The organism is Pollutimonas nitritireducens (assembly GCF_002849615.1).
GTDB classification, from domain to species: Bacteria; Pseudomonadota; Gammaproteobacteria; order Burkholderiales; family Burkholderiaceae_B; genus Pollutimonas; species Pollutimonas nitritireducens.
In genome coordinates this window covers 57672-114523 of the sequence record NZ_PDNV01000004.1, presented here as the reverse complement: position 1 = coordinate 114523, position 56852 = coordinate 57672, and the positions used below count along the sequence as shown (strand labels likewise).

Sequence of the window (56852 nt, the reverse complement as noted above, 5' to 3'; positions counted from 1 at the left end):
CATGAGGTAGCGCGCAGCCACCTGAAACTGCGTGCTCATTCCAGGAAAATCACGCTGTATGCGCTCGATCAGGCTTTCCAGGTCGGGGGGCGCCGCGGGGTCGTGATGTTTGGCTGTCATTGGATGTGCGAAAAATGCAACGGTGGGGGATGCGAATTGCGGTCTCGCATGTTGATTTATTTGTTGCATGGTATATCATACAAGATCCATTTGTTGAATTCCAGCAAGGCCCTGACGCCATGTCCCATGTCTTTCATCGCAACCCCAGGCAGCAACTCGACTTCGCCGTACGCGGCCAGGGCATCGAACTATTCGACCAGAACAATAAGGCTTATATCGACGCTTCAGGCGGCGCGGCGGTTTCATGCCTGGGACATGGTCATCCTGTGGTTATCCAGTCCATCAAAGACCAGCTCGACCAGATCGCATACGCGCATTCCTCTTTTTTCACCACGCGGGCGGCAGAAGATCTTGCCGATTTCCTCGCACAGCGCTCGCCCGGGGACCTCAATCACGTCTACTTCCTGTCAGGTGGGTCGGAGGCCGTCGAAGCGGCCTTGAAGCTTGCGCGCCAGTATTTCGTGGAAGTCGGCCAGCCCACGCGCCGTCATTTCATTGCGCGTCGTCAAAGCTATCACGGCAACACGCTGGGTGCGCTGGCCATAGGCGGCAACGCCTGGCGCCGCGAGCCCTTTCTGCCTTTGCTGGTGCCGGCGTATCACGTATCGCCTTGTTATGCCTACCGCGATCAGCGGGAGGGTGAAAGCCAGGAGCACTATGCCGAGCGCCTGGCACAGGAGCTCGACCATAAAATACAAGAGCTGGGCGCGGAGAACGTGGCGGCCTTCGTCGCGGAAACCGTCGTGGGAGCCACGGCTGGCGCAGTGGCGCCTGTGAAGACCTATCTTAAACGGATCAGAGAGGTCTGCGACCGCCATGGCGTGCTGTTGATCCTGGATGAGGTCATGTCCGGAATGGGTCGCACAGGGCATTTGTTCGCCTGCGCCGAAGACCAGGTGGTTCCCGATATCATCACCATCGCCAAGGGGCTCGGAGCCGGCTACCAACCTATCGGGGCAATGCTGGCCAGCAGCAGAATCTATGACGCCATACTGGCAGGCAGCGGCTTTTTCCAGCATGGCCATACTTACATGGGCCACGCAACCGCATGTGCAGCGGCGCTGGCCGTGCAGCAGGTGATCGAACAAGAGCACTTGCTGGATAACGTTTTGGCGCGCGGCGAACAATTACGCGCCGAGTTGCGTTCTGCGCTGGCGGATCATCCGAATGTGGGCGACATTCGCGGCAGGGGCTTGTTCGTGGGCGTGGAGTTCGTCCAGAATAAAGACACGAAGGCGACGCTGGATCCGGTCCTGAAAACCCACGCCAGCTTGAAAAAGCAGGCAATGCAAAATGGCCTGCTGATGTACCCCATGGGCGGTACCATCGACGGCGTGCATGGTGATCACGTCTTGTTGGCTCCTCCGTTCATTTGCAGTGATTCCGATATCAGTGAAATCGTTACGCGCTTCACCCGCACCGTAGTCCAGGTTCTGCCTGCCTAATTCCAAGGAAATTCATCGATGGCCCGTCTACCTTATGCAGACCTGACTCACCCGGAGGTCAGCCCTCTTGTCAAGCAAATTGTCGCTGAGCGCGGCAGCGTGTTGCATCTGTACCAGATGTTGTTGCAAAGCCCGCCCGTCGCCCGCGGCTGGCTGAATCACCTGACCGGAATACGACAAAACAGTTCGCTGGCCGGCGATTTGCGCGAAATGGTCATCATGCGTGTCGCGATCATCAATGGCGCGCCGTACGAGGCCGAGCAGCATGCGCCTATTGCCTTGAAAGAAGGGATGACCCAGGCGCAGCTGGATGACTTGACGGCATGGGAATCTTCAAGTCTGTTCGATGACAAGGAAAGAGCCGTACTGGCTTACACCGACGCCATGACCCGCAATGTCCAGGTGTCCGACGAGGTTTTCGCCAATGTCAGGTCATACTTCGAGCCACGTCAGCTGGTTGAGCTTACCGCAACGGTTGCCACCTACAACATGGTCTCGCGTTTTCTGGAGGCGTTGCAAATCCATTCCGGCGACGCACGTAAAGCCTGAAGGCGTCGGCTAGCGTCCCCATAATACGTCACGCTTGTCGTCGGCGCGGTTCAGCACCCGGGCCAGCACGAAACACAGGTCCGATAAACGGTTCAAATATTGGATGACAGGCGCATTGACCGTCTCGCTACGATTCAGTCCGATGACGGTGCGTTCCGCCCGGCGGCAGATGGTGCGTGCGACATGGGCCAACGCCGCGGCCCGCGTACCGCCCGGCAAGATGAACTCTTCCAGCTTGCCCAGCGTGGCATTATGTTCTGCGAGGGCTTCTTCGAGGTACAGGACGTGGTCGGTGTTGACCGCCGCATGGCCCGGAATGCAAAGCTCCGCGCCCATGTCGAACAGGTCGTTCTGAATGCGGCCCAACAGCATATCGATGGCGTGAGGCAGCGGCTCGGCGCGCAAGACGCCGATGGTGCTGTTCAATTCATCGACATCGCCCATTGCGGTGATACGGGGGGCGTCTTTATCGATGCGGCTGCCGTCGCCCAGGCCGGTGGTGCCGGTATCGCCGGTGCGGGTGGTAATGACTGAAAGGCGTGTGGCCATGATGGTGTTCCCTGTTATTGAGCGAGTCGCTGCAAGGCGTCGCCGGTGACGCGTACGATACGCCATTCCGGCAGTATGTCGGCCCCGTGGTGTTTGTAGAAATCGATGGCGTTCTGGTTCCAGTCCAGCACGGTCCACTCGAAACGGCCGCAATCCAGGTCCAGTGCCAATTTGGCCAGGTGCTTGAGCACCATCTTTCCCACGCCTTTGCCGCGATGTGCGGGTTGGACGTAGACGTCTTCCAGGTACAGCCCCTGCTTGTCCAGAAAGCTGGAATAGTTGTGGAACCAAATGATGTAGGCCACAGGGGTGGCCTCATCTTCCACGGGGTGAGCCACCAGGCAGTTCGCGGCCGGGCGTTCGCCGAAGAAGCTGTCTTTCAGGCTGGCTTCGGTCGCCTTGAAGATATCGGTCAGCTTTTCGAACCTCGCCATCTCAAGCATCAGCCCATGTATGTGGGGGATGTCTTGCCGTGTTGCGGGCCGCAATTGGTAACGTATGCTGGGGTCAGTCACGTCCTATCTCTCGTTTGGCGTTATGCTGGGGAATCGGTGGATGTTCACGACCGGATTTGAATCCAGCAGGAGTGTAGCTTATGGCTTTGGCCAACTATCGTCTGCAGCAGGCCCTTGGGGGGCTGTTCGCCTTGACGTCATTTTATTCAGTCAGCGCTGTTGCCCAAGAGGCTAATGCGACTGGCGAGGTGCGCCGTATCGATGCGGCGTCCGGCAAGATTACCATCAAGCACGGCGAGATTTCCGAGCTTCAATTACCGGCCATGACCCTGGTGTACAGGATAGACCCTGCCTTGCTGAAAGGCATCGCGCCCGGCGATGAAGTTGCTTTCACCGCCAGGCGCGAGGATGGCCACTATGTCGTCACGCAAATATCAAAGTAGACGATGCGCCGTCGGAAGTCGCGGCATCAAAGCACGTAGCGTGAAAGATCCTGATTCCCGGCAGCTTCTTCCAGCTTGGCATTGACGTAGGCGGCGTCTATGACGACGGTTTGGCCGCTGCTGCCCGAGGCGTCGAACGACAAGTCTTCCAGCAGTTTTTCCATTACCGTGTAAAGGCGGCGCGCCCCGATGTTTTCGGTGCGCTCGTTGACCTCGAATGCCAACTGGGCCATGCGTTGTATGCCTTCGTCGGTGAAGTCCAGCGTCACATCCTCGGTCGAGAGCAGCGCGCGATATTGTTTGGTGAGGGATGAATCGGTGTCGCACAGAATGCGCACGAAATCTTCGGCCGTCAACGAATCAAGCTCGACACGTATCGGGAAGCGACCTTGCAATTCGGGAATGAGGTCTGAAGGCCGCGAAAGGTGGAACGCGCCCGAGGCAATGAACAAGATATGGTCGGTGCGTACGACACCATACTTGGTATTCACCGTGGTGCCTTCTACCAGGGGAAGCAAGTCGCGCTGCACGCCTTGGCGCGATACGTCACCACCCTGATGCTCCTGGCGCGTTGCTATCTTGTCGATTTCATCCAGGAAAACGATGCCGTTCTGTTCGGCATTGAACACGGCGGCCGTGCGCAGATCTTCTTCGTTGATGCGTCGACCCGCTTCCTCTTCAGTGACAAGCTTGAAGGCTTCTTTCACTGACATCTTGCGCCGCTTTTTCTTGTCCTGGCCGAGTCCGGCAAACATGCCCTTGAGTTGTTCGGTCATTTCCTCCATGCCTGGAGGTGCCATTATTTCCATCTGGGGCGCCGCCTGGGCGATCTCGATTTCGATTTGCAGGTCGTCGATGGTACCTTCGCGCAGGCGTTTGCGAAATGTCTGTCTGGCGTTGTTTTCTTCTCGCTGCGGCTCGCCTTGCGCATTTCGTGGCGGTGACACCAGGACGTCCAGGATGCGGTCTTCGGCGGCGTCTTCAGCCTGCGTGCGGACACGTCGCATTTCGACGTCGCGGGTCTGCTTGACGGAGATTTCCACGAGATCACGGACGATGGTGTCCACATCGCGGCCTACATAGCCGACCTCGGTGAACTTGGTCGCCTCGATCTTGATGAACGGGGCATTGGCCAGCTTGGCCAGGCGACGGGCGATTTCAGTCTTGCCCACTCCGGTGGGCCCTATCATCAGAATATTCTTGGGTACGATTTCGTTGCGCAAAGGCTCCGGCACTTGCTGGCGGCGCCAGCGATTACGCAGGGCCACGGCCACCGAACGCTTGGCGCGGTTCTGCCCAACAATGTTCTTGTCCAGTTCGGAGACAATTTCTCCAGGGGTCATATTGAGAGCTGACATATTGATCTATGAGTTATGCGGCAGGAGACGCGCATTCGGCGCGGGGCGCAGGCTAAAGCGTTTCGACGATGTGATTCTGGTTGGTGTAGATGCACAGATCGCCGGCGATTTCGAGCGACTTTTTGACGACTTCCGCAGGCGACAAGTCGGTATTCTGCAGCAGGGCCAAGGCGGCCGATTGAGCATACGCCCCGCCCGAGCCGATGGCGGCAAGGCCATTCTCGGGCTCAAGCACATCGCCGTTGCCGGTAAGGACCAGAGTATGTTCGCGGTCAGCCACGATAAGCATGGCCTCCAGGCGGCGCAATACGCGGTCGGTGCGCCAGTCTTTGGTGAGTTCCACTGCGGAACGCATGAGATTGCCTTGATACTTTTCCAGCTTTTCTTCAAAACGCTCTTGCAGCGTAAACGCATCTGCGGTTGCGCCGGCGAAGCCAGCAAGGATCTTGTCGTTGTACAGGCGCCGAATCTTGCGTGCCGTACCTTTGATGATGATATTGCCCAGGGTTACCTGGCCGTCCCCGCCCAGGGCGACCTGGTCGCCGCGACGAGCACAAATGATGGTGGTGGCGTGAAATTGTTCCATGGATTCTTCCTTTGAGGACATTAGCTGGGGGCAATGCCGGATAGTTCAAGGGGAATCACAGCGGGCCAGGTGTATCGTTCGGCGCGGTAGCTGGCGCAACGGCCACAGAGCTGGACGCGCATCATGCGGGTTCGCTGCGGGCGCGCGGCGCCGCGCCCGAGTAACGATAATGCCGTCTTCGGGGACGGTTTTGTCAATCGCCGTATAGCTTTTGGCGCATCTCGCGCCGCTCTTGCGCTTCAAGCGACAATGTTGCCGTTGGGCGTGCCAAAAGACGCGGAATGCCGATGGGCTCGCCTGTTTCTTCACACCAGCCATAGTCGCCTGCATCGATACGGGTGATCGACTGTTGCACTTTCTTCAACAGCTTGCGTTCGCGATCTCGTGTGCGCAGCTCAAGAGCGTGCTCTTCTTCGATCGTTGCACGGTCTGCGGGATCGGGCACGAACTGGGTTTCGCGCAAGTTCTCGGTGGTCGCGTCGGCATTGTTGAGGATTTCCTGTTCGAGATCTTTCAGGCGGTTTCTGAAGAACGCCAGCTGGATTTCGTTCATGTAGTCGGACTCAGGCATTGCTAACAGCTCTTTCTCTGTCGGCAAGTGCGTCTGACTCTTTGCGGCTGCTGATTTGCTTGCCATGATGGTATGTCCTTTTATTTTCGTACTGGTGACGAACCATGGCCGTATTGCTGGACGGCTGAGTTCGTTGTTAGACCAAGCATTGTTCCAGGCCCCGGGTAAAAATTTCCTGGGGTAGTTTACGTCCAATGAATACCATTTTGGTATTAGGCTTTTCGCCCGATAGCCAGGGTTTTCCCGGTTCAGCACCCATCATCATGTGCACGCCCTGAAAGAGCATGCGCCGGTTGATTCCTTTCAGGTACAAAATACCTTTATAGCGGAGCAGGTCGGGTCCGTATACCTGGACGATTCCTCCGAGGAATTCTTCGAGCCGTTCAGGATCGAAAGCTTTCTTGGAGCGGAATACGAAGGCCCCGATTTCATCGTCGTGGTGCGCATGATGATGATTTTGATGGCCGCAGTGGTCATTGCAATCGCCTTCGTGCTCATGCTCGTGCTCATGGTGTTCATGGCCGTGACTATGATCGTGGTCATGTGCGGCATCGGGATGTTCGTCCAACAGAAAATCCGGGTCGATGTCGAGTATGGTGTTCAGATTGAATCCGCTGATGTCCAGCAGCACCTTCAAGTCCGTGACGCCGAAATCGACTGGCGTGATGGATGCGCGCGGATTGATGCGAACAAGGCGCGCCCGCAAGGCCTGGTAATCGACGTCGTTGACCAGGTCTTTCTTGGAAATCAGTATGCGATCGGCAAAGCCGACTTGCTTCTGGGCTTCTTCCTGTTTGTCGAGCGTCTCCATTCCGTGCTTGGCATCGACAACGGTAATGACGGCATCCAGCCGATAGTATTCGGCAATTTCGTCATCCATGAAGAATGTCTGGCAGACCGGGCCAGGGTTGGCCATGCCCGTGGTCTCGATAATGACGCGTTCGAAGTTCAGTTCCCCGGCCTGGCGCTTTACGCGCAGCTCGTTCATGGTGCGCATGAGATCGCCCCGGACCGTGCAGCAGACGCAGCCATTGCTTAGCTCGATGATTTCTTCTTCGCTGTCCTGAACCAGCAACTCGTTATCGATGCTTTCGGGTCCGAATTCGTTTTCGATGACTGCAATTCGGCGCCCATGGTATTCGGACAGGATGCGTTTGAGCAGGGTGGTTTTACCAGCCCCCAGGAATCCGGTAAGAATGGTTACCGGTACCATTTTGTCAGGACTAACAGCGGGTTTCATTCTAGGCCTCGCGCCGCGCGGTCAAATACGTATTCCGCCAGGAAATTGGCGGCCATACAGGAACTTCTTACCGCGCAAAAAATACATAACGAGCGATTACATCACAGCATACGCTTTAGAGCAAACCTGGAATGAGAAACCTCCATTCATGCCCCATGTCCAAGGGCATGGGACGGCGCCAGACGCCGGCATTCCCGGCATAGCGCTCGCAGTTCGGTTTCGTGACCGGACAACATGAACCCGGATTCAGCCACCTTTCGGGCCAGCTGACGGCTTAGTTCGGGATCGCTCAATTCGGCGACGGATCCGCATTGCGTGCATACGACCAGCAGGTCGTGGGGCTCTCCCGCCGCATCAAGACACGCTGTCCAGGCATTGATCGCATCCAGTCGGTGCACAAGGCCTTCTTCGACCAGGAAATCCAGCGCACGATACACGGTCGGAGGTGCCGCACCCTGTTGGTCGCCGCGTATGAGTTCCAGCAACTCGTAGGCCTTGACGCTGCGTTGTTGCACCAGAAGGGTCTCGAGCACTTTGCGTCGTATGGGCGTAAGGCGTTTGCCACGCTGCATACACAGCGATTCGGCGGTGCTCAATGTCGCTGCAATGGCAGCGGCGGAAGATGGTTTTTTTACGGGCATGGCGCAAGACAATAACGGTCTGTGGATGCACGATTGCTTCCGGACTCGCAAGCTGGGCTGTGCAGAGAGCCCGGGTATGTTATAACATATCAGTCACTTTCCTTCCTGTGCGGTCCCGCCCCATGCATCGAAACCTTTCTGCCTCGTTAAGAAAGCCTGGCCACTATCGTGGTTCCGGACTGCTGGCGTCCGCTGTCCAGCGCCTGGCCCGCGTATCCCTGGCCGTGGCATTTCTATGGATGATGACTGCCTGGGCAATGGGGTGGTGGCCGTGATCACACAATGACAAGCGCTGTAATTGAATTGGATCAGGTCTCTCTGGGCTGGCGTGATCGCGTGGCAGTGCGCGATGTCACTGGTTCTTTTGCGCGCGGTTCGCTGACCGCCATCGTTGGTCCCAATGGGGCCGGCAAGTCTACCCTGATCAAGGGGATCATGGGATTGGTCAGTCCTTTGCGCGGACGAATACGACTGGCGGGCGACTCGCGCAACCAGATTGCCTGCCTGCCGCAATTGGGCGAGCTTGATCGTAGCTTCCCCATCAGCACTTATGACCTCGTTGCCATGGGCGCCTGGCGGCGCGTCGGTGCTTGGAAAAAGTTTGACTCATCCGAGCACGAAAGGGTAAAGGCCGCGCTCGACATGGTGGGACTGGCCGATTTCGGTCCGCGTATCATCGGCACGCTGTCCGGAGGACAATTGCAGCGCGCTTTGTTCGCACGCTTGTTGCTGCACGATGCCCATACGCTGTTGCTGGACGAACCATTTGCCGCGGTTGATCGCAATACGACCGAGGATCTCATGGTATTGCTGGAATCCTGGCATCGGGAAGGCCGTACTGTCATCGCCGTGTTGCACGATCTTGATATGGTGCGTAGTCATTTTCCGCAAGCCCTGCTTATGGCGGGACAAGCTGTCGCCTGGGGGCCGACCCAGGACGTACTGACGCCCGAAAATCTGCACTTGGCACGGCATTTATGTGCGGGAGACTATCTCTGATGTGGCTCTTCGATCTTATGTTCGGCCCGTTCATTGATTATGGTTTCATGCGCCGCGCTCTTGCGGGAGCGCTGGCCCTGGCTTTCGCTGCTGGACCTTTGGGCGTATTCCTCGTCCTGCGGCGCATGAGCCTGATGGGCGACGCCATGGCTCACGCCATTTTGCCGGGGGTTGCGGTGGGTTTCCTGACCGCGGGGCTGTCCTTGAGCGCCATGACGATAGGCGGCATGATTACTGGCCTGGTCGTGGCCTTGCTTGCTGGCGCTGTCGCCCGGCTGACACCACAACGTGAAGATGCCAGCTTTGCCGCGTTCTATCTTGTTTCACTCGGGCTCGGTGTGTTGCTGGTCTCTCTGCGAGGCTCCAACATGGACCTTATCCATGTGCTGTTTGGAACCGTGCTTGGCTTGGACGACGGGTCCTTGCTGCTCGTGAGCACGACATCGTCCATTACTCTGCTCATGTTGGCCCTGATCTTCAGGCCGCTGGTGGTGGAATGCCTGGATCCTTTATTCCTGCGCGGCGAGGGTAGGACGGGTTCCCTGATACACATGGTTTTCCTCGTGCTGTTGGTCATGACGCTGGTGGCGGGGTTCCAGGTACTGGGAACGCTGATGGTCGTGGGGATCATGATGCTGCCGGCCACCGCAGCCCGGTTCTGGGTGCGGTCAGTGGGACGCCAGATGGTATTGGCCGCAGTCATCGGCAGTGTCGCCTCATATACCGGGCTCTTGTTTTCCTATTACGCAAATGTGCCGGCGTCGCCGTCGATCATTCTCTCGGCGGGAGCGGTGTACTTTATTTCCGTGTTGTTTGGGCCGCTCGGGGGGCTGTTGCAGGCCGCGACGCAGGCCTATGCCAGGCATCATCGACTTTCTCAAATTTCGGAGCGACCTTAATGATGAAAACCCTTGACGGTCAACGATATCCATTACTCAGCCGGCGCAGGATCCTCGCCGCGCTTGCAGGCGGCGCCCTGGTCATTGCGACTCCCTTCGCCTGGGCGGCGAATAGTCCCCTGCGCGTGGTTGCCAGTTTTTCGATTATCGGCGACATGGTCAAGGAAATCGGCGGGGAACACGTCGCGTTGACCACCATCGTGGGTCCAAATGGCGATGCGCACTCGTTCGAACCGACGCCACGCGATGTCCAGGCCTTGTCGCAAGCACAGGTGCTGGTCATAAATGGCATGGATTTCGAAGGATGGCTGCCCCGCCTTATAAAGGCTGCGGGTTTCGAGGGTGCCCAGGTACTGGCTTCCAAGGGTGTCGCTCCCAGGCACTTAAACGATAACGAGCATGGTGAACCGCCGCACGAGGGGCTCGAACATGACAAAGATGGCGATGCCGGGGCTGGCCACGATCACGGCGACGTCGATCCTCACGCATGGCAAAGCCTGACCAATGGCATGATCTATGCCGAAAACATTGCAGAGGGCCTATCGCTGGCCGATCCGGAGCACCGGTCGAGTTACAGGAAACGCGCCGACGCGTACATAAAAAAAATGAAGGATCTTGATGCGGAAATCAGGCAAGCGCTCGATGCCATTCCCCCCGAAAGACGCAAGGTAATCACGTCGCATGATGCATTCGGGTATTTTGCGCAGGACTATGGCATACGGTTTTTGTCAGTGGCGGGCTTCTCGAGCCAGGCGGAGCCTTCCGCTCGCGATGTGGCTGTCATCGTTGACCTGGCCAAGAAGGAAGGCATTGCGGGCGTGTTCATCGAAAATACTACGAATGCCAAGTTGGTTGAGCAGGTCGCGCGTGAAACCAAGGCGAAAGTGGGCGGTACCTTATATTCCGATGCGCTTGCACCTGCCGATCAGCCTGCTTCAACATACCTGGGCATGTTTACCTGGAATGCGGGCCAGCTGCTCTACGCGCTGCAACCGGCGAAATAGCTGACAGAGCTCCAGGCAGTCAACGCTTGCGGTTTGCCCGGGGATGGGCCTTGTCATACACCTGGGCCAGGTGCTGGAAGTCGAGCCGCGTATAGATTTGCGTGGTGGAAATATTGGCGTGTCCCAGCAGCTCTTGCACCGCGCGAAGATCCTGCGCTGATTGGAGCATATGGCTGGCAAAGCTATGGCGCAGGCTATGTGGGTGCACATGGACGGGCAATCCGACAAGCGCGGCCAGCTTATTCAATTGCATTTGAACGACGCGGGGACTGATACGCTTGCCGCGAACGCCCAGGAAGAGTGCCGCCGCAGAATCGGCGTCTGTGGACGCGCCGGCGTGCAATTGATGTCGTAGTTCCAGCCAGCGCTCTATCGCATCGACGGCTTTGCGTCCCAGCGGAACGCTGCGCGTCTTGTTGCCTTTGCCTTTCACAATCGCTTCCTGCTCCGACAGCAGTATCCAGCTTTCCGATTCGTACCGGTCTTGGCGGCAGTAGCGCCAGTCCAGGCTCACCAGTTCGGCCAACCGCAAACCGCTGGCGTACAGGATCTCGAACATGGCCTGGTCGCGGCAATCGATCGCCGTGTGCGGGGCGGGCAGGCCGGGACGGTCGAGCAACACCTGCGCCTGCTCGACCGAGAGGGCCTTGGGCAGGCTGCGAGGAGCCTTCGGTGCACGCACACCGGCAACCGGATTGAACTCGAGCCCCGCAGCCGTGGCTTGCCACTGGAAAAAACCGCGCCAAGCGGCGAGTGCGCGCGCAAGACTTCTTGGCTTGAGCCCCCGGCTATGCAGGCGGGCGACCGCATGCCGGATGTGGCTCTCGGTCAGGCCATCCAGCGCGGTATCCGGGTGGCACTGTATCAAGTGCCAAAGATCTTGCCGGTACCCTGCCAGGGTGTGCATGGAGTACCGCCGGTTGGACTGCAAGTGCGCGAGCCATTGCTCCATGGGGGTAGGCAAGGCATGCATGCTGGATACCTACGCGTATTCCTGGTGATCGGGACCTTGCAGACGCAACAAGCTGGCGCTGGCCAATTCGTTGATGGTGTCAAGAAAGGCGGTGCCCATGTCCGGCGTGAAACGCTCTGGATCGTCAGAACCCAGCACCAGCAAGCCGATAGGTTCGACCCGGCCCGCCGGACGCAGAGCAATAATGGCCAGCGAAGCGGGTGGGGTACCCAACCAGCTGGCGGCCTCCTGGTCTGCGAGAGGACCGCAAAACGGCTTGGCGAGATCGCGCGCGTAGGTCCGGATCGTATCGGTGACATCTTGTGCAAACTCGCTGTCCTCGAGCCTGGTCAGATTCCAGACCCGCAAGGCAATGGTAGGAAGGTCGAACAAGTCACCAAGGCTGCGAACGATGTGTGCCGGAATCTGCAAGGCGTCGTCTTCGGCCAGCATGCGACAACACCACTGCATGAGCGTCTTGCTGATTCTCTCATTGCCACTGGCATTGCTGACCAGGCCGGAGAGTTTCCACTCCAGATCCTTGGTCCGGGCGCGCAGCGTCAGTATCTGCCGTTCGCCAAGCGAAATCGCCCGCGTTTCATTGGGGTGGGGTACCCGCAGACTGGAAAACAACTCGGCATGGTTCTGAAAAAATTCAGGGTGCTCTTTCAAGAAGTGCGCGATATTGTCGGCGGAGAAGCTGCTTGCGGTCATTTGAGGGTTGGATCCTTGGTGTTGAACTGATGGGTGAGCGCGTCGATGTCGACCTGGCCGGTAAATACTGTTACGGCGGGTCCGCTCATGCGCAGAATAGTGTTGTCCCAACCTACCGTAAGCTGGCCGCCGCGCGTGTTCACTATAACGGGGCTGTCGAGCAGTCCGCGCCGGATGCCCGCGACCACTGCCGCGCAGGCGCCAGTGCCGCATGCCAGGGTTTCGCCAGCGCCGCGCTCGTACACCCGCAGCTTAATGGTGTGGCGGTCGACGACCTGCATGAAGCCGGCATTGACGCGTTGCGTGAAGCGTGGATGTGACTCGATAAGAGGGCCTGTGTCCGCCACGGCCGCGGTGTCGATATTGTCGACCACCTGTACCGCATGCGGGTTGGAAATGGCGACCAGGGACAGTTCGACATCGTCGTGGCCGGCAAGCGGCAAAGTCCATAGCGTGTCTTCACCGCAAGGCCTGAACAGTAAGCCCTGGGCATCGAATCCGAGTGCTTCCGGTTCGAATCGGGTTTGTCCCATTTCGACAGAGACATCGCCAAATTCCGATTGGGTCAGGGTGATCAGCCCTGTGCAGATTTCGGCGCGCAGCGGGTTGCGCCCCGACAAGCCCTGCTCGTGTACGAATTGAACGAAACAGCGCGCGCCATTGCCGCAATGCTCGACCTCGGTGCCATCAGCATTGAAGATGCGGTAGCGGAAGTCGGCTTCGGGATGTGATGGCGTCTCGACCAGCAGGAGCTGGTCGGCGCCGATGCCGAAGTGCCGGTCCGCCAGCGCACGTGCGCGCTGCGGCGTCATTTGTATTGATTGCCGCACGCCATCGAGGACAACGAAGTCGTTGCCGGCGCCCTGCATTTTTGCGAAGTTCCAGATCATAGGTTGATTATCCCGGATTACAGGTGGTTTGTCCGTGCGATTTTCGAAACACGCGAACCCGTACGCCGCACTGGATGGGGCGGGCGGCCACGGACCCGGGGGCGGACACCGACGTGATGTCAGTAAATGCGGGCCTCGCCTTGCGGGCGTGTCTTGAAACGGCGGTGTACCCAATAGTACTGCGCCGGGTCGGTCCGGACCCAGTCTTCAATAAGGCGGTTCAACCGGGCAGTGGCTTCTTCCGGTGTTTGCGCACCCGGAAAATCCTGTAATGGCGGCAGGACGCTGATATGGTATTTCCCCGTAGCGATATCGAGCCGGCTTATGACAGGAACGACGGCGGCATTCCAGGCCTTTGCGATTTGCGCGGTGGCCAGCAGCGTGGCAGCCGGTACGCCGAAGAATGGTACGAACGCTGCACCGGCAATGCCGAAATCCATATCGGGCAAATAGTAGACGGGTATGCCATTGCGCAAGTGTCGTATCAGTCCGCGTATGCCATCGTGACGGCTGACCAGGTTCACGCGATTGAAGCGGCCGCGACCCTCGCGCACAATCTGGTCGACGTCCGGATCGCTTTGTCGGGTGTACATAGTGGCCGAATCCTGAAGGAACATCGTCAGGCGCGTGGCGGCCGCATCGAGCCCGATAAAGTGTGGTGCCAGCAGGATGATCTTGCGCTTGGCCTTGAGCAGTTCGTCCAGGTATTCGAGTCCGGTGATCGGTGTGGTTGCCAGGATGGTCGAAGGCTGGCCAAACCAGAACAGGCCGCGGTCCACGACGGAATGGGCCAACAGCCGGAAATGCTGGCGCAGCCATACTTCGCGATCCTGCGCCGACCGCTCTGGAAAGCACAACGCCAGATTGCTGCGCACGATATGCGCGCGCGATCGCATCAGCCTTGATGCCAGCCAGCCAAGGATTCCGGCCCAGCGTTTGCGGGTCCGGAGCGGACTGCGGCCGAGATAGGAGAAAAAGGAGCGAAGCAGAGGCAGTTTATTGAACTTCATTTATTCTGTATCCGATGGACGCAAGGGCGCTCCTTTGGGAACCTTATAACGGTTATAGCTCCACAAATATTGCTGGGGAAACCGCCTGATCAAGGTCTCCATGGCCCCGTTGATGGCGTTGGCCAAGGCGTGGGGCTCCGTCGGCAGGGGTTCTGGCAACCTTACGTAGTGAATGCGCCAACCCTGGCCGGCAGCCAGTCGTTCACCCGCGGTCAGGATGACAGCGACTCCGGTCTGCACGGCCAGTTTTCCGGCGAGAGTCATGGTGTAGGCGGGTTTTCCGAAGAATGGCGCCCACACTCCTTCGCCGCCGCCGGGAACCTGGTCCGGCAACATTCCCACCGCCTCTCCGCGCTTGAGGGCTCGCACGAATTCGCGCACACCCTGCATTGTCGCGGGCACGGCTCGCAATCCCGACGTGTTGCGCGCCTGTTCCATGATGGGTTCCAGAAAGGCCTGGCGAGGCGGGCGGTACATGACTGTGATAGGGCCGTGCTGGATGAGATATCTTGCCGTGATCTCGAAGCATCCCAGATGCGGTGTCAAGTAAAGTATGCCCCGGCCTTCCGCCAAGGCGTCCCGCACCACGTCATTGTCATCGCTGACGACTTTTTGCAGGCACTCTTCATTTCGCAGCCAAACCTTGGGAGTTTCAAAAATCATGGCGCCAGTCTGGCCTGCGGATTGGCGGGCAAAGGCGGGATCGGTATAGCCGGCTTGCCTGGCATTGGCCCGGAGACGATTGCGGTATCTGCCTGGCCAGGCATACAGGGCGCGCCCTGCGAACTTACCTATACCGTGCAGTATCGGCAGCGGTATCCACGCCAGAAATCGAAATAAAGCCAGGACCATGAGCGGGCAATAACCCTCGTGCAAGAAGTGTGAAGAGATGTGTTTGACTATTTTCGCTTAAAATAACCTTTATCGCTGAGTTAACCGACAACTTGCGGAGCGATCGCACCCTGTTATATCAAACAGAGTGCATAAAAAACCGCTAAAGCGTCGCGCCCTGAGAATTACTGCTATGCAGGCATCCGAGGTGCAACGCGTTTCGTTCCACCCCCATGCTGGCCTCAGCCAGTATATTTACAGGACGCATCGCCGTGGCAAATAACGATTTTCTATTCACATCCGAATCCGTATCCGAAGGTCATCCCGACAAGGTGGCCGACCAGATCTCCGATTCCATTCTCGACGCCATCCTCACCCAGGACCCGACCGCCCGCGTTGCCGCCGAAACGCTGTGCAATACCGGTCTGGTCGTACTGGCCGGCGAAATAACCACGACGGCCAATGTCGATTACATCCAGGTTGCGCGCGACACGATACAACGCATTGGCTACGACAACACCGAATACGGGATCGATTACAAAGGTTGCGCCGTATTGGTTGCCTACGACAAGCAGTCCCCCGATATTGCACAAGGTGTTGACCGCTCCGAGGAAGAAATCCTGAATCAGGGTGCCGGCGACCAGGGATTGATGTTTGGCTATGCCTGCGACGAAACCCCCGACCTCATGCCCGCTCCCATCTGGTACGCGCACCGCCTGGTGCAGCGCCAAAGCGAGCTGCGCAAAGACGGCCGCCTGCCGTGGTTGCGTCCCGATGCCAAGTCGCAGGTCACATTCCGTTATGTCAATGGCAAGCCGGTGGAAGTCGATACGGTGGTGCTCTCGACTCAGCACGCTCCCGAAATATCGCAGAGCGACATCCGGGACGCCGTCATCGAACACATCATCAAGCCCAGTTTTCCCGATGGCCTGCTTACTCCGCAAACCCGGTTCATGATCAACCCCACCGGTGTATTCATCATTGGAGGGCCGCAAGGCGATTGCGGCCTTACCGGGCGCAAGATCATCGTCGATACCTACGGTGGCGCATGCCCTCATGGCGGCGGCGCATTCTCGGGCAAGGACCCCTCAAAGGTCGACCGTTCCGCTGCCTATGCAGCGCGCTATGTGGCCAAGAATATCGTGGCGGCAGGGTTGGCACGCCAGTGCCAGGTACAGGTCAGCTATGCCATCGGTGTCGCCGAGCCCATCAATATCACGGTCTACACCGAGGGCACCGGCGTCATACCCGACGACCAGATCGCCCGGCTGGTGCGCGAAAACTTCGATTTGCGGCCCAAGGGCATCATCAACATGCTCGACCTGCTGCGTCCCATCTACGCGAAAACGGCTGCCTATGGTCACTTTGGCCGCAGCGAGCCGGAGTTCAGCTGGGAAGCGTCCGACAAGGTGCAAGTTCTTAAAAAGGCGGCCTGATCGCCTGATGTCCACAGCCCCAGGGGCCATGGCTGGCGCCCGGGGGGAGTCCAGACCATGCCTCATCGCAAAGAAAATACCGACTCGGAGTCTTCATTCGCAACGGCCAGGCGTCGCCTGGACGTTGCCGAAGTGCGCCGCGAAAGCGGCGTGGTCGCTCACGACGCCGGCGACGTCAACATGCGCAGTCTCGTTCCCTCCGACTCTCCATGTGTCGCCGTATGCTCCACCCTGTACGATGAGATATGCCGCGGTTGCGGTCGTACTGCCATGGAAGTCGCCAATTGGGTGTTCCTGGACGATGAGGAAAAACTGCAGGTGTGGCAACGTATCAAGGCCCAAGGATACCCGCGGCGCAAAGGCTGAAGCCCACCTCGGAGTTTTACGCTAAAATCTGGTCTTCCTGAGGAGCGCTGCGACGGAACGGACTGAAGCCTGTGGGCTTTTCAGTGCCATCCGCTAGGCTCAGGATCTTCTTTAGTCTCAACGGCGCTCATCATTCCCTGTACGGGCAACGATGAGCACTTGTTGCAGAATCTTTGCCAGTACAGTTTTATTGGGATACAACCATGAATACTGTTGCTGACGCCGCTTTCACTGATTACAAAATTGCCGATATTGCCCTCTCGGGCTGGGGCCGCCGCGAAATCGCGATCGCCGAGACCGAGATGCCGGGCCTGATGTCCACCCGTGAAGAATTTGCCGCCTCGCAGCCGCTCAAGGGCGCGCGCATCGCGGGCAGCCTGCACATGACCATACAAACGGCCGTGCTCATCGAAACGCTGAGAGCCCTGGGCGCCGAAGTTCGCTGGGCATCGTGCAATATATTTTCGACCCAGGACCATGCCGCCGCCGCGATTGCGGCCTCGGGCACACCGGTATTTGCCATCAAGGGTGAAACGCTTGAGGATTACTGGCAGTACACGCATCAGATATTCCAGTGGCTCAATGGCGAGCATGCCAACATGATCCTCGATGATGGCGGCGATGCCACCGTCTTGCTGCATCTGGGTGCCAAGGCCGAAAAAGACATCTCGGTACTGGACAAGCCCGCAAGCGAAGAAGAGCGTGTCCTGTTCGCTTCGATCAAGGCGCAATTGGCCCGTGATTCCAAGTGGTACTCGACCCGCTTGGCACAGATCAAGGGTGTGACCGAGGAAACCACAACGGGTGTGCACCGCCTGTATCAAATGGCCAGGAAAGGCGAGCTCGCCTTTCCCGCCATCAATGTCAACGATTCCGTCACGAAGTCCAAGTTCGACAACCTGTACGGCTGCCGCGAGTCGTTGGTGGACGGTATCAAGCGTGCGACCGATGTCATGGTCGCCGGCAAGATCGCCGTGGTTTGCGGTTTCGGTGATGTGGGCAAAGGATGCGCGCAAGCCTTGTCCGCCCTGCGCGCCCAAGTGTGGGTGACCGAAGTCGATCCGATCTGCGCCTTGCAGGCTTCCATGGAAGGATACCGGGTCGTTACCATCGAGGAAGCCGCCGACAAGGCCGACATCTTCGTTACCGCTACTGGCAACTACCATGTCATCACGCGCGACCACATGGACGCCATGAAGGACCAGGCCATCGTCTGCAACATCGGACACTTCGACAATGAAATCGACGTCGCATCCATCGAAGACCTGCAATGGGAAGAGGTCAAGCCCCAGGTCGACCACGTGATTTTCCCCGACGGCAAACGCATCATCCTGTTGGCCAAGGGCCGCCTGGTTAACCTGGGATGCGCCACGGGCCACCCTTCATTTGTGATGTCGGCATCGTTCACCAACCAGACCATCGCGCAGATCGAGCTATTCACGCGTGGCGACGCCTACAAGACCGGCCAGGTCTATGTCCTGCCCAAGCATCTCGATGAAAAAGTGGCGCGGCTACACCTGAAGAAGCTGGGAGTGCAGTTGACACAATTGCGTCCCGACCAGGCCGATTACATCAATGTGCCGGTCAGCGGGCCCTACAAGCCCGACCACTACCGCTACTGATACACATCCACGGGTCTAATTCACAAAGGAGCGCTACGCTATGGAACTAATTCTTGTCTGGATCTTAAACGCCGTCGCCCTGCTGGTGGTGGCCTATCTATTGCCGGGCATCACGGTGGCCTCGTTCGGGTCGGCGCTTATTGCGGCCCTGGTGCTGGGTTTGCTCAACACGCTGGTCAAGCCCCTGCTTATTCTATTGACCCTGCCCATCACGATCGTCACGCTGGGACTATTTTTGCTTGTGCTTAATGCGCTGGTGTTCTGGTTTGCCGGTTCGGTATTGAAAGGCTTTCAGGTCAGTGGTTTCTGGTGGGCATTGCTGGGCGCTTTGATCTATAGCGTGGTATCGGGACTGCTGTCGAGGTTGCTGGTCCAATGAATCCGAACAAGGCAATCAGTCTGGAGTTCTTTCCACCCCGTGATACCGCCGCCCAAGAAAAACTGGTGCGTTCAGCCAAGCAGCTGCTGGCTCTGGAACCGGCGTATGTCAGCGTCACTTTCGGGGCGGGCGGCTCGACGCGCACCGGTACCGCCGACACGGTTCGCCTGCTGCAGAACCTGGGGTGCGATGCCGCCCCTCATTTGTCCTGCATAGGGGCGACCCGGGCCGTTCTTGGCGATATCCTGGACTCGTATCGCGAACAGGGCATCAAGCGGATTGTGGCGTTGCGTGGCGACATGCCTTCGGGCATGGGCGGCGACCAGGGCGAATTGCACTACGCCAGCGAACTCGTTGCGTTCATTCGCCAGCACAGCGGCGATTGGTTTCATATCGAGGTGGCTGGCTACCCCGAAATGCATCCCCAGTCGACCAGCGCTGAGGCGGATCTGGCGCATTTCATCCATAAGGTTAAGGCGGGCGCCGACAGCGCAATCACACAGTATTTCTTCAATGCCGACGCATATTTCGATTTTGTGGATCGCATGAATGCCAAGGGTGTCGATATCCCGGTGGTGCCAGGCATCATGCCGATTACCAACTACACACAGTTGGCACGTTTCTCGACGATGTGCGGGGCTGAGATTCCACGGTGGATACGGTTGCGGCTTGCCGATTTTGGCGATGACAAGGCCTCGATCAAAGCGTTTGGCATCGATGTAATTACCCGTTTGTCTCAAGACCTGCTCGACAATGGAGCGCCTGGCCTGCATTTTTACACGCTCAATAACGCCGAGGTGACCATGGCGATCTGGCGGCAGTTGCGACTGGCTTAGCAATCCCGGAAGGGGCGCTTCACTACTATCACGCCAATTTAGGCGCCGGTACGGCCCATCCTTTGTCGGTCAGGATGGAGTCCAGTCGGATGTCGTGGGGTGCCGGAACATGCGCTTCGCTGGATAGATCGCCGGTAGCCCAGGCGATGCCAATACTGATATACGGGTGATTTTGCGCTTTCATGGCTGCCAGTGTCCGGTCGTAGTATCCTTTGCCATAGCCGATGCGGTCGCCTTGACGCGTGTACCCCAGGGTCGGGACCAATATGATATCGGGTAGTGGAGCGGGCTCGCCGACGGGTTCCTGTATTCCGTAGGCCCCTGGCTGCATTACGGTTTCGGGGTCCCATAGCCTGAATTCCAGGGGGCCATTGGGCGCTGCCACAACCGGCAGCGATACACGATATCCCTCTTCCTGCGCCCATTGCCGCAGCAACGGTTGCAATTGGGGCTCGTCCTCGGTCGACCAGAATGCGGCAATATTGCGGGGCAGCGGTTTGCCTGCTTCCAGCAGCTTGCTGCGATTGGTTGCCAGCCACGTAAACAGGCGCCCCCGTATCAGCAGGCCGCCGCGGCTCCGATCGACGGGATTCTGTGCGGCTCTCAGTTGTTTAAGTCGCACGCGAAGTGGGACTGCGTTATTCTCTGTGCTGTTATTCATGGCGGTGTTATGTGGGGTCAAGACAAGATGGTGTCCAATAGGCAACGGTATCAGAAAACCTGGAACTTTTCTGCATTGGTGCGAGCCAAGCATTCACGGGCCAGTATTTGGCTGACCCTGATGGTGGGTTTGACCGGATGTGCCGGCGCCGAGCGCCCGGTACATTCCGCCACGGCCACCGACGCTCAGGTCGACTTGGGACAGTCTCTCGTACCTGCGCCGCTAGGATCGAAAGTAGAAGCCTTGCTCGAGGAAATTAACGATTCCCGCTCAGGCACCGGTACTGTCACGCTGATTACACCGCCTGCCGCACGCCAAGCCGTGGTCGATGCGCGCGACGCCATGAAAAAAAGCCAATGGGCGCGGCTGCAGACGCTGGCGCCGCTGGCCAAGAGCGATCCAGTGCTCGGCAGCTACGCAGACTATTGGCTTTTACGCCAGCAATTGCAGGACAGTACGCGACCAGTGCCCGATGCGCTATTGCAGAAATTCATGCAGGAAAATCAGGATGCCTATCTGGCTGACCGCCTGAAAGCCGACTGGATCATTGCGGCGGCCCGGGCCGGCAACTATGCCTTGGTGAATCAGCTGGGTCCGGTCACCAACAGCAATACCCATGTAGAATGTTCGCGCCTTTTGGCGCAGCATATGACAGGACAGCGCGTCAAGCCGGCGCAGGTCGTGGCGGCATTCAGTCCCAACCGATCGTGCTGGAGCATGCTCGACCAGATGGCCGACAGCAAAGTGGTCGGTTGGAAAGAACTCCAGCCATTGCTTCGCGCGACTCTGGAAAGCAACAAGACGGGCAACGCACAGCGTATGGCCGCCGTGATGTTCGATGCCAGGCAGATGGTCGATTATGCCGCGCTCATGAACAATCCCAGGAAATGGCTCGCGGGGCGCACGCCGCCCAGGTCGCGCGCCGAAACCGAGCTAGTGGCCATCGCGCTATCTCGCCTGGCCTATGGGAAAGAGCGCGAAACCAATGCCGTCTACGTCGAGAGCGCCTGGTCCAAAGCCATTCCAAAATCCGATATTGAATGGGTATGGAGTCAGTTCGGTCTGGTTGCCGCGCTGAATGTGGCTCCCGATGCGGCGGGCTGGTACAGGCGTTCGGGCAATCAGCGGCTCACCGACTATAACCACGCCTGGCAGGTTCGCTCGGAACTCCGGCAGGCGCCCATAAACTGGGACCTGGTCGCCAACTCAATACGCAGAATGTCGGCTAGCCAGGCCGCCGAGCCTGTCTGGGTCTACTGGTACGCCAGAGCGTTGGCGGCTCAGGGCCAGAAAGCGGCAGCCACCAAGCATTACGAATCCATTGCGCACGAACTGAATTTTTATGGCCAATTGGCCAGTGAAGAGCTGGGCAAAACACCATCCTTGCCACCGGCACCCGCTCCGGTGACGGCTGCGGAACTGCAAGCTGCAAGATCCAATGCCGGATTGCAACGCGCTATCCAGTTGTTCGAACTCGGTTGGCGTCCCGAGGCTGTACCGGAATGGAACTTTGCGCTACGCGGCATGGATGACCGCCGATTATTGGCTGCCGCGGAGCTCGCGCGGCGGGAGCAGATATTCGATCGCGTGGTAAACACGTCATTGCTTACCGAGAGCGAAGTGGATTTCACTCAACGCTTTGTCGCCCCGTTCGAAGGCCGTGTCACCGAGAAGGCGCGCCTGATAAACCTGGATCCAGCTTGGGTTTACGGCCTGATCCGCCAGGAATCGCGTTTTATCACCGATGCCAGATCGCACGTCGGCGCCTCCGGTCTGATGCAGTTGATGCCTGCCACGGCCCGATGGGTGGCCAAGAAAATCGGCATGACGAACTTCACGCCTTCGTCCGTCAATGATTTCGACACCAATACAGTGCTGGGCACCAATTATCTCAGCATGGTCCTGAGCAAGCTCAATGGATCGCAAGTACTGGCCACGGCGGGCTACAACGCCGGTCCCGGGCGACCTGTGCAGTGGCGTGCAAAGCTGGCAGGGCCCGTAGAAGGCGCCATATTTGCTGAGACGATCCCGTTTACCGAGACGCGGATGTATGTGAAGAACGTCATGTCCAATGCCACGTATTACGCAATGATGTTCACGGGCAAGCCGCAATCGTTGAAAGAACGCCTGGGCACTGTATCGCCAGAGCCGGAAAAGCGCATTGCCCTGCCATGACCGATCCGGCCATAGAAGGACTTGACGTCTATATCGTTGGCGGCGCGGTCCGCGACGAGCTGCTTGGCTTGCCGGCTGGCGACCGCGACTGGGTTGTCGTAGGCACGACCCCTGAAGAAATGGCCAGGCGCGGTTTCATTCCCGTAGGTGGCGATTTCCCGGTGTTCCTGCATCCGAAAACAAAAGAGGAATACGCGCTGGCCCGCACCGAACGCAAATCCGGGCGTGGCTACAAAGGCTTCACCTTCTATACCGGCACAGACGTTACCCTGGAAGACGACCTGCAAAGACGCGACCTGACCGTGAACGCGATCGCCAAAAGGCCCGATGGGGGCCTGGTCGATCCGTTGGGCGGCCAAGATGACGTCAGAAACAAGATATTGAGACATGTCGGCCAGGCATTTGCGGAAGACCCCGTGCGGCTGCTGCGTCTCGCCCGATTCGCCGCCCGATTCCACGATTTCTCCATCGCACCTGAAACGTTGGACCTGGCGCGCAGGCTGGTCGACGACGGCGAGGTCGACCAACTGGTTCCCGAGCGTGTATGGCGTGAAATGGCCAAAGGACTGATGGCAGACAAGCCAGGCAGGATGTTCGATGTATTGGCCGACAGCGGAGCCTTGGGGCGCGTGTTGCCAGGCTTGCGGTTTGGCGCAACGACAGGTGATGAATTGGCCCGTGCCGCGCAGGCCGGCTTGGGCCTGCCAGCACGCTTGGCCATACTATGTCGGTTTTCCCAGGAACCTGAACGTGTTGTCCTGCATGTTCGCGCACCGCGCGATTGCCAGGACTACGCCAGACTGCTTCCTGTCGTGCTGGATGGCCTCGACGCGCTGGGCACGGCCGAACCCGGCGTCCCGACGCCCGACGTTTCGACGCCCGGCGTCCCGACGCCCGACGTTTCGACGCCCGGCGTTTCGACGCCCGGCGTTTCGACGCCCGGTACATCGGCGGCCGAGGCGGAATTATGTCTGGATCTTATGGAGCGCTGTGATGCGTTGCGCAAGCCGGGCCGTTTTATCGAACTCCTCGGCGCGGCCGGTATTTGTCGGCCAGGCATCGATCAGGAAGCTTGGGCGGCACGTGTCGACGCGATCCGCAGTATCGACGCCGGCGCCATTGCGCGAACATTGCCCGGCGATCCGGCCGGGATCAAGCACGCACTGCGCAGGGCCCGCTTGCAAGCCTTGCTGCGCCCGGCATTATCCTGACTTGCCTGCTACGCCCGGACGTGACGCAACTCATAGTCGACCGCGCCGGTCGCCTTGATCGAAGCCGATCAGGGGCTGTCCGATATCGCGGCCGATCGCCAGCACCTTGAACAGTTCTCCCATTTCGGCTTCAGATAGCAGCTTCTGCACCGCCGATATGGTGTGCGGCTGGGCTATCGCTCCGGACTGAGCAAGCAACTCCGGCAGGCCGGCATTCATGAGGAATCTGGCTTGCGAGGTGTAGCCCAGCACATCCAGCCCCCCTGCCAGCGCCGCATCGGCCATGGCCGTGAAGTCCACATGAGTAGTGATGTCCTGCAAACCCGCGTGGATCAGGGGCTGGCCATGGGCGTGATGGCGAAAGTGACACATCAGCGTGCCTTCATTGCGCTGGGGATGAAAGTACTCGCGTTGCGGAAATCCGTAGTCGATCAGCAGAGCGGCACCGTGCTTGAGCCACGATCCCATTTGCGTGATCCATGCTTCGGCCTGCCTGTTGATTTCGGATTGATACCCGGGCAGCGGCGGCATACGGCTGTTAATCATTTCCTGTAACGCAGCGCTGGCTGGGCGCTGCGCAAATTCAAAGGCGGCAAGGTCATCGATGCCGTTCAATGGTCGCGCCAGGCGCACACCGATCTCCATGAACCCACCATCGTCATTCCAGCGAAACAGCGTCGCGGGCATGGCATCCAGAACTTCGTTTGCAACAATGCAGCCCGTAAACGCCTGCGGCAACTCGCTGAGCCAGCTTACTGCCGCACCGAATCCAGCAAGACGCTGTTGCTGGCGCGCGCGCAAATCGGCCGATACTTCGAGGATCTGGTAGTGGGGCTCTATGCCTGATTGGCGCAGGGCCGGGATTATGGCCGCCGCGAGCGCGCCGGAACCCGCACCAAACTCGAGCACCTGGACAGAACGGCTTTCATTGAGTATCTGGACTACTTGCCCGGCCAATGTCTGTCCAAAAAGCGGCGTCATTTCAGGTGCCGTAGTGAAGTCGCCGGTGGGCAGCGCGGCGCCAAACTTGGTGTTGCCAGCGGCATAGTAGCCCAGGCCTGGCGCGTACAACGCCAGATTCATCCAATGTTCGAATGGCATGAACCCGTCTTCACATGCTTGAATCCGGTCTGCCAGATAGGCCGCGACGGCCCTGGCATGTGCCGCGGATTCAGGGTTGAGGTCGGGCAGTCCCGAGGGTGTTGTGGTGGATATCGGCATGGACAGGCTGATCGCTATTTCGAAGGAGGAATGGACGAGTCGCGTTCATCGGCGGCAGGCTTTCCCTGCTTGATCGTATACAGCGAATAGCACATGGAAATGAGAAAGGCGACAAGCAGGGCGACCATGATCGCGACGATGAAGTTATTGAAGACGATCCATAGCGGAACTGACATCAACAAGGCAAGGAAGAAGGGCTTGCTGGCAAGCTGTTTCATGGTGTCCTGGCAAGGGCGTCCCGAGGGAACCCATAGTGGAAAGGCAACACGCTATTGTAGCCAGTGCAGGCGGAAAAAAGGCCCCCACGCTGCGCCTTCGGCTTGCTGCCCCCAAAGGGGGTGCTTTTTACCTTGGGGCGGCCCGGCGGTAAAAAAAACCCCGCACGGCGGCGGGGTCTTCAGGTCAGGCACACGTATCATGCTGGCCGGGGTACAGCATAGGCTTGCTTACGAAGCGAATTCGCGACGAGCTGCGCTTTTTCCACGCGTCGATGTCGGCTTGCCGGCAAAGCCGGGGCGGGTCGACGGACGCGTGCTGGGTTTTACACCAGCAGGGGCCTTATGGGCAAAATCAGGACGGGCTGTACGGGCAGGACGATCGCCGAATGCCGGACGGTCGCTGAATACAGGCCGGTCGGCATGCGGACGTTCTGTACGGGCAGGACGCGCTTCGAAACTTGCATTCTCATTACGGCCTTTGTAGCCGCCGCTGCGCTCCTCAGTGCCAAAAGTCTTGCGGCTATCGGCGCCACGGTCATATGCAGGCCGACCTTCAAAAGCGGGGCGATCGTTGCTACGGGCGGGGCGGCCTTCATACGCGGGCTTGTCGCCAAAGCGCGGCTTGCCTTCGTAGGCGGGCTTATCACCACCAAAGCTGCCGCGGTCGGCGCCTGGTTTGCGGGCATAGCTGCTGCTTGGCTTGCCAGCACCGTAACCGGCGCGTGGCGCAAAGCTTTTGCCACTGCCTTTGCGGTCAGTATACGTGGGACGCGCAGTTTTCTTGGGCTCGAGGCCTTCGATTTCCTGTGATGGAATAGGCTGGCCGATGAAGTGTTCAATACGACGCACTTTATGGCGTTCCGAATGAGTTGCCAGCGTGAATGCCAAGCCGCTGCGGCCGGCGCGACCAGTACGACCGATACGGTGAACGTAGTCTTCAGCTTGCATGGGCAGGTCGTAATTCACGGCGTGCGTGATGCTTTGTACGTCAATACCACGTGCTGCCACGTCGGTTGCCACCAAAATGCGCAGCTGGCCTTTTTGCAGCATGCCCAATGTGCGGGTGCGCTGACGCTGGTTCATATCACCATGCAACGCGGCGGCGGCAAAGCCCTGGTCGGCCAGGCGTTCGGCCAGATCGTCGGCACCGCGTTTGGTCGAGGTGAAGACGATGGCTTGGTCCAGGCTGGCGTCACGCAGCAGGTGGTCCAGCAGACGCATCTTGTGGCCGTTGTCATCGGCATACAACAAGCTTTGTGTAATGTTGGTGTGCTTTTCTTTCTGGCTGGACAGCTGGATTTGTTCCGGGCTGCGCATCATCTTGGCCGCAAGGCGTGCAATGGTGCCGTCAAGTGTTGCCGAGAACAGCAAGGTCTGGCGGTCTTTCGGTGTACTGGCGACGATGGTTTCGATATCTTCGATGAAGCCCATGTCCAGCATGCGGTCGGCTTCGTCAAGTATCAGCGTATGAACGGTCGACAGGTTGACACGCTTGGCTTGCAAGTGGTCGATAAGGCGGCCGGGCGTTGCAACCAGCACGTCCACGCGACGTGACAGAGCCTTGAGCTGGGCGCCGTAAGGCATACCGCCCACGACCACGGCAATGCGCAGGTCTTTAAGATGCGCGCCGTAGAGCTTGGTGGCTTCTGCAACCTGCATGGCCAGTTCGCGGGTGGGAGTCAGTACCAGCACTTGAACGCCCGTACCCTTGTTGGCCGGCATTGTGGAAATGCGGTTCAGGGCTGGGAGCATGAAGGCGGCGGTTTTGCCACTGCCCGTTTGTGCGGATACCATCAGGTCGCTACCTGCCAACGCTTTCGGGATGGAAGCTGCCTGGACGGGAGTCGGCTCGGTAAAGCCGGCTTTCAGAACGGCAGACAATAGCGTGGGGGTAAGACCTAGATTTTCAAAAGACATGCGTGATCCTTTGCCGCGTAAACGGCATACACTAGCGCGGGCAGATAAGTGAGCCCGAAGCGCTGGTTGATTGGAGCATCGTGCCGACCGAATCAACCTAAAGTGCAGCGTAGTGTCTTGGAAGACGCAGCGAAAGGCTCGGGGGTCAGGGAGCGATGGCGTTCGACATGGGTGCTGAGAGATCAGTCAACTGCTATGACACAGCATGAGGCCGTGTGAAAATGTCGACGCATTGATTAATGCAGTGCCAGAAGTATAACCTTATTTCCGCATTCGGGGAAACCCCTATCGTTGTCGCAGTGCAACAAAGCTCGAAAAAACACGAATATGGCTACGACCCTTCGGTTCGACTGGTGGCGCCCAGCCAGTTTATTGGCGTCTGACCATGGTCCTCGAGCCAGCCGTTGGCTTGCACGAAATGATCGCAACCCATGAAGGGCAGTGGCGGACGCGTGGCGGACAAGGGGGAAGGGTGGTTGGCCGTCAATATATGCATGGGACCTCCTTCGCTTTGCGCCAGCAAACCCCGCTTGCTTTGTGCATGTGCGCCCCACAGCATGAATACCTTTGGTTGCGGCGCTTGGGCTACACGCCGGATAATCGCGTCGGTGATTTGTTCCCAGCCTCTCCTGGCGTGCGACGCCGGGCTGGCGTACTCAACGGTAAGGGCGGTGTTGAGCAGCAACACGCCTTGGCGCGCCCAGTCGCTCAGTTCGTTGCGCCGGCGTAGCGGCGCATCGGGATACTCGCGGGACAACTCCTTGAAAATATTTCGCAGGCTGGGCGGTGTTGGACATTGGTCCGGCACCGAGAACGCCAGGCCCTGCGCCTGGTTGGGGCCATGGTAGGGATCCTGTCCCAGGATCACCACCCGCACGGACTCCGGCTCGAGATGCTCCAACGCCCGGAAGATGAACCGGGGGTAAATGACGGTGCCCGCAGCCAGCCTGTCCGCAAGAAAGCCGGACAGGCTCACCAGCACTGGCTGGGTATCGCTGGAATCGAACACTTGCCGCCACGTTGGCGATAATCGATCCAGCTGATCCAAGGGTGTTTGCAGGAGGCTATTGTCAGTCGTTGCCAACAGGGTTCTTTGTTCCATGGATTCTCTTTGCGTGCGGGCTCATGGATCACAAGGCGGAAAGAGCCTTGGTCAGTGCCGCGTGATAGTGAGGCAACACGGCGTCGATCTGCGCCTTCCTGGCATCCCACCGTTGCTTTTCGACGATAGAGCGCAAGGGTGCAGCCGCCCAGATCGCTTCCGGAAAATGGCTGTCGCAGGACCAGCGCGGGATGATGTGCCAATGAACGTGTGGCACCATATTGCCGAATTGCGCCAGATTGACTTTATCGGGCTGCAGAACGCCGCGTTGGTATTGTTCGACAAGCCAGACGGCATCCATGATCTGATTGCGGGCTGCAGCTGGCAATTCGGTCATTTCTCTGACATGGTCACGCCAGATGACGCGTGTAAAGCCCGGATGTGAAGAATCCTCCACAGCAATGACCCGCAGCGTGTCGTTGCTCCAGAGTACTGTTTCGTTGGCGGGCATGCACAGGGGACAGGTTTCCTGGGTGCTCATAGTGCTTGTTCCACTGCCTTGACGATATGTTCAAGCACAGCAACACGGGCGTGTTTTTTATCGTTGGCCGCCAACACATGCCATGGGCACGCAGGCGTATCGGTGCGGGCGAACATGTCGTTGGCGGCCACTGCGTACGCATCCCATTGTTTGCGATTACGCCAGTCTTCGGATGTGATTTTGAACGACTTGAATGGGGATGCCTCGCGTTCGCGGAATCGCTTCAGCTGTTCCTCTGGAGTAATGGCGAGCCAGAACTTCAATACCAGGGCGCCACTGTCGTGCAGCTGCGCTTCAAAGTGATTGATTTCTGCATACGCGCGTTGCCATTGATCCGGTTTTGCGTATTTTTCCACCCGTTCGACCAGAACGCGACCATACCAGGATCTGTCGAAAATAGTGATGTGCCCCGGTTTGGGAATGCATTGCCAGAAACGCCATAAATAGGGGTGTGCACGCTCTTCGGCAGTCGGGGCCGAGATCGGGATGGCATGGAATTGCCGGGCATCGAGAGTGTGCGTTATGCGCCTGATTGCGCCGCCTTTTCCGGCCGCATCCTGGCCTTCGAACACAAGTATGAGCGGTAGTCTCTGAAATTTCTTGCTGCGTGCGAGGTTGGCAAGGCGGGCTTGCCATCCGGCCAGCTGCTCGTCGTACTCCTGGTCGTCGAGTGTTGCGTCATACTTGAGGTTTTCCAAGCGAATCGCGGGGCGGACGGTGAGGGCCTCCTCTGTAACGGCAGAAGGGTTGCTCTGAACACGCGAATGGCGACGCAGTGCCGACAGCACAGCTTGGCCCGTAGTGATGGCGCGTAGCGATACATCGGCGCTGGGAATGATGCACCACGGGGCGTGGTCGGCGTTGGTCAGGGATATGCCCAGCGCCGCCGCATCGCGCAAACGGCTGAATTTTTTCCACACCTTGGTGTCTTCCGGACCGACCTGCCAGGCCGTATCCGGATTGGCGAGCAGTTCGTCTGTCCTTTGCTTCTGTGCGCCCCGCGACAGGTGGTACCACAGTTTGACAATCTGTATGCCCTCGCGCACGAGCATGGCTTCGAAGTGGCGTATGGCCTCGGCGTGCGCTTGTATCACCGCCTGGTCGGGCTTTTTCCTGGCGGCTTCATCGAACAAGCGCTGATGCCAGGACTCAAAGATTATGCTGATATTTCCGTGCGCGGGGAGCGTTTGCCAGTAACGCCGGAAATAAGGAAAGGCCTTGTCCTCTTCCGAGGGTTCCCCAAGGGCAACGGTTCGGATGTGGCGCGCGTCCATCCACTCGTTAAGCAGGCTTGCCGCAGCGCCTTTACCAGCGCCCGGTATGCCGGCCATCACGATGATCAAGGATCGGTCCGCTTTCTGCACGCGCTCATACTGCGCCTTCAGCAGCGCGGCGCGCAACTTGGCTTCCAGGGGCTTTGCCTGGTCGCCGGCAAGCTGGGGATCGGATTCGGCTGCGTCGAATAAATTCATTATCAGAGATCGTCGTATGTGCCTGAAGCCAGGGTTCGATGCGACCGCCGGAGAGCGCCGGGTCGCCGGATCGCCGGATCGCCGTGCCATCGGCTGTCACTTCTAGCGGTTGAAGAACAGTTCCTGCAAGGCCTCGCCGGGTTCAGGCGCCCGCATGAATGCTTCGCCGACAAGGAACGCATCCACATTATTATCGCGCATGAGCTTGACGTCCGCGGCGGTCAGGATGCCACTTTCGGTGATGACCCGCTTACCCTCGGGAACGGCGGGCAGCAAGTCCAGTGTTGTTTGCAGGGATGTCTCGAATGTGCGCAGGTTGCGGTTATTGATGCCGATCAGCGATGTGTTCAGTTCCAGTGCAATATCGAGTTCGGCGCGATCATGGACTTCGACCAGTACATCCATGCCGAGCTCGGCGGCGACGCTTTCCAGCTCTCGCAACTGTGGAGGTGACAGGGCGGCCACGATCAGCAGAATGCAATCGGCGCCAATGGCGCGCGCATGGACGATCTGGTACGGATCGATCATGAAGTCCTTGCGCAATACAGGAAGTGTGCAAGCAGCGCGCGCCTGGCGCAGGTAGTCGTATGAACCCTGGAAAAACTGTACGTCAGTCAGGACAGACAGGCAGGCTGCACCATGCGCGGCATACGAGGTGGCGATTTCGACAGGATTGAAGTTCTCGCGGATAACGCCTTTGGACGGCGACGCTTTTTTCACCTCGGCGATGACACCGGGTTTGCCTTGGGCAATCTTTTCTTCGATTGCGCGCGCAAAGCCGCGTAAATCTTTTCGGCTTTTGGCCTCGCGCAGCATGTCCGCCTCGCTGCGCATCTGCCGCGCGGTGGCGATCTCGATTTTCTTGATGTCAAGTATTTTTGCCAGAATGTCGTTCATGCGGTAAGCGTCCGGGTAAAGGTGCAGAATTCGTCAAGCTTGGCTCGCGCAGCGCCGTTGGCCAAGGATTCAAAAGCCAGCTTTAGTCCCTCGTTGATGGATGTTGCCTTGTTGCCCGCGTAAATGGCCAAGCCTGCGTTGAAGCCAACGATATCACGGGCCGGACCGTTGATGTTGTTCAGTGCTTCAAGAACCATCTTGGCCGATTCTTCACGATTATTGACCTTGATAGACCGATTAGACACCATTGCCATGCCAAAGTCTTCCGGATGGATTTCGTATTCGCTCACCTGTCCGTCCTTGAGTTCGCCGACCAGAGTGGCGGCTCCCAGAGATGCCTCGTCCATGCCGTCTTTGCCGTGGACGATCAACACGTGCTTGGAGCCCAACCTTTGCAGTACCCGCACCTGGATGCCGACCAGATCGGGATGAAATACACCCATCAGCTGATTGGCCGCATTGGCCGGATTGGTAAGTGGTCCCAGAATATTGAAAATGGTCTTGACGGCCAGCTCTTTGCGCACGGCGGCAACGTTTTTCATGGCGGCGTGGTGCGAAGGCGCGAACATGAAGCCTATGCCGGTTTGGCTAATGCTTTCGGCTACCTGTTCAGGCGAGAGCATGACGCTGACGCCCAGCGCCTCGAGAACGTCGGCGCTGCCCGAGGATGACGACGCACTGCGGTTGCCATGCTTGGCAATTTTCACGCCGGCCGATGCCGCCACAAACATGGACGCAGTGGAAATGTTGAAGGTGTTGGACCCGTCGCCACCGGTGCCGCACATGTCGAGCAGTTCGTCGGTGTCGGGAATGTTTACTGGCAGCGCAAATTCCCGCATGACTTGGGCCGCGGCAGTAATTTCACCCACTGTTTCTTTCTTGACCCGCAGGCCCATGATCAGTGCGCTTGCTATTTGGGGCGATATTTCGCCACGCATCAGCATGCGCATCAAGTGCAGCATTTCATCGTGGAAAATCTCACGATGTTCGATGCAACGTGATAGCGCTTCGGTGGGGGTGATTGTCATTCTTGTTCCTCTTTTAGATATTCAGGAAATTTTTCAACAGGGCATGGCCGTGCTCGCTCAACACGGATTCGGGATGGAACTGCACCCCGTATACGGGCAAGGTCTTGTGGCGCAAACCCATGATCTCGCCATCCGCCGTTTCAGCCGTTACTTCGAGGCAGTCGGGAAGCGTGCTGCGATCAACGGCCAGCGAGTGGTAGCGCGTGACGACAAAGGGCGACGGCAGGCCGGTGAAAACATCGGAGCCAGTGTGCGTAATGTCCGAAACCTTGCCATGCATGAGTTGCTGGGCCCGGATAATATCGCCGCCATAGGCCGCGCCGATAGCCTGGTGGCCCAGGCACACCCCCAGGATCGGCACCTTGCCCGCAAAGTGCCGAATCAGTTCGACTGAAATGCCTGCCTCGGCCGGAGAGCATGGGCCGGGCGACACACATATGCGGCCGGGTTTCATGGCGGCGATATCGGCCACGCTGACCTGATCATTGCGACGCACCTGGACGTCTTCACCCAATTCACCAAAGTACTGGACCAGGTTATAGGTAAACGAATCGTAGTTATCGAGCATCAATAGCATGTATTTCTCCTGGGCTAAGGCCGGGCGTCAAATGGGTTCGTCGAGGCCGAACTGGACCTGTTCGGCCGCCCGCAAGACAGCACGGGCCTTGGCTTCAGTTTCCTGCCATTCCTTTTCGGGGTCGGAATCGGCCACGATGCCGGCAGCGGCCTGCACGTAAAGCATGCCGTCCTTGATGATGCCGGTGCGGATCGCAATGGCGACATCCATTTCGCCCCCGTAGCTCAGATAGCCGGCGGCGCCTCCGTATATGCCGCGGCGCACGGGCTCGAGCTCATCAATGATCTCCATGGCGCGCACCTTGGGAGCGCCCGTGAGCGTGCCGGCCGGAAAAGCTGCGCGCAGTACGTCCATATTGCTCATGCCATCGTTCAGCTCGCCGCATACGTTCGACACCAGGTGCATTACATGAGAATAGCGTTCGATGGTCATTGTGTCGGTCACCTTGACTGAGCCGGTCTTGGCTACCCGTCCTACGTCGTTGCGAGCCAGGTCGATAAGCATGACGTGCTCGGCGCGTTCTTTTGGGTCGGCCATCAATTCTTCTGCCAGTTGGGCGTCTTCTTCGGGGGTGGCGCCGCGCCGGCGGGTACCTGCCAGAGGACGTATCGTGACCACGGTCTTTTTTTTCTCTGCCTCGGTCACGATTTCCTGGCGAACCAGGATTTCAGGCGAAGAGCCCACCACCTGGAAGTCGTCGAAATTCCAGAAGTACATATAGGGAGACGGGTTCAGCGAACGCAGAGACCGATACAGGGACAGCGGCGAGTCGCGGAATGGCTTGGCGATAACCTGGCCGATCTGGACCTGCATCAAATCGCCGGCAGCGATGTATTCCTTCGCTTTCAATACCGCGGCGATATAGTCTTCTTTCGCAAAATCGCGACGGCTGGTGGTTTGCATGCTGGCATACGCGTAAGGTATCACCACAGGCGTGCGCAGCTTTTCACGCAACTCTTTCAAGCGGCGCTTGGCCAGGGCATAGCTTTCTGCCTGTGCCGGGTCGGCATACACGATCAGATAAGTGCGGCCAGCCAGGTTATCGACAATGACCAGCTCGTCGATGTGCAGAAGCATGATGTCGGGCGTGCCTTCATCCTGTCCGGCTGGGAAAGGCTTGACCGCGGGCCCGAGCCGTGGCTCGATGTTGCGTACGGTGTCATAGCCGAAATAGCCGGCAAAACCGCCCGCAAAGCGTGGCATGCCTGGCCGTATCGCGACCTTGAAACGTTGCTGGTAGGACTCGATAAAGCTTAATGGGTCGCCTTCATGTGTTTCGACCACTTTGCCCAAGTGCACGATTTCGGTGGTGGATCCACTGGAACGGATGATGGTCTTGGCGGGCAGGCCGATGAACGAATAACGGCCAAAGCGCTCGCCGCCGACGACCGATTCAAGCAGGCAGCTGTTACGCCCGCCTTCAGGACCGTTATGCGCCAGTTTCAGGTATATGGCCAGAGGTGTGTCGAGGTCGGCGTAAGTTTCCGCGATCAGGGGGATACGGTTGTAGCCTTGCGCTGCGAGTGCATTGAATTCTATTTCCGTCATAGTGGTCTCTGTGAAGTGTTTACATAGAGGCCGGGACAGAAATCAAGAAAGCCCGGCCATTATTCGGTTCCGGGCTTTGCTTTTAGTAATGCTGACGACACGCGGAAGACTGGGGTCTTTGGTGCCGGGAGTGGATTACCGCTACCCTGAACACAAACGCCACCAGCGCCAGTTGGCGCAAGGCGTAATGTACAAATAGGCGGTAGCGATCATGGATTGTTGTTGATGGGTTGGCGAGAGGCCCACTGGGCAGCCTCACTGATGGACATAACTATATCATCTACTTCCAGAGTTCGCACGTCCATTCCTTCGTTGTAGCCGTAGGGGACTGCAAGGACGGTCATGCCGGCAGCGCGGGCCGCCAGCGCATCGTTGATCGAGTCGCCGATGGCCAGTGCATCTTGGGGGTCTGCCTGCAGCAGCTCGCAGGCGTGCAGCAGAGGCATGGGATCGGGTTTCTTGCGGGTGCAGGTGTCGCCGCACACCACATGTTCAAAAAAATGGGCAAGGCCGGCACGTTCAAGCAGTGGCAATGTGAACTCCGTGGGCTTGTTGGTGACCACGGCCATTTTCACCCCCGCTGTTCTGAACGCTTCCAGGCCCGAGACGACGCCCGGATACACCACCGCCTCGTCGCCGTTCACCGCATGATAGTGACGGCCGAAGATTTCGAGCCCATGCTTGACCTCGTCCGCGGCGGGCACCGAACCTTTCGGATTGTTCGACAGCGTGCGCAACACCAGGTTTTCGGTCCCTTTGCCTACATAGCGTGCGATGACGTCCTGGGACAGGGGTGCCAGGTCCATTTCAAGCCGCATGGCGTTTGCTGCATTGGCCAGGTCAGGTATGGTATCGATCAAGGTGCCATCGAGGTCCAGGAGTACGGCGGAAAATGACATGGGGCTTCCCTGTGGTTGAGCAGAGGTATATTGTAAGATGTCCACGGACATTTTCCTGTCATGATTTCCTGGTAACGTGCCTGCTGATCCCGATCCGGGTCGGAAAGACCGTATTAGGGTCTAGGCACAGGCAGACCGAATGCAGATGATGGAAACACTTACTGAGTGTGTGGAAAACTCGCCCCGCGGGACACAGCTCGAGAGCGCGCAAATGCTGGCAAGTTTTCACAAGGTATTGACCGACAGGGCGCTGACGCCGTTATACCAGCCCATCGTCGACCTGCAGTCCGGTCATATTATTGGTTACGAAGGTCTTATTCGCGGGCCCTCTGACTCGCCACTGCATGCGCCGACCAGACTCTTCGGTCTTGCCCGGCAGCACGGACACACCATAGAACTCGAACGCATGTGTCGATGCATACACGTCGAAAAGTTCCAGACCTTGGGTCTGGCGGGAAAATTATTCCTCAACATGAGTCCTGATGCGCTGCTCATGCCCGCTTTTGAGTTGCAGGATTGCTTGGCGCACATGCAAGGGGCCGGTATGCTGCCCGGCAACATTGTGATTGAGCTGACCGAATCGGAAGCTACGTCGAACTACTCGCTTTTGCGCCAGGCTGTTCAGGAGTACCGGGGATCGGGTCTGCAGATCGCCATCGATGATCTTGGCGAAGGTTTTTCGAGTTTGCGGCTGTGGTCGGAACTTCGCCCGGAGTATGTCAAGATAGACAAGTACTTTGTACAGGGAATCGACAGTGATGCCGTCAAGCGCCAGTTCGTAAGGTCCATTGCCGAGATGGCACAGCAATCCAGGTCGGAAGTCATTGCGGAAGGCATTGAAACAGAAGCCGAGCTCGATGCGGTGCAACGGCTGGGTATTCGATATGGCCAAGGTTATTTACTCGCGCGGCCGTCATCGGAACCGGTGACCGTTTTGCCTGCCGCAACGTTGAGCCAGTTGACGCGAACGCCCATTGGCAAGCGGCCGCTCATGAACGACGCCTACAAAAGCGTGGCGACTGCCCGGAAGATTCTTCGCGCAGTGCCAGCCGTTACGGACTCGGCGCTGACCAATGATGTTTACGATATTTTTAAAAAGCAGCCTGAACTGCAGGTGGTGGCTGTGCTGCACGACGGCTTGCCGGTAGGCTTGATACACAGGCTGCGGCTGCTGGATCGACTGGCCCGTCCATATCACCGGGAAGTATATGGGAATAAGCCTTGCAGCCATTTCATCGAAAATCTCCCCCTGATTGTCGATCACCGTACCAGTCTGCAAGACTTGGGCTACCTGTTTACCGAAGAGAATCCGCACCACCTGGCAGACGGCTTCATCATTACCGAGCACGAGAAGTTTCTAGGGGTGGGTACTGGCTTCGATTTGATACGCGAAATCACGCAGATGCAGATCCACGCTGCCCGATACGCGAACCCATTGACTCAGCTTCCGGGCAATGTGCCGATCAACGAGCATATTGAGGAGTTATTGCAGAATGGCGATCCGTTCGCCGTCTGTTACTGCGATCTGGATCACTTCAAGGCATTCAACGACCTATACAGTTACCGCAAGGGCGATGAAGTCATACAGATAACGGCAAACCTGTTGCGCGAATATATTGATCCTGCTGCCGATTTTGTGGGGCATATCGGTGGCGACGATTTCATCGTCATATTCAGGAGCCCCGACTGGCGCGCGCGCTGCGAGAACATTCTGGACCGTTTCTTTGCGGCAACCGCCTCGTTGTACAAGTCAGCCCATCTGGCGCAGGGTGGCTATTTTGCCGAGAATCGGCAAGGCAGCGAAGTCTTTCATGGCCTTATCAGCATTTCGCTGGGGGTCGTGGAGGTTGACGTCGATATGCCTTATTCAGGCCATCAGATCGCTGAATTGGCGGCCTCCGTTAAAACTGAAGCGAAGAAAATTCCGGGCAATTCGCTATTTGTGGAACGGCGATCGCAGTCTTAAGCCGAAATTGATTCGGCTTTGACGATTTCCGCGCGCAAGGCATCGATGACCGCTTTGTAATCAGGTTTACCAAAAATGGCCGATCCTGCCACGAATGTGTCGGCGCCGGCGGCCCGTATGGCTCCGATGTTGTCGACCTTTACGCCCCCGTCGACCTCAAGTGCAATACCTTGTCCTCCGGAATTCCTCCAGGCGTCGATCCTGCCCCGGGCCAGCGCAAGCTTGCGCAACGTTTCCGGTATGAAGGCCTGGCCGCCGAAACCGGGATTGACCGACATCAGCAGCACCACGTCGAGCTTGTCCATGACATGATCCATCCAGTCCAGCGGTGTGGCGGGATTGAATACCAGGCCCGCCTTGCAGCCATGTTCGCGGATCAGCGCCAAGGTCCGGTCGGGATGGCGTGATGCTTCCGGGTGAAAAGTAATAATATTGGCGCCTGCCTTGGCGAATTGCGGGATAATGGCGTCGACGGGTTCGACCATCAGGTGTACGTCGATGGGCGCATCGGTGTGGGGGCGCAGAGCTTCGCACACCATTGGTCCCATGGTCAGATTCGGTACGAAATGATTATCCATGACGTCGAAATGGATCCAATCGGCACCGCCAGCGACGACGTTTTTTACTTCTTCGCCCAGGCGGGCGAAATCTGCTGCCAACAGGCTGGGGGCAATACGGGTAGGTTGAGCAAATGGCATTGGAGGTCACCGGTTGTCAAGGAAGCATCAAAATAACGAATATGCCATTATTACAGGTTAGTGCCAACTCTCCTTTTAAATATCGCGGCTACCATTTAATCAGGAATCTGACATGAAACCTTACGACATTGCTGTAACCGTGACGCCCCAATACCTTCCCGACCAGTCCGAGCCCAGCGAAGAGCAGTTTGTGTTTGCCTACACCGTGCGCATTACCAACAAAGGCGAGCATGCCGCTCAGGTAATAAGCCGGCATTGGATCATCACCGATGGCCAACAACATACGCAGGAAGTGCGGGGGTTAGGAATCGTGGGCCAACAGCCCTTGTTGAATCCGGGCGAAACGTTTGAATACACCAGCGGCTGTCCCTTGCCTACGCCGGTCGGAACCATGCGCGGTACGTATCATTGCGTGGGCGAAAATGGCATCCCGTTCGAAGTGCCCATCCAAGAGTTTGTTCTGGCAGTGCCGCGTACCCTGCATTAACCCTAGCCTGGCCATTTATGAAAAGAATCCTGCTTTCCTCGATGCTGTTGGCGCTCCTCGCGGCTTGCGGCACTATTCCACCCAGTACTCTTCCCGATGACGTCGCGGCCTCTGCGCAGAATATTGCTGACCAGCCGTTGGTGGTGCCACCGCTGACCAACATGCGGGACACTGCGCCTCGTGTCTTGGCAGGAAAATTTCAGCAAGCCGCATGGACCGCATTGCCCGGCTGGCAGAGGGACGATTTGCGTCAGGTCTGGAAAGGCTTCATCAATAATTGCAAGGGCCTGATGCGACCCATTTCCGGTTCCCTGGCCATGCAGGCGCGCGCCACTCCTCGTGCATGGCAACCCGTATGCCAGGCGGCGGCCCAGGGCGGCATGACTGCCGACACCGCGTCGCCGGCGTCCGTCCGCCAATTTCTGCAGACCCATCTGCAGCCATGGCGGGTGCTGGATGCGTCCGGCAAGGCCGCTCAGAACACCGTCACTGGCTACTACGAGCCTTTGATTCGCGCGTCGCGCAAGCGCCACGGCGAATATCAATGGCCGCTGTATGCTCCACCCGAAGACCTGCTTACCATCGACCTGGGTACGGTTTATCCCGAGCTTGCGGGCAAACGGGTACGGGGCAAGCTGGTTGGCAAGCGGGTGGTACCGTACGATACGCGAGCTGAGATCGCCGCATCGACTGCCAGGCAGCCACCAGCCATCGTGTGGGTCAACGATCCGGTCGAGGCGTTCTTCCTGCAGATACAGGGTTCTGGTAGGGCCATGCTGGATAACGGCGAAACAATACGCCTCGCCTATGCCGATCACAATGGACGCCCATATGCATCCATTGGACAGTGGCTGGCAAGTAAAGGCGAGTTGCCATTGGCTCAGACGTCCATGCAAAATATCAAGGCGTGGGCGCGGCGCAATCCCGCACGCGTCCAGGAAATGTTGAATGCCAATCCGGCCATGGTGTTCTTCAACGAAGAAACAATCACCGACCCGGAATTGGGACCCAAAGGAGCCTACGGCATACCATTGATAGGCCAACGATCCGTCGCGATAGACACGGCCTTCGTCCCCCTGGGCTCACCCCTGTACCTGGCTACCGACTATCCGGCTTCGACCAAACCTTTAGAGCGTCTTGTTTTTGCTCAGGATACCGGGGCCGCCATCAAGGGCGCTGCGCGCACAGACTTTTATTGGGGAACTGGAGACGAGGCGGGCGCCATGGCGGGCCGCATGAAGCAACGTGGCGACATGTGGGTGTTATGGCCGAAACAGGCAGGAGCACCTTCCGCGCGATGAGTAAAGAATCTGTTTTGGTATGTGGCAGCGGAATCGCTGGCCTGGCCGCGACGCTGGGGCTTACGAGGGCGGGACTTGATGTTTCCCTGATTGGTCCGCAAGTGGTGCCAGCACCCGTATCTTCTGAAACCTATTGTCCCCGGGTGTATGCAATTTCAGCCGCCAGTCAAAGCTTCCTGGACCGGCTGGGCGTATGGACCATGATGGACAGCCGCCGACTGACGCCGGTCGAGACCATGGAGGTTTACGGTGACGGCGGGGGCGCTTTGCATCTGCATGCATGGCAGGCGGCTCAAACCACACTGGCCTGGATCGTCGAAGCCAGCGAAATGGAGCGCGCCCTCCAGCAGGCCGTGCAAGTGTTCGGCATCAGCTGGCACCCGGAGAAGTTCCAGCGCATGGAGTCCCGGACAATATTCACTGATACAGGGCGTTCGCTGAAAGCCGACTTGCTTGTCGGTGCCGACGGCGCCAAGTCGCCGGTGCGTACGGCCGCGGGTATTCATCATGAATCCAGACCGTATGGCGACATTGGTCTTGTGGTTCACCTTACCGCAGAGCTGCCGCATCAACATATAGCACTGCAGTGGTTTACAGGTGATTCGGTCCTGGCGCTGTTGCCTTTACCGGATACGAGCCAGGGGCATCAAGTATCGATGGTATGGTCCATGCCGCAAGATGACGCCAGGGAGCTAATGGCGATGCCCGAGCTGCAGCGCAACATCGTGCTTGAAACGCGGTTGGCGGCCGCCACGGGAGGACGCCTGGGTGTCCTCAAGGTGCGCAGCACCTTGTCCGGATTCCCCTTGTTTCTCGAGCATAGCGGTATGGTCGCTCCCGGCGTGGCGTTGGTCAGCGACGCGGCCCATCGGGTCCACCCGCTGGCTGGGCAGGGGCTTAACCTGGGGTTGGCGGACGTGGACGGACTAATACAAGCAGTGCGCGACAAAGAGGCGTTTCGCTCAATCGGTGATCTTCGTGTGCTGAGTCGTTACAGGCGTGCCCGAGCCGAACCTATCATGGCCATGCGTATCGCCACGCACGGCTTGCATGGTTTGTTTGCGTCACAAGCCGCGCCCGTAGTCTGGGGGCGCAATGCAGGCATGCGGTTTGTCGACCGCCTACCGTTCATGAAGCGTATGCTAATCGGCGGCGCGTCCGGAAAATAAATGGCTTTCGAGCCACTAAAGTCATTATCAGGAGTATCTATGCGTTTCAATTTTACAGGCTTGCTTGGCGCCGCGTTGCTTGCCAGCATGCCCTTTCTTGGCGGTCCGGTGATGGCGCAAGCCAACGTCTTGTCAACGCAATCGGGCAGCAGTTCTAGCGAGGCAACAGTGCTTTCAACCGAGAGCATACGCAAGGGCTTTGCCGAGCGCTTCCCGGGTATTGAAATTGCGGAAGTGAACTCTACACCGTTTCCGGGCCTCTTCGAAGTGCGGATCGGCATGGATCTGTTATATACGGACGTGAACGTCGACTATATATTGCAAGGGTCACTGGTCGATGCCAAAACACGCAAAGACCTCACTGCCCAGCGGCTTGAAAAATTATCTCAGGTATCTTTCGATGCCTTGCCGTTGGAACTTGCCATCAAGCAAGTGAAGGGCAACGGCGCCCGCAAGATGGCCATTTTTGAAGATCCAAATTGCGGTTATTGCAAACGCCTGCACCAAACATTGAAAGACGTCGACAACACCACGATCTACACCTTCCTGTTTCCCATCCTGTCGCCCGACTCGGAAGTCAAGGCACGCAACATCTGGTGCGCCCCTGACCAGGCGGCTACTTGGCGTGCGTGGATGCTGGACGGTAAAACGCCTCCGGACGCCAATTGTGCGACACCCGTGGATACCGTGTTGGCACTGGGCAAGAAACTGATGGTGCAAGGCACGCCGGCTATCATATTTGCCGATGGCAGCCGCGTGAACGGCGCTATGCCTCTGGATGACATACAGAAAAAGCTCGACGCCCAGAATTAATGTGCTGTTCCAAGCAGGTCAACGAAAGCATCTGCTGGAATTGGCCTGCTGAACCAAAAACCCTGATAGTTATCGCAGCCCAATTTGACCAGAGCGTCAAGCTGCTCCGCCGTCTCAACACCTTCGGCCGTGACGCCCAGATGCAAGGACTTCGCCATGGCAATGACCGCCGTCACAATGGCGGCGTCGTCGGCTTCGATGGTGAGTCCCTTGACGAATGATTGATCGATCTTCAGTTTGCTCACTGGCAATTGCTTCAGATAGGCCAGGCTCGAATAACCGGTGCCAAAATCATCGATTGAAAGATGGACGCCCATGTCATGAATGCTGGTGAGCAAGCGGATTGCGCTCGCCGCATTGTCCATGATGGCGGATTCGGTCACCTCCAGCTCCAGGGATTCCGGCGGCAGGCCGGTCTCTTCGAGTATTGATGTTATGCGTTCGAGCAGATCGGCCTGCCGGAACTGACGTGGCGAAAGGTTGACGGCGATGACTAATGGAAATCCCAGTTCTTGCCACTTTGCGGCCTGCTCGCAGGCATTGCGCAATACCCATTCTCCTATCGGCACGATGAGTCCGCTTTCCTCTGCAAGAGGTATGAACTGAGCCGGTGGCACCGCGCCGCGCTCCTGGCTATTCCAGCGCAACAGCGCTTCGGCTCCAATAATTTTTCCGGTCTCTATCGATACTTTTGGCTGGTAGTGGAGAACCAGTTCGTCCCTTTCGATGGCATGGCGTAGAAGATTGCGCATTTCGAGCCGGGCGCTCGTCCTTTTTTCCATGTCCGGCGAGTAAAAGGCATAGTTCCCGCCTCCTCCGGACTTGGCCTGATACATCGCAAAGTCAGCTGCTCGCAACAGTCCCTCAGGCGTATCGGCATCGCCGGGATAAACGCTGATGCCGATTCCCGGCGTCAGAAAGATCTCCTGGCCGGCAACGATGACGGGTGCCTCAAAATGTTTCCCCAGTCTCTTCGCCGCCGCGATCGTTTGCGACGTCGACTTTGTGTGTTCCAACACGATGACGAATTCGTCGCCTGCAATCCGCGCTATTATTCCGGCGTCGGGCATTTTTTCCAACAGCAAGCGTCCTACGGATTTCAGTGTTTCATCCCCGGTAAAGTGACCGAAGCTGTCGTTGATGTCCTTGAAGCCATCGAGGTCCAGGTATAGCAGGGCCAGAGTGCGTCCTTCAAGCTTTGCCCGCTTCAGGCTTTGCTCCAACCATTCCATCAGGTGCACGCGTTTAGGCAGGCCGGTAAGCAAATCGTGGGTGGCCAGGTAAACGAGCTGCTCGTTGTTCTTCTTTTGCTCCGTAATGTCTTCGGAAATGCCCAACAGGTACTTTGGTCGACCATCTCTATCCAAGAGTGGCAACTTCCGAGTCTGTAGTGTCCTTATTTCGCCGGACCGAGTCGTAATACGCTCGTCTGCTACAGTAATACGACTAGTGCCCGCCAGGGTCTCGCGGTCTTTAGCGGTAAAAATATCGGCTTCCGACTTTGGAAAGAAATCATAGTCCGACTTACCGATAAACTCTTGTTCGCGAAAGCCGGTAAGGGCTACGCCTGCGGGATTCATGCTAACGAAGTGCAGGTCGACCGCGTCTTTTACGTAGACCATGCTTGGCATGTTGTTGACGATCAGTTCCAGAAACTCCTGGCTTCGGCGCACTTCATTGGTATTGCGCAATGCCGATATTCCGAACGATACGTCATTCGCGGTAGCGGTCAATAACTCGATCTCGTCCGGTCCAAACGCTCGGGGATCGCTGGAGAAGATACCCAAGGCGCCGATCACCCGATTTTCCACCCATATGGGTAGCCCTATGGAAGAGGCATAGCCCTGGGCCAAGGTTTGCGCTCTCCATAAGCCGCATGGTCCAGTCGTGTGAAGATTCTGGATGACGTGCACCGTGCCGCTACGTATTGCAAGTGTGACCGGGCCCGGGTCGGACGATTTGACATTCCACGGGGTTGTACAGAAGCCAGCCATCAGTTCGTCGCTGACACCGCGGCAGGCCTGGGCAGTCAGGGTGTCCGATGGGTTTTCCGGCACATAGCCCACCCATGCCAGCTCGTAGCCGCCGATCTTATGAACGACATGACATATGTCGCTCAGGAGGTCTTGCTCGCTATGCGCGCGCAACATCGCGCTGTTGGTGGCGCTGCGGACGGCCTGTACCCTTGAGGTCCGGCGTAAGGCATCGTGCTGGTGCTGCAGCTGTTCTGCCATGGTATCGAATCGATGGGCCAATGCACCGATTTCCCCGCCGGCACTGCCCAGCCCCGTACGAGCACTCATCACGCCTTCGCCCAATTTCGCCGCCGTACGGTTAAGGATTCCCAAGGGTTTCAACACCAGCCAGTTACTGAGTGACCACGCGGCCAGAAGCGCCAGCAAAGATCCTAACCCCACCAGAGCAAAATTACGCAGGCTGCTGGCTCGTACTTCGGCCAGCGGGCCGTCCAGCGGCAGACCAACCTTTAAATACAAGGTGGAAGTCTGGGATTCGTACAAAGGCACGTAGGCAGTCGTCCGACGTACCTTGTCAAGCCACATCTCGTTTTTTGTTAGGCCCTGCGAGCTACCCAAGCGCAGGATCGTTGGCGCCCAATTAGCAATGGTTTGGCCCACGTATTGCATATGTGGTGCCGCCGCCATAAGGGAACCATTGGAGTCCACGACGCCGGCAACGACGTCCTTGAAGCGGCTGGAGCTGTTCAATGCCCGCTTCAGCGAGTCATCAAGCCAGGATAGGTCAGCCGCAAGCGCCAGGACACGGGTCACGTTTCCTTTGTCATCAAGAATGGGGTAGGCGAATACAACCAGCGGCTGAGTTCCTGTTCGGCTATGTTGCAAATCCCCGATAGCGAAGACCTTACTATCCATCGCGCGCTTGAAATAGGAACGTGCAGACAGATCCATAGTGCCTTTTAGCGGTACGCCAGAGCACGCAACCATTCCGTCGGGCTGGATCACCAGCACGTTATCGAGCGAGTAAGAGCTTTTCAGGGTTGAGGCAAGGAATTGATCGCACGCCGGTCCCTGACGTTGGAGTTCGTGCATGGAGGCCAGGTTGGCCAAGTACCGATCCGGTCGGGGAAAGGCTTCTTTGGAAAAGGTAACGACTTGCTGGGCGACATATTCTGCCTCACGCTCCAGCCTCTGGTGCGCTTGCGTGTAATCCTCGACGTATTCATGAATCAACATGGTGGCTGATGGAAGCAATGCCACCAGGATCAGCACCAACAGCCGGATACGAAGACTGACCGACGAAAGCCGTAGCCGCATGGTCTTCCTTAAGGCAACTGATCCGGAACGAAGGATTGGTGCGCGGTCCAGCTTCTATGCAAATTTGTCATGGAAAGTCCTTGAAACAGTTGGTGAAATATATATCAAATTATGTTTAAAGTGTACGGAACGAGTTTCCTTTCTTGAAAAAAGCCAGTCCGGTTACGACGATGGCGGCCCGATAAGCAGTGGCAGCTGCGTGCCACTGCCCATTATTTCGCACAGCGAACGATTGTTTCGAAAAAATTGACCGCCGGATTTCGTCCGTGACAGAATGACATCGCCTTTGGACTACAGCCGTCGTTGCGACGATATGCCCGGGCCGGGAGACAGGAATGGGTGAGGATAAACATGCGACAAACGGCGCAGAAACGGACATTGATCGCCAGTTCGTCAATGCGTTGGCGCGCGGGCTGGAGCTTTTGCGTTGCTTTCAGCCGGGCAAGGCGTATCTGACCAACGCCGATCTGGCGCGCGAAACCGGACTCCCCAAACCGACGGTGTCGCGGCTCACCTACACCCTTAAGAAGCTGGGTTACCTTGAATATTCTGAAAGTATGGGCAAGTATCTGCTTGCTTCTGGCGTGCTGGGACTGGGATATTCCATGCTGGCCAACCTGGATGTGCGCAATGTTGCGCGGCCGGCCATGCAGGAATTGGCGGAATACTCCCGTGTGTCAGTCGCTATCGGCGTACGTGACCGTCTTGGCATGATCTACGTCGAAACATGCCGAAGCAGTGCACGTGTAACGCTGCGCCTGGATGTCGGTTCGCGCATCCCCATTGCCACCACCTCCATGGGCAAGGCTTTGCTCTGCGGCATGCCGCAGGATGAACGCGACGAAATGCTTGATCAGATACGCCGGGCCGACAAAGAGAGTTGGCCGCGTATCAAGTCAGATATTGAAAGGGCGTTCGAGCATTATGAACAGCATGGTTTCTGTGTGGCAATGGGCGAGTGGCAGCCGGAGATCCGGGCTGTCGGCGTGCCCTTGTTAGGCGTGGGCGGCGAAAAGCAGATGGCCTTCAATTGTGGCGGTCCGGCTTATCTATTAGCGCATGACAAGCTGCAGACAGATCTCGGGCCGCGCTTGCTCGCCCTCGTGCGCAATGTCGAAAAGACCATGGGGCGACCAGGATGACAACAATAGATGTAGAGGCATTGATATCTGCTTTGCCGCGGCGATTAAGCGATATCCCTAGTTATTGGGCAGGGCGCACGCCCGACGCCGTCGCGTTGTCGGAAAACGGGCGGCAGATCAGCTATCGCCGATTGAATGAGGCCGTTGACGAGGCGGTTGTGCTTCTCGTCGACCTAGGCGTCAGGCCCGGCGACAGACTGATGATTGTGGCCGAGAACTGCATGGCTCAGCTGGTACTGGTCTTTGCAGCGGCGCGCATGGATACTTGGGCGGTAAATGTCAATGCCCGCTTGTCGCTTTCCGAGATCGACGCCATAGGCAAGCACTGTGGAGCGAGGCGGGTGGTGTACACCCATGGCTCGTCGGCCGAAGCCTACGCACACGCGCAACGCGGTGGTGCCAGCAAGGTATCGCTGGGCGATATTGGCGACATCGCCATCGGGCCGATCAACCCCGCCTGCGAACCCGAACCCGTCGATGCCGAAGGGTCGAAACAAGTTGCAGTGCTTCTCTACACAACGGGAACGACGGGCCAACCCAAAGGAGTGATGCTGACGCACCGGAATCTGCTTTTCATTGCCGCCGTATCCGGCCATGTGCGCGGTCTGATCAATACTGACCGCGCTTACGGCGTACTGCCGATCACCCATGTATTTGGGTTGGCTTCCGTCGCATTGGGCACCTTGTACGCCGGGGCGTCGCTTTATCTGGCTGCGCGTTATTCGCCGGCTGCATTGATTGCTTCCGTGCGCAACGATAGCCTCACCATATTACAAGGCGTTCCGGCCATGTATGCACGGCTGCTCGAGCATGACCGCGCCGGCTGGGATCCGTCTACATCCGCATTGCGTTTCATTTATGCCGGCGGGTCTCCATTGGACGCCACGCTCAAGGACAATGTCGAACGCTTGTTCAAGCTGCCTCTGCATAACGGTTACGGAATGACGGAAAGTTCGCCGACGATCAGTCAGACCCGCGTTGACGCGCCGCGTCGCGATACCTCGGTCGGCTCGGTGATCCCCGGCGTCGACATCCGGATCGTCGATGTCACGGGTGTGGATCTTGCGGCGGGCGAGGCCGGTGAGCTTTGGGTGCGCGGCCCCAACGTCATGAAGGGCTATTACCGGGACCCTGAACTGACGGCTGCCACCATAAATCCAGACGGATGGCTCAACACCGGTGATATTGCGCGATGCAGTCCAGATGGCGCACTGTTCATTGTGGGGCGCACGAAGGAATTGATCATACGTTCGGGATTCAATGTCTATCCAGTTGAAGTGGAATCCGCCTTGAATTCGCACCCGGCAGTCGTGCAGTCTGCGGTGGTGGGGCGTTTCCTGCCTGGTGGCAACGAGGAGGTCGTAGCATTCGTGGAGCTCGACCCGGCCCACCACCATATCGGCCCTGCCGATTTGATGGCTTACCTTGAGCCGATCCTGGCGGCTTACAAGCGACCCGCACAGATCATCGTGATGGACGCCATGCCGGCGGCGGCGACCGGCAAGATTTTGAAGGGAGAACTAAAGCAGTTGGCGCAACGGTTACACGATGCGCCGGAAAGCTCGATATAGCGCAGTGGCGCATCAGGTGTTGATGAACCAAGTAAAGCGGCTCCACCCGGGGGCCCATAACATCCCTAAGAGGAAAGAGACAATGAGAACACTATATAAAGGTATCGGGCTGCTCGCCCTGGCACTGTCCGTGCATGGCAGCAACGCGTGGGCCGAAGAGTTCCTGGTTGGCGAGGAAGAGCCCTTGACCGGTCCCTTGGCCCGCGTCGGCACGGGCATGCATGAGGGCATTTCGGTGGCCGTCGAAGTTTTTAACAAGACTAACGGCAAGCACACCATCAAGGTGTTGACCCAGGACGACGAGTCCTCTCCGGCCAAGGCCATCGCGGCGGTCGAGAAACTGGCATCCCAGGGGGTAGTCGCATTCACGGGCGGCTATGGTTCCAATAATATCGGGCCGGCTTCCGATGCCGCCAATAAGCTTGGCTTGCCCTACATTACTTCGGGCGGCGTCGATAACAGCTTGACCCAACGCGGCTATAAGACGTTCTTCCGCATCAACAATACGTCTGGCTACCAGAAGGCCATGGTCGGGATACTGGGCGACATGAAGGTGAAGTCTGCATCGATCATCTATTCGACCAAAGAGGCGACCGCGCATCTGGCCAAAGATGTGCAGCAGGACTTGGCCGGTAAGGGCTTGGAAGTCGCCATGCACCCTTTCGACCCTGGTATCTCCGACTTCAAGCCTATCGTGAACAAGGTCCGGCTGCGCGATAAGTCTGAAACCATATTGATGGTGGGTTACGAGAACGATTATGTCGGCATTTTGCGCGCCGCCAAAGTTTTAAAGCCCGACGTGAAGGCGATGATAGGGGTGTGGTCACTTGCCACGCCAAAAATGGCGGCAGACTTTCCCGACTTGATGTCCAACGTGTACGGCACGGCCCTGTTGCCGTATCCGACCACGTTCAAGACAGAAGAAGGAAAATTGTTTGCCGAGGCCTACAAGAAGCTCTACAACAAAGAGCCGGATTATCTGGGGCAGTTCGGGTACGTACAGTCCATGATATTGTTCGAGGCGATTGCCAGGGCGGCGGACAAAGGCACCATCAAGAATGGCGGCATCGCCCAGGAATTGGCTGCAACCGACCGCAATACCCTGATAGGCCGCGTGCAGTTCACCGATGGCGATAACCTTAACTTTGTTCATCACATGGGCCAGCATCAGGGCGCACGGATCGATATTGTGTGGCCCGCCGATGGCGCAACGGCAGAAATGAAATTCCCGGGCGTGCCGTGGTAGCGCGACATGAATGAACTGATACTGCAGGCGGTCTATTCGGGTCTGCTCCAAGGGGGGTCCTATGCACTGATCGCCCTTGGCCTGGCGCTGGTGTTCGGTACGATGAAAATCATCAACCTGGCGCACGGAGAACTTGTGCTGCTGGCCGCCTATGTCGCTTATACCGTCGAATCGTCATTCGGCTGGAATCCAGCACTGGCCATTCCAGTCGCGCTGGTCGTCGTCTGCCTGTCGGCGGTCATCATGTATTTTCTGGTCGACCTTATCAAGACGGATCGTGAACTCAATTCCCTGATTCTCACGTATGGCATAGGCGTCATCCTGACCAACGCCATCCTGCTCGTCTGGTCGGCCGACATACGGTCGACGTCTTCCTCGTGGTTGCAGGAGGCCATCGTCATCGGACCTCTCTACAGTATGCGCAGCGAACCGTTGTTCTTCCTGGTCAGTGTTCTATTGATGGGCGCACTGTGGTGGTGGCTTTCCCGCAGTTGGTATGGGCGTGCCGTGCGCGCCGTGGCGGGCAATCGCGACGCCGCACGCCTGATGGGCATAAACCCGCGGCGCACCGAACTTATCTCGTTCGTGATCGCGGGTATCCTGGCTTCGTTTGCGGGGGTCGCCATATACAGCTACGGCGTGATCCAGCCTTCCCTGGGCCATGTCCTGACGATCAAGGCTTTCGTCATTACCGTGCTAGCGGGCATAGGATCCATTCCGGGCGTGCTGGTGGGCGCCGTACTGCTGGGGCTGGCCGAGGCGCTCACCATTACCTTAGCCAGTTCGGCCCTGCAGGAGCTAGTCGGAATGTTGCTATTTCTGCTGGTACTTTTTGTGTTGCCGAACGGCTTGTTCGGCGCGGCCAGGAGGCGAGGATGAAGAACGGCAAAATTATGCTGGCGGCGATACTGGTCGCCTATATTGGAGTGCCGCTCATCCTGGGTGGCAACAACTATGTCATGAGCCTGGTCATTGCGGCGCTGGTGATAGGGGGCGTGGCAATGGCATGGGCCTTGCTTGGGAATCTCGGAGGCATGGTCAGCTTTGGCCATTCGGCGTTCTTTGGCGTGGGCGCCTATGTATCTGCCATTGTCACGGCGCAAGCCGGCGTACCGGTGGCTGTAGGGTTGCTGCTGGGCGGAGTGGGGGCCGTCGTCGCATCCATCGCAATGCTGCCGGTGTTGCGACTGCGCGGACCCTATTTTGCCCTGGCAATTCTTGCCTACGCGCATATTTTCAAGATCATCGCGGTCGAATGGTCGTCGGTCACGGGCGGCTCCGGAGGCCTGTCCACCATTAGTCCCTTCCCCATCGTATTCGGCGTGGATTTCGCGGGGAAAATGGGTAGCTATCTCATCATTCTTACCATTATTCTCGTGTTCGCCCTGTGCTATCAGGCCATACGATCCAGCTACTACGGCATTGCCCTCAAAGCCATGCACGACAGCGAGGACGCCACACGAGTGGTCGGGGTGAACAGTACGCTGCTCAAAGCCATGATGTTATTCGTTTCGGCGTTCATGACGGGCATGGTGGGGGCATTCAACGTGCACTACATCAGCTTTCTTGAGCCGGATTATGCGTTCAACGGCGTATGGGTGACCTTGCCGATCATTGCGGCTATTTTTGGGGGGTATCGAACCATCATGGGCCCGCTGATGGGTGCGCTGACGGTTTACCTGGTCGACCAACTGGTGTTCAAGAACCTGATTCCTTCCGGACATCAATTGATCCTCGGCGGCATCCTGGTCGCCATGATCATTTTCAGTCCACGCGGCCTGCTTCCCTTGTTGTTGAAAACCTTCAGGAGAAAACATGCTGCAGCTTGATGCGCTGACGGTTCGTTTTGGGGGACTCACCGCCGTCGATGCTGTAACCTTCACGGCCGAAAAAGATGAAGTCCTTGGGTTGGTCGGCCCGAACGGCGCTGGCAAGACCACCTTGTTCAATGCGGTGTCGGGACTGGTCAGGCCGACGAGCGGTCGAATCACGTTCGAATCGGTCAATTTATTGAATATTCCCTTGCACCGGCGCGCCCGCATGGGAATAGGAAGGACGTTTCAGATCCCCCAGCCTCTGCACGAGCTGACAGTGCGCGAAAACCTGGTCGTTGCCCAGCGATTCGGGACTGGACGTGTTGACGAAGTGCGCATCGACGAGGTACTGGACTTCACCAACCTGGCAGGACGGGCACAACGCAATGCGGCGACGGAGCTGGCGCTGACCGAACTCAAGGCGCTCGAAATCGCCAAGGCGCTATGCACGGACCCGAAGCTGTTGCTGCTGGACGAGGTGCTTGCCGGCCTTGAGACCAGCGGCAAGCGGCGTTTCATGAAGATGCTCCAGGACATGCACAAACGCTTCTCAGTAGGAATACTCATCATTGAACACGATATCGAAACCATCACACAGTTATGTGACCGGGTGATCGCACTGGATTTTGGCAGGCTTATTGCGTTAGGCACTCCGCATGAAGTATTCAGCGATCCCGATGTGGTCAGGAGCTACACCGGAGCGCAGGCATGATCGACGTCGAAGGAGTGCGTGCCGGCTTCGGCGCCATCAATATATTGTGGGATGTCTCGGTTTCCGCCCGCAAGGGAGAACTGACCACCATAATCGGTCCCAATGGCGCGGGGAAAACGACCTTATTACGCGCCATCATGGGATTGATACCCCTGGAGAAGGGAAGCGTGCGCCTGGACGGCAAGGTTCTCGACGGTACGCCAACCTGGAAAATGCCGGAACTGGGCATGGTGATGATCCCTGAAGGACGCATGATCTTCAAGGACATGACCATAGAAGAGAATCTCATGCTGGGTGCGTTCTCAAAAGGCCACCGCGCCGGCTCACGGCGCCAATGTGACCGGGCCTATGAGATGTTTCCACGGCTGGGCGAGCGCCGCGGCAAACTTGCGGGCACGCTATCGGGCGGTGAAGCCCAGATGCTGGCCATGAGCCGCGGCCTGATGTCCGACCCTGACGTGCTGCTCATCGACGAACCGTCGCTGGGCTTGGCTCCCGTCGTGGTCAACGAGCTCTTCGAGACGCTGGCGCGCCTGAAAAGCGAGGGTCGCACGATCATCCTGGTCGAACAAAGCACGCACAGGGCGGTCGGCGTCGCCGACCATGTTTACCTCATGCAAAGCGGCAAGGTGGTTCTGTCGCAAAGGGCGGGCGACGTCGATATGGAACACTTGCACGATTTGTACTTCGCACACTGAGGCACAAGGGTTGCCCGCTACTATTCCTATAATGACGGTTTTCGCGCCTGCCATGTCAACAGCCCAAGACCATACCTACGCATTGCCCGCCCACACGGTCGCTACCGAGCTCGTCGCCGTGCTGGTCGCGGTGACGCAGGGGCAGCCTCGCGTACTGACCCGGGATCGCGGCCATGCTTTGCCGGCGGGGCCGTTTGAATCGTCGCACCGCTCGCTGCAAACGGGCTTGCGCGCCTGGGTGGAGGCGCAGACGCATCATCCCATCGGATATGTCGAGCAGCTCTATACATTTGCAGACAGCGACCGAGCCGACCAACAGGGACAGCGCATTATTTCAGTTAGCTATCTGGGCCTGACGCGAGAGCTCGAGAACCCCGATATCGATACGGTGGGATGGCAGGACTGGTATCGCTATTTTCCCTGGGAGGATTGGCGCGATGGATGTCCCGCGATTGTTGCGCAACAAATCCTGCCGGCTTTGCATCGCTGGTGCAGCGATGCATCAACGACTGCCGACAAGCGTCAGCGTCGCCGCAGGGTCGACTGCATTTTCGACCTGGATGCCGCATGCTGGAGTGACGATGCGGTGCTGCAGCGTTATGAATTGCTTTTCGAAGCTGGTCTGATTCCGGAAGCGGTTCGACGATCCGGCTTGCCGCTAGGCGCGTCCCTGCCCGGCCATTCCATGCTGCATGACCATCGCCGGATTCTGGCGACGGCAATGGCGCGCTTACGCGCCAAAATACGGTATCGACCCGTCGTTTTCGAATTGATGCCGCCATTCTTTACGCTTTTGCAGTTGCAGCAGGCATTCGAGGCGGTGGCTGGGCGCCGCCTGCACAAGCAGAACTTTCGCCGATTTATTGAGCAACAGGCTTTGGTCGAAGAAAGCGGCCGGATGACTCAGGGCGCGAGTGGGCGGCCCGCGAAGCTGTTCCAGTTTCGCGGCGATGTCTTGCAAGAGCGCGCTATTGCAGGCAGCAAGCTGCCATTGGCAAGATAAGGACAGAAATCCCTGCCGGTAAAAGCAAGGCTGTTCGCTCTGCGGGCACAGGAAGTTTTTGCTTGACGCCCTATTATGCTCAGGGCTAGCATAAAGACGCGCCGATATTGCACCGCGAGGGTGGGCAATGCGGGAAGGGCGGGCTCTTAGAGTTCCAGCCAATTTTTTCTCTTTTAAATACTCAAAATGAGCATAAATGACAATATGAAACCGGAAAATAACGCCGATACGGCTTCGTTCACCATCCCGCCACTGCCAAAAGTTATCCTGGAACCGTTGGTGCGTGCCGCACTGTGCGAAGATCTGGGACGGGCGGGCGACTTGACGTCTGACGCGATTGTGCCCCTGGCAGCGCGCGCGCGTATGTGTCTTGTGGCGCGCCAGGCGGGAGTGCTGGCCGGGCTGGACCTGGTGCGGCTCGCGTTCCGATTGATGGATGACGGCATCGAAATACGCATGCTGCGTGAAGATGGCGCCCGCCTTGCGCCGGGCGATGTAATCGCTGTGCTGGAAGGTCGTGCGCGCGCCATGTTAAGTGCGGAACGCACCGCCTTGAACTTCCTGGGGCACCTCAGCGGCGTGGCGACAGCTACCGCTTCCATTGCCGACGCCATCCGCGCCTATGGAACCCGCGTTAGCTGTACGCGCAAGACCCTTCCCGGATTGCGCGCTATTCAGAAGTACGCAGTGCGGGTCGGTGGCGGCAGCAATCATCGCTACGGCCTGGATGATGCCGTGTTGATCAAGGATAACCATATTGCCGTGGCTGGAAGCGTTGGCGAAGCCATTTTGCGCGCGCGAGCCGGTGTGGGGCATATGGTGCGCATTCAGCTGGAAGTCGACACGCTGGCGCAATTGAAGGAGGGACTCGATCTGGGTGTAGACGCCGTCTTGCTGGACAATATGTCGGTCGATACGTTGAGCGATGCAGTACGCCTGGTGGCGGGCCGGGCGATAACCGAAGCTTCGGGCCGCATCACTCCCACAACCGCGCCGGCCATTGCTCAAACCGGCGTGAATTTGATTGCGGTCGGTTGGCTTACACACAGCGCACCCGTCCTTGATATTGGTATGGATGCCGACTATGCATAGGGCCGCCGCGTTCTTGTCCATGTGTTTCAGCGTGGTTTGCGCCATCAACGCTGCGGGCGCGGCGTCCCTTGCGGACTCCGCCGATTATCCGGTTCGGCCCATCACCCTGGTGGTGACGTTTCCTCCTGGCGGCGGCACCGATTTGTTGGCGCGACGTTTGGCGGCCAGCCTGGAACGGGATCTCGGGCAGTCGGTGGTGGTGGAGAACCGCTCGGGTGCCAGCGGGAATATCGGCGCGCAAGCGGTCGCGCGCGCGAAACCCGATGGTTATACCTTGCTGGTAGTCAATAGCACGTATGCGATCAATCCGGGGGTGTATCGCAATCTGGGGTTTTCGCCGCAGAGGGACTTGGTAGGCGTAATCAATGTGGCCTTCGTACCGTCGGTGTTAGTGACGGCGGCGGACTCGCCATGGCGAACCATGCGCCAAGCCTTGGAGGCCAAAGATGGCGAGCCGGGCTCGATGCCGCCGGCGTATGCATCTTGCGGCAGCGGCACACCTCAGCATCTGGCCGGTGAAATGCTTTTGCGGCGTACGGACGCGATGTGGCTGCACGTTCCTTATCGCGGCTGCGGCCCGGCCCTGGCCGGTGTGCTGGGAGGCAATGTGGGGTTGGGATTCGTTACGGCCTCAAGCGCCTTGCCATTCTTGAAGGGCGGTACGCTGCGCGCACTGGCCGTTACCTCGCCGCAGCGCTCGCCATTGCTGCCCCATGTGCCTACCGTGGCAGAGCAAGGCTTGGCTGGATACGCGCTGGATCAATGGCACGGAATTCTGGCGCCGGCAGGCACATCGTCCGCCATTATCGAACGCCTTAATGGGGCGATCGTTTCTATCGTCCAGCGCCCCGATATGGCGAGGGACTTGCATGCGCTGGGGTACGACACCACAGTTGGGAGCCCACAGGATTTCCAGGCCGTGATCCGGCAGGACATAGCCCGGTTTACCCAGCTAACAGAACAGATGGGGCTGAGGGTGGATTAGGTTCGCATTATCAGGGTTGTGGACGAAAAAAGAGCCAAGGGGCCATTTGAAGGCCGGTTGAAGCGGGCACGTTTCCGTTCTACGATCAGGCCTTCGTTCGTCATTCTATTCAGCAGCCATGAACCTTGCCCGATTCGACCTTGTGACGCTTTTGCTGTTCATCGCTGTGGCGCGCCAAGGCAGCATATCGGCCGGGGCCCGACAATCGCACCTGGCAGTAGGCGCTGCCAGCAAGCGCATTTCCGATCTCGAGGCAGCGCTCGGCACGCCATTGCTGTATCGTCACGCCAGCGGTGTTGAACTCACAGAGGCGGGGCAAGCTTTTCTCCACCACTCCTTGCGCGTGGCACATGAAATGGAACAGATGGCCAGCGCCTTGTCGGATTATGCCTTCGGAGTCAAAGGGCATGTGCGTCTTGCTGCCAATACTTCCGCGATCACCCAGTTTCTTGCCGATGATTTGGCCGCATTCATGCGCGGCCATCCGGCTATCCGTATCAGCCTCATGGAAGAAAACAGCACCCATATTGTCAAGGCAGTCATCGATAACCAGGCTGACCTGGGCATATTTGCTGATCGGACCCCTTGTCCGGGATTGACGACTTATCATTACCGCTATGACGACTTGGTGCTGATGGTGCCGCCCCATCATCCGCTGGCGGTATGCCACGAGATCAGCTTCGCCGACACCCTGGCCTACGACTATATCGGCCTTTCGCAAAAGACTTCGCTTGCAATGCGGCTGCAAGAAGAAAGCGAACGTCTGGGCAAGCCGCTGAAGCTTCGAATTCAGGTGCGCGGCTTCGATTCCATCTGCCGCATGGCCCTCGCGACCCAATGCATCGGCATTCTGCCGCGCCTGGCGGCGGCGCCCCATTCGCGCTCGATGCAATTGACCCTGATCCCGTTGATGGACCCTTGGGCGCGCCGCAAACTATTGATCGGCGTACGCGATTCCGATGGGTTGACCGCGGCAGCGAAACTATTGCTTGCCCACCTGCAGTGTGAACCGGCCGCTGCGTGATGGCAGCGTCCCTGATGGCCCTTCGTGATTCATGATACCCCGCTTGTCGCAATAAGGATGGTGGCTTGAACCCGGCTGGTGGCATACTCGGCTGCGCTCTCAGTAAAACTGAAAGGAGGAGCCATGCCGCATCAAATTCTTGCCGGAATCCGGGTTCTGGAGCTGGGCCAGTTGATCGCCGGGCCGTTTGCCGCCAAGACCCTCGCTGATTTTGGTGCGCGCGTGATCAAGGTCGAACCGCCCGGTCAGGGGGATCCGCTGCGCAAGTGGAGGATGCTGCATGAAGGCACTTCAGTCTGGTGGGAAGCGCAGTCGCGTAGCAAGGAGTCCATTTGCATCGATTTGCGACAGGCTGATGGCCAGGAGCTGGTGCGTACACTGGCGGCCCAGGCGGATGTGTTGATCGAGAACTTCCGGCCCGGCACCATGGAGAAATGGGGTTTGTCGTGGGAAGTATTACATGCGCTCAACCCCCGCCTGATTATGTTGCGGGTGTCTGGCTATGGGCAGACCGGACCCAAGCGACTTGAACCGGG

At 58.1% G+C, this 56852-nt stretch carries 58 protein-coding genes and 1 riboswitch (2 of these 59 cut by a window edge); of the genes, 31 read left to right on the top strand and 27 right to left on the bottom strand.

Going from position 1 to position 56852, the window contains the following annotated elements:
* Positions 1-120 carry the 5' end (the start) of a MurR/RpiR family transcriptional regulator gene (locus CR155_RS06880; protein WP_102069262.1) on the bottom strand. 774 nt of this gene lie to the left of the window's left edge, so the window shows 120 of its 894 coding nt (coding positions 1-120); it begins with the start codon at positions 118-120; its stop codon lies off the left edge, out of view.
* A 119-nt stretch (positions 121-239) separates the two neighbouring features.
* Between CR155_RS06880 and CR155_RS06875 the strand changes: the two genes are divergently transcribed.
* Positions 240-1565 carry an aspartate aminotransferase family protein gene (locus CR155_RS06875; RefSeq protein ID WP_102069467.1) on the top strand — a complete coding sequence of 442 codons (1326 nt, stop codon included), beginning with the start codon at positions 240-242 and terminating at the stop codon, positions 1563-1565.
* A gap of 18 nt (positions 1566-1583) precedes the next feature.
* A complete protein-coding gene (locus tag CR155_RS06870; RefSeq protein ID WP_102069261.1) occupies positions 1584-2114 on the top strand; it encodes a carboxymuconolactone decarboxylase family protein in 531 nt (176 codons plus the stop codon).
* A gap of 9 nt (positions 2115-2123) precedes the next feature.
* On the opposite strand, the gene CR155_RS06865 is transcribed toward CR155_RS06870, so the two are convergent.
* Positions 2124-2663 (bottom strand): cob(I)yrinic acid a,c-diamide adenosyltransferase, encoded by a 540-nt coding sequence (locus CR155_RS06865; RefSeq protein WP_102069260.1) that lies wholly within the window; start codon positions 2661-2663, stop codon positions 2124-2126.
* Positions 2664-2677: 14 nt separating this feature from the next.
* A complete protein-coding gene (locus tag CR155_RS06860; RefSeq protein WP_102069259.1) occupies positions 2678-3106 on the bottom strand; it encodes a GNAT family N-acetyltransferase in 429 nt (142 codons plus the stop codon).
* Between the two features lie 152 nt (positions 3107-3258).
* On the opposite strand from CR155_RS06860, the gene CR155_RS06855 reads away from it, so the two are divergent.
* Entirely contained in the window at positions 3259-3561 is a 303-nt protein-coding gene (locus CR155_RS06855; protein ID WP_102069258.1) for a copper-binding protein, read from the top strand.
* A gap of 26 nt (positions 3562-3587) precedes the next feature.
* Here CR155_RS06855 and hslU read toward each other — a convergent pair whose 3' ends face one another.
* From hslU to CR155_RS06830, 5 genes are all read right to left on the bottom strand, one after another.
* Positions 3588-4919 carry an ATP-dependent protease ATPase subunit HslU gene (gene hslU, locus CR155_RS06850; RefSeq protein ID WP_102069257.1) on the bottom strand — a complete coding sequence of 444 codons (1332 nt, stop codon included), beginning with the start codon at positions 4917-4919 and terminating at the stop codon, positions 3588-3590.
* A gap of 52 nt (positions 4920-4971) precedes the next feature.
* Positions 4972-5505, bottom strand: a complete 534-nt coding sequence (hslV, locus tag CR155_RS06845; RefSeq protein WP_102069256.1) for an ATP-dependent protease subunit HslV — start codon at positions 5503-5505, stop codon at positions 4972-4974.
* 193 nt (positions 5506-5698) lie between these two features.
* Complete coding sequence (gene dksA / locus CR155_RS06840; protein WP_102069255.1) at positions 5699-6142, bottom strand: RNA polymerase-binding protein DksA; 444 nt, start codon at positions 6140-6142, stop codon at positions 5699-5701.
* A gap of 70 nt (positions 6143-6212) precedes the next feature.
* Positions 6213-7316 carry a CobW family GTP-binding protein gene (locus tag CR155_RS06835; RefSeq protein WP_102069254.1) on the bottom strand — a complete coding sequence of 368 codons (1104 nt, stop codon included), beginning with the start codon at positions 7314-7316 and terminating at the stop codon, positions 6213-6215.
* Positions 7317-7462: 146 nt separating this feature from the next.
* Entirely contained in the window at positions 7463-7957 is a 495-nt protein-coding gene (locus CR155_RS06830) for a Fur family transcriptional regulator (RefSeq protein WP_102069253.1), read from the bottom strand.
* A 122-nt stretch (positions 7958-8079) separates the two neighbouring features.
* Here CR155_RS06830 and CR155_RS20750 point away from each other — a divergent pair, with 122 nt between their 5' ends.
* From CR155_RS20750 to CR155_RS06815, 4 genes are read left to right on the top strand one after another with little or no spacing between them, the layout of a single operon-like run.
* A complete protein-coding gene (locus CR155_RS20750; RefSeq protein ID WP_158238241.1) occupies positions 8080-8232 on the top strand; it encodes a hypothetical protein in 153 nt (50 codons plus the stop codon).
* Between the two features lie 7 nt (positions 8233-8239).
* Complete coding sequence (locus CR155_RS06825; RefSeq protein ID WP_102069252.1) at positions 8240-8956, top strand: metal ABC transporter ATP-binding protein; 717 nt, start codon at positions 8240-8242, stop codon at positions 8954-8956.
* On the top strand, positions 8956-9855 hold the full coding sequence (locus CR155_RS06820) for a metal ABC transporter permease (protein ID WP_102069251.1): 900 nt from the start codon (positions 8956-8958) through the stop codon (positions 9853-9855). Before CR155_RS06825 ends, CR155_RS06820 begins: the two co-directional genes overlap by 1 nt.
* A gap of 2 nt (positions 9856-9857) precedes the next feature.
* Entirely contained in the window at positions 9858-10859 is a 1002-nt protein-coding gene (locus CR155_RS06815) for a metal ABC transporter substrate-binding protein (RefSeq protein WP_102069466.1), read from the top strand.
* 19 nt (positions 10860-10878) lie between these two features.
* Here the strand turns inward: CR155_RS06815 and xerC are convergent, their stop codons facing one another.
* From xerC to CR155_RS06790, 5 genes are all read right to left on the bottom strand, one after another.
* Positions 10879-11832 carry a tyrosine recombinase XerC gene (gene xerC / locus CR155_RS06810; protein WP_102069250.1) on the bottom strand — a complete coding sequence of 318 codons (954 nt, stop codon included), beginning with the start codon at positions 11830-11832 and terminating at the stop codon, positions 10879-10881.
* 9 nt (positions 11833-11841) lie between these two features.
* Entirely contained in the window at positions 11842-12525 is a 684-nt protein-coding gene (locus CR155_RS06805; protein WP_102069249.1) for a DUF484 family protein, read from the bottom strand.
* Complete coding sequence (gene dapF / locus CR155_RS06800; RefSeq protein ID WP_199171704.1) at positions 12522-13433, bottom strand: diaminopimelate epimerase; 912 nt, start codon at positions 13431-13433, stop codon at positions 12522-12524. Before dapF ends, CR155_RS06805 begins: the two co-directional genes overlap by 4 nt.
* 101 nt (positions 13434-13534) lie before the next feature.
* A complete protein-coding gene (locus CR155_RS06795; protein ID WP_102069247.1) occupies positions 13535-14425 on the bottom strand; it encodes a lysophospholipid acyltransferase family protein in 891 nt (296 codons plus the stop codon).
* Positions 14426-15316, bottom strand: coding sequence for a lysophospholipid acyltransferase family protein (locus CR155_RS06790; protein ID WP_255399207.1), 891 nt, complete (start codon positions 15314-15316; stop codon positions 14426-14428). It abuts the gene before it with no gap.
* A 212-nt stretch (positions 15317-15528) separates the two neighbouring features.
* On the opposite strand from CR155_RS06790, the gene metK reads away from it, so the two are divergent.
* From metK to metF, 5 genes are all read left to right on the top strand, one after another.
* The gene (gene metK / locus CR155_RS06785) at positions 15529-16692 is read left to right on the top strand and encodes a methionine adenosyltransferase (RefSeq protein WP_102069465.1); all 1164 of its coding nucleotides are present in this window, start codon (positions 15529-15531) and stop codon (positions 16690-16692) included.
* Positions 16693-16872: 180 nt separating this feature from the next.
* The gene (locus CR155_RS06780; protein WP_102069464.1) at positions 16873-17058 is read left to right on the top strand and encodes a DUF1289 domain-containing protein; all 186 of its coding nucleotides are present in this window, start codon (positions 16873-16875) and stop codon (positions 17056-17058) included.
* Positions 17059-17091: 33 nt separating this feature from the next.
* A riboswitch (S-adenosyl-L-homocysteine riboswitch) is annotated at positions 17092-17194 on the top strand.
* 67 nt (positions 17195-17261) lie between these two features.
* The gene (gene ahcY / locus CR155_RS06775) at positions 17262-18680 is read left to right on the top strand and encodes an adenosylhomocysteinase (protein ID WP_102069245.1); all 1419 of its coding nucleotides are present in this window, start codon (positions 17262-17264) and stop codon (positions 18678-18680) included.
* A gap of 40 nt (positions 18681-18720) precedes the next feature.
* Positions 18721-19059 (top strand): phage holin family protein, encoded by a 339-nt coding sequence (locus CR155_RS06770; RefSeq protein ID WP_102069244.1) that lies wholly within the window; start codon positions 18721-18723, stop codon positions 19057-19059.
* Complete coding sequence (gene metF / locus CR155_RS06765) at positions 19056-19895, top strand: methylenetetrahydrofolate reductase [NAD(P)H] (protein ID WP_102069243.1); 840 nt, start codon at positions 19056-19058, stop codon at positions 19893-19895. The genes CR155_RS06770 and metF overlap by 4 nt, the downstream gene beginning before the upstream one ends.
* Before the next feature lie 28 nt (positions 19896-19923).
* Here the strand turns inward: metF and CR155_RS06760 are convergent, their stop codons facing one another.
* Entirely contained in the window at positions 19924-20556 is a 633-nt protein-coding gene (locus tag CR155_RS06760) for a 5-formyltetrahydrofolate cyclo-ligase (RefSeq protein ID WP_102069242.1), read from the bottom strand.
* 9 nt (positions 20557-20565) lie between these two features.
* Here CR155_RS06760 and CR155_RS06755 point away from each other — a divergent pair, with 9 nt between their 5' ends.
* On the top strand, positions 20566-22731 hold the full coding sequence (locus CR155_RS06755) for a lytic transglycosylase domain-containing protein (protein ID WP_233213983.1): 2166 nt from the start codon (positions 20566-20568) through the stop codon (positions 22729-22731).
* A complete protein-coding gene (locus CR155_RS06750) occupies positions 22728-23942 on the top strand; it encodes a tRNA nucleotidyltransferase/poly(A) polymerase-related protein (RefSeq protein WP_102069241.1) in 1215 nt (404 codons plus the stop codon). The genes CR155_RS06755 and CR155_RS06750 overlap by 4 nt, the downstream gene beginning before the upstream one ends.
* Before the next feature lie 30 nt (positions 23943-23972).
* Here CR155_RS06750 and CR155_RS06745 read toward each other — a convergent pair whose 3' ends face one another.
* From CR155_RS06745 to CR155_RS06695, 11 genes are all read right to left on the bottom strand, one after another.
* The gene (locus CR155_RS06745) at positions 23973-25163 is read right to left on the bottom strand and encodes a class I SAM-dependent methyltransferase (protein WP_102069240.1); all 1191 of its coding nucleotides are present in this window, start codon (positions 25161-25163) and stop codon (positions 23973-23975) included.
* Between the two features lie 14 nt (positions 25164-25177).
* Entirely contained in the window at positions 25178-25381 is a 204-nt protein-coding gene (locus tag CR155_RS06740) for a hypothetical protein (protein ID WP_102069239.1), read from the bottom strand.
* Positions 25382-25609: 228 nt separating this feature from the next.
* On the bottom strand, positions 25610-27298 hold the full coding sequence (locus tag CR155_RS06735; RefSeq protein ID WP_102069238.1) for a DEAD/DEAH box helicase: 1689 nt from the start codon (positions 27296-27298) through the stop codon (positions 25610-25612).
* A 331-nt stretch (positions 27299-27629) separates the two neighbouring features.
* Positions 27630-28400 (bottom strand): uracil-DNA glycosylase, encoded by a 771-nt coding sequence (locus CR155_RS06730; protein WP_102069237.1) that lies wholly within the window; start codon positions 28398-28400, stop codon positions 27630-27632.
* A gap of 28 nt (positions 28401-28428) precedes the next feature.
* Positions 28429-28881, bottom strand: coding sequence for an HIT family protein (locus CR155_RS06725; protein WP_102069236.1), 453 nt, complete (start codon positions 28879-28881; stop codon positions 28429-28431).
* Positions 28878-30353, bottom strand: coding sequence for a polyphosphate:AMP phosphotransferase (gene pap / locus CR155_RS06720; RefSeq protein ID WP_102069235.1), 1476 nt, complete (start codon positions 30351-30353; stop codon positions 28878-28880). Before pap ends, CR155_RS06725 begins: the two co-directional genes overlap by 4 nt.
* Positions 30354-30455: 102 nt before the next feature.
* Complete coding sequence (gene trpC / locus CR155_RS06715) at positions 30456-31250, bottom strand: indole-3-glycerol phosphate synthase TrpC (protein ID WP_102069234.1); 795 nt, start codon at positions 31248-31250, stop codon at positions 30456-30458.
* Complete coding sequence (trpD, locus tag CR155_RS06710; RefSeq protein WP_102069233.1) at positions 31247-32278, bottom strand: anthranilate phosphoribosyltransferase; 1032 nt, start codon at positions 32276-32278, stop codon at positions 31247-31249. Before trpD ends, trpC begins: the two co-directional genes overlap by 4 nt.
* Before the next feature lie 13 nt (positions 32279-32291).
* Positions 32292-32855 (bottom strand): anthranilate synthase component II, encoded by a 564-nt coding sequence (locus CR155_RS06705; protein ID WP_102069232.1) that lies wholly within the window; start codon positions 32853-32855, stop codon positions 32292-32294.
* Positions 32856-32882: 27 nt separating this feature from the next.
* Positions 32883-34403: an anthranilate synthase component I gene (gene trpE / locus CR155_RS06700; RefSeq protein ID WP_102069231.1), complete on the bottom strand. Its 1521-nt coding sequence runs from the start codon at positions 34401-34403 to the stop codon at positions 32883-32885.
* Between the two features lie 209 nt (positions 34404-34612).
* Positions 34613-35302, bottom strand: coding sequence for a phosphoglycolate phosphatase (locus CR155_RS06695; protein ID WP_102069230.1), 690 nt, complete (start codon positions 35300-35302; stop codon positions 34613-34615).
* 139 nt (positions 35303-35441) lie between these two features.
* Between CR155_RS06695 and CR155_RS06690 the strand changes: the two genes are divergently transcribed.
* The gene (locus CR155_RS06690; protein ID WP_233213981.1) at positions 35442-37268 is read left to right on the top strand and encodes a GGDEF domain-containing protein; all 1827 of its coding nucleotides are present in this window, start codon (positions 35442-35444) and stop codon (positions 37266-37268) included.
* On the opposite strand, the gene rpe is transcribed toward CR155_RS06690, so the two are convergent.
* Positions 37265-37966, bottom strand: a complete 702-nt coding sequence (gene rpe / locus CR155_RS06685) for a ribulose-phosphate 3-epimerase (RefSeq protein ID WP_102069229.1) — start codon at positions 37964-37966, stop codon at positions 37265-37267. The two genes, CR155_RS06690 and rpe, sit on opposite strands and share 4 nt — an antisense overlap.
* Positions 37967-38078: 112 nt before the next feature.
* Here rpe and apaG point away from each other — a divergent pair, with 112 nt between their 5' ends.
* Genes apaG through CR155_RS06665 form a run of 4 tightly spaced genes read left to right on the top strand, consistent with a single transcriptional unit; the run spans position 38079 to position 41736 of the window.
* The gene (gene apaG, locus CR155_RS06680; protein WP_102069228.1) at positions 38079-38453 is read left to right on the top strand and encodes a Co2+/Mg2+ efflux facilitator ApaG/CorD; all 375 of its coding nucleotides are present in this window, start codon (positions 38079-38081) and stop codon (positions 38451-38453) included.
* A gap of 17 nt (positions 38454-38470) precedes the next feature.
* A complete protein-coding gene (mltA, locus tag CR155_RS06675; protein ID WP_102069227.1) occupies positions 38471-39754 on the top strand; it encodes a murein transglycosylase A in 1284 nt (427 codons plus the stop codon).
* Positions 39751-40923: an FAD-dependent monooxygenase gene (locus CR155_RS06670; protein WP_102069226.1), complete on the top strand. Its 1173-nt coding sequence runs from the start codon at positions 39751-39753 to the stop codon at positions 40921-40923. The genes mltA and CR155_RS06670 overlap by 4 nt, the downstream gene beginning before the upstream one ends.
* 39 nt (positions 40924-40962) lie before the next feature.
* Positions 40963-41736, top strand: a complete 774-nt coding sequence (locus CR155_RS06665; RefSeq protein ID WP_102069225.1) for a DsbC family protein — start codon at positions 40963-40965, stop codon at positions 41734-41736.
* Here CR155_RS06665 and CR155_RS06660 read toward each other — a convergent pair.
* A complete protein-coding gene (locus CR155_RS06660) occupies positions 41733-45029 on the bottom strand; it encodes an EAL domain-containing protein (protein ID WP_102069224.1) in 3297 nt (1098 codons plus the stop codon). The genes CR155_RS06665 and CR155_RS06660 overlap by 4 nt on opposite strands.
* Positions 45030-45364: 335 nt before the next feature.
* Here CR155_RS06660 and CR155_RS06655 point away from each other — a divergent pair, with 335 nt between their 5' ends.
* From CR155_RS06655 to CR155_RS06600, 12 genes are all read left to right on the top strand, one after another.
* Positions 45365-46171: an IclR family transcriptional regulator gene (locus CR155_RS06655; RefSeq protein WP_102069223.1), complete on the top strand. Its 807-nt coding sequence runs from the start codon at positions 45365-45367 to the stop codon at positions 46169-46171.
* A complete protein-coding gene (locus CR155_RS06650; protein ID WP_102069222.1) occupies positions 46168-47742 on the top strand; it encodes a class I adenylate-forming enzyme family protein in 1575 nt (524 codons plus the stop codon). The genes CR155_RS06655 and CR155_RS06650 overlap by 4 nt, the downstream gene beginning before the upstream one ends.
* Before the next feature lie 82 nt (positions 47743-47824).
* Positions 47825-48988: an ABC transporter substrate-binding protein gene (locus CR155_RS06645; RefSeq protein WP_102069221.1), complete on the top strand. Its 1164-nt coding sequence runs from the start codon at positions 47825-47827 to the stop codon at positions 48986-48988.
* 6 nt (positions 48989-48994) lie between these two features.
* Positions 48995-49867, top strand: a complete 873-nt coding sequence (locus tag CR155_RS06640; protein WP_102069220.1) for a branched-chain amino acid ABC transporter permease — start codon at positions 48995-48997, stop codon at positions 49865-49867.
* Complete coding sequence (locus tag CR155_RS06635) at positions 49864-50817, top strand: branched-chain amino acid ABC transporter permease (RefSeq protein WP_102069219.1); 954 nt, start codon at positions 49864-49866, stop codon at positions 50815-50817. The genes CR155_RS06640 and CR155_RS06635 overlap by 4 nt, the downstream gene beginning before the upstream one ends.
* The gene (locus CR155_RS06630; protein ID WP_102069218.1) at positions 50804-51514 is read left to right on the top strand and encodes an ABC transporter ATP-binding protein; all 711 of its coding nucleotides are present in this window, start codon (positions 50804-50806) and stop codon (positions 51512-51514) included. Before CR155_RS06635 ends, CR155_RS06630 begins: the two co-directional genes overlap by 14 nt.
* Positions 51511-52212 (top strand): ABC transporter ATP-binding protein, encoded by a 702-nt coding sequence (locus tag CR155_RS06625; protein WP_102069217.1) that lies wholly within the window; start codon positions 51511-51513, stop codon positions 52210-52212. The genes CR155_RS06630 and CR155_RS06625 overlap by 4 nt, the downstream gene beginning before the upstream one ends.
* A gap of 52 nt (positions 52213-52264) precedes the next feature.
* Positions 52265-53215, top strand: a complete 951-nt coding sequence (locus CR155_RS06620) for an NUDIX hydrolase (RefSeq protein WP_102069461.1) — start codon at positions 52265-52267, stop codon at positions 53213-53215.
* Positions 53216-53401: 186 nt separating this feature from the next.
* A complete protein-coding gene (gene nadC / locus CR155_RS06615) occupies positions 53402-54307 on the top strand; it encodes a carboxylating nicotinate-nucleotide diphosphorylase (RefSeq protein ID WP_102069216.1) in 906 nt (301 codons plus the stop codon).
* Positions 54300-55292, top strand: coding sequence for a tripartite tricarboxylate transporter substrate binding protein (locus tag CR155_RS06610; RefSeq protein ID WP_102069215.1), 993 nt, complete (start codon positions 54300-54302; stop codon positions 55290-55292). Before nadC ends, CR155_RS06610 begins: the two co-directional genes overlap by 8 nt.
* Positions 55293-55410: 118 nt before the next feature.
* A complete protein-coding gene (locus tag CR155_RS06605) occupies positions 55411-56316 on the top strand; it encodes a LysR substrate-binding domain-containing protein (protein WP_102069214.1) in 906 nt (301 codons plus the stop codon).
* Positions 56317-56439: 123 nt separating this feature from the next.
* A protein-coding gene (locus CR155_RS06600) for a CaiB/BaiF CoA transferase family protein (RefSeq protein ID WP_102069213.1) crosses the window boundary here: on the top strand, positions 56440-56852 show its start. The gene runs 784 nt beyond the window's last position; the window shows 413 of its 1197 coding nt (coding positions 1-413); its start codon is at positions 56440-56442; its stop codon lies off the right edge, out of view.

Coding starts and splice junctions, on each gene's coding strand:
- CR155_RS06825 (WP_102069252.1), top strand. CDS start 8,240: ATGACAAGCGCTGTAATTGAATTGGATCAGGTCTCTCTGGGCTGGCGT.
- pap (WP_102069235.1), bottom strand. CDS start 30,353: ATGAATTTATTCGACGCAGCCGAATCCGATCCCCAGCTTGCCGGCGAC.
- CR155_RS06660 (WP_102069224.1), bottom strand. CDS start 45,029: ATGCGGCTACGGCTTTCGTCGGTCAGTCTTCGTATCCGGCTGTTGGTG.
- ahcY (WP_102069245.1), top strand. CDS start 17,262: ATGAATACTGTTGCTGACGCCGCTTTCACTGATTACAAAATTGCCGAT.
- CR155_RS06815 (WP_102069466.1), top strand. CDS start 9,858: ATGAAAACCCTTGACGGTCAACGATATCCATTACTCAGCCGGCGCAGG.
- CR155_RS06755 (WP_233213983.1), top strand. CDS start 20,566: ATGTGGGGTCAAGACAAGATGGTGTCCAATAGGCAACGGTATCAGAAA.
- rpe (WP_102069229.1), bottom strand. CDS start 37,966: ATGCCATTTGCTCAACCTACCCGTATTGCCCCCAGCCTGTTGGCAGCA.
- CR155_RS06805 (WP_102069249.1), bottom strand. CDS start 12,525: ATGACCGCAAGCAGCTTCTCCGCCGACAATATCGCGCACTTCTTGAAA.
- CR155_RS06870 (WP_102069261.1), top strand. CDS start 1,584: ATGGCCCGTCTACCTTATGCAGACCTGACTCACCCGGAGGTCAGCCCT.
- CR155_RS06610 (WP_102069215.1), top strand. CDS start 54,300: ATGCATAGGGCCGCCGCGTTCTTGTCCATGTGTTTCAGCGTGGTTTGC.
- CR155_RS06655 (WP_102069223.1), top strand. CDS start 45,365: ATGGGTGAGGATAAACATGCGACAAACGGCGCAGAAACGGACATTGAT.
- CR155_RS06830 (WP_102069253.1), bottom strand. CDS start 7,957: ATGCCCGTAAAAAAACCATCTTCCGCCGCTGCCATTGCAGCGACATTG.
- nadC (WP_102069216.1), top strand. CDS start 53,402: ATGAGCATAAATGACAATATGAAACCGGAAAATAACGCCGATACGGCT.
- trpC (WP_102069234.1), bottom strand. CDS start 31,250: ATGAACGACATTCTGGCAAAAATACTTGACATCAAGAAAATCGAGATC.
- CR155_RS06750 (WP_102069241.1), top strand. CDS start 22,728: ATGACCGATCCGGCCATAGAAGGACTTGACGTCTATATCGTTGGCGGC.
- CR155_RS06795 (WP_102069247.1), bottom strand. CDS start 14,425: ATGAAGTTCAATAAACTGCCTCTGCTTCGCTCCTTTTTCTCCTATCTC.
- CR155_RS06740 (WP_102069239.1), bottom strand. CDS start 25,381: ATGAAACAGCTTGCCAGCAAGCCCTTCTTCCTTGCCTTGTTGATGTCA.
- CR155_RS06635 (WP_102069219.1), top strand. CDS start 49,864: ATGAAGAACGGCAAAATTATGCTGGCGGCGATACTGGTCGCCTATATT.
- trpD (WP_102069233.1), bottom strand. CDS start 32,278: ATGACAATCACCCCCACCGAAGCGCTATCACGTTGCATCGAACATCGT.
- CR155_RS06820 (WP_102069251.1), top strand. CDS start 8,956: ATGTGGCTCTTCGATCTTATGTTCGGCCCGTTCATTGATTATGGTTTC.
- apaG (WP_102069228.1), top strand. CDS start 38,079: ATGAAACCTTACGACATTGCTGTAACCGTGACGCCCCAATACCTTCCC.
- mltA (WP_102069227.1), top strand. CDS start 38,471: ATGAAAAGAATCCTGCTTTCCTCGATGCTGTTGGCGCTCCTCGCGGCT.
- CR155_RS06645 (WP_102069221.1), top strand. CDS start 47,825: ATGAGAACACTATATAAAGGTATCGGGCTGCTCGCCCTGGCACTGTCC.
- CR155_RS06865 (WP_102069260.1), bottom strand. CDS start 2,663: ATGGCCACACGCCTTTCAGTCATTACCACCCGCACCGGCGATACCGGC.
- hslV (WP_102069256.1), bottom strand. CDS start 5,505: ATGGAACAATTTCACGCCACCACCATCATTTGTGCTCGTCGCGGCGAC.
- CR155_RS06835 (WP_102069254.1), bottom strand. CDS start 7,316: ATGAAACCCGCTGTTAGTCCTGACAAAATGGTACCGGTAACCATTCTT.
- CR155_RS06745 (WP_102069240.1), bottom strand. CDS start 25,163: ATGCCGATATCCACCACAACACCCTCGGGACTGCCCGACCTCAACCCT.
- CR155_RS06640 (WP_102069220.1), top strand. CDS start 48,995: ATGAATGAACTGATACTGCAGGCGGTCTATTCGGGTCTGCTCCAAGGG.
- dksA (WP_102069255.1), bottom strand. CDS start 6,142: ATGGCAAGCAAATCAGCAGCCGCAAAGAGTCAGACGCACTTGCCGACA.
- CR155_RS06605 (WP_102069214.1), top strand. CDS start 55,411: ATGAACCTTGCCCGATTCGACCTTGTGACGCTTTTGCTGTTCATCGCT.
- trpE (WP_102069231.1), bottom strand. CDS start 34,403: ATGACGGAAATAGAATTCAATGCACTCGCAGCGCAAGGCTACAACCGT.
- CR155_RS06760 (WP_102069242.1), bottom strand. CDS start 20,556: ATGAATAACAGCACAGAGAATAACGCAGTCCCACTTCGCGTGCGACTT.
- CR155_RS06875 (WP_102069467.1), top strand. CDS start 240: ATGTCCCATGTCTTTCATCGCAACCCCAGGCAGCAACTCGACTTCGCC.
- hslU (WP_102069257.1), bottom strand. CDS start 4,919: ATGTCAGCTCTCAATATGACCCCTGGAGAAATTGTCTCCGAACTGGAC.
- metF (WP_102069243.1), top strand. CDS start 19,056: ATGAATCCGAACAAGGCAATCAGTCTGGAGTTCTTTCCACCCCGTGAT.
- CR155_RS06695 (WP_102069230.1), bottom strand. CDS start 35,302: ATGTCATTTTCCGCCGTACTCCTGGACCTCGATGGCACCTTGATCGAT.
- xerC (WP_102069250.1), bottom strand. CDS start 11,832: ATGCATGCCTTGCCTACCCCCATGGAGCAATGGCTCGCGCACTTGCAG.
- CR155_RS06630 (WP_102069218.1), top strand. CDS start 50,804: ATGCTGCAGCTTGATGCGCTGACGGTTCGTTTTGGGGGACTCACCGCC.
- CR155_RS06620 (WP_102069461.1), top strand. CDS start 52,265: ATGTCAACAGCCCAAGACCATACCTACGCATTGCCCGCCCACACGGTC.
- CR155_RS06780 (WP_102069464.1), top strand. CDS start 16,873: ATGCGCAGTCTCGTTCCCTCCGACTCTCCATGTGTCGCCGTATGCTCC.
- CR155_RS06705 (WP_102069232.1), bottom strand. CDS start 32,855: ATGCTATTGATGCTCGATAACTACGATTCGTTTACCTATAACCTGGTC.
- CR155_RS20750 (WP_158238241.1), top strand. CDS start 8,080: ATGCATCGAAACCTTTCTGCCTCGTTAAGAAAGCCTGGCCACTATCGT.
- CR155_RS06690 (WP_233213981.1), top strand. CDS start 35,442: ATGCAGATGATGGAAACACTTACTGAGTGTGTGGAAAACTCGCCCCGC.
- CR155_RS06860 (WP_102069259.1), bottom strand. CDS start 3,106: ATGCTTGAGATGGCGAGGTTCGAAAAGCTGACCGATATCTTCAAGGCG.
- CR155_RS06625 (WP_102069217.1), top strand. CDS start 51,511: ATGATCGACGTCGAAGGAGTGCGTGCCGGCTTCGGCGCCATCAATATA.
- CR155_RS06725 (WP_102069236.1), bottom strand. CDS start 28,881: ATGAGCACCCAGGAAACCTGTCCCCTGTGCATGCCCGCCAACGAAACA.
- CR155_RS06665 (WP_102069225.1), top strand. CDS start 40,963: ATGCGTTTCAATTTTACAGGCTTGCTTGGCGCCGCGTTGCTTGCCAGC.
- CR155_RS06770 (WP_102069244.1), top strand. CDS start 18,721: ATGGAACTAATTCTTGTCTGGATCTTAAACGCCGTCGCCCTGCTGGTG.
- CR155_RS06855 (WP_102069258.1), top strand. CDS start 3,259: ATGGCTTTGGCCAACTATCGTCTGCAGCAGGCCCTTGGGGGGCTGTTC.
- CR155_RS06730 (WP_102069237.1), bottom strand. CDS start 28,400: ATGGAACAAAGAACCCTGTTGGCAACGACTGACAATAGCCTCCTGCAA.
- CR155_RS06670 (WP_102069226.1), top strand. CDS start 39,751: ATGAGTAAAGAATCTGTTTTGGTATGTGGCAGCGGAATCGCTGGCCTG.
- CR155_RS06650 (WP_102069222.1), top strand. CDS start 46,168: ATGACAACAATAGATGTAGAGGCATTGATATCTGCTTTGCCGCGGCGA.
- CR155_RS06735 (WP_102069238.1), bottom strand. CDS start 27,298: ATGTCTTTTGAAAATCTAGGTCTTACCCCCACGCTATTGTCTGCCGTT.